The sequence below is a fragment of the Streptomyces sp. NPDC059851 genome, from assembly GCF_042732005.1.
Lineage (GTDB): Bacteria > Actinomycetota > Actinomycetes > Streptomycetales > Streptomycetaceae > Streptomyces.
In genome coordinates this window covers 1-56,029 of sequence record NZ_JBHWJJ010000032.1, presented here as the reverse complement: position 1 = coordinate 56,029, position 56,029 = coordinate 1, and the positions used below count along the sequence as shown (strand labels likewise).

Here is a 56,029-nt window from a genome sequence, read left to right as displayed (position 1 = left end):
AGACCTCCAAGCTCGGGGTGAACCGGGAAGAGGCGGCCCGCGAGGCCGAGGCCGCGGCCCTCAAGGCGCTCCCCACCATCGAGATGAAGGGGCTGCTCCGGTGAGCGAGACCACCCCAGACCACGGCAACGGGAACGGCAGCGGCAACGGGAACAACGTTCCCGCCCCGCGGGAGTCCGCGACCGGCCCCGAGGTGATCGGCGTCCGCAAGGGCATGTTCGGCGCCCGGGGCGGCGGGGACACCAGCGGCTACGGCGGCCTCGTCCGCACCGTCGCCCTGCCCGGCCCGAGCAGCCGCCCGTACGGCTCCTACTTCGACGAGGTGGCCGACGAGCTCGAAGGGGCCCTGGAGGAACAGGACCTGCTCCCCGCCAACGCCATCGAGAAGACGGTCGTCGACCGCGGCGAGCTCACCTTCCACGTCGCCCGCGAGCACCTCGTACGGGTGGCGTCCACCCTCCGCGACGACCCCGCCCTGCGCTTCGAACTGTGCACCGGCGTCAGCGGCGTCCACTACCCCGAGGACCGGGGCCGCGAGCTGCACGCCGTCTACCACCTGCGCTCGATCACCCACGGCCGGACCGTGCGCCTGGAGGTGTCCGCCCCGGACGGCGACCCTCACGTCCCCTCGCTCGTCCCCGTCTACCCGACCAACGACTGGCACGAGCGCGAGACGTACGACTTCTTCGGCCTGGTCTTCGACGGGCACCCGGCCCTCACCCGGATCATGATGCCGGACGACTGGCAGGGCTTCCCGCAGCGCAAGGACTACCCGCTCGGCGGCATTCCCGTCGAGTACAAGGGCGCCCAGATCCCGGCTCCCGACCAGCGGAGGTCGTACAGCTGATGTCCCACACCTCGAACCACGCCCACCCGTCGCCCGGCCACCGCTCCTCGACGAGTCCTTCCGGGACGCCGCTCTCCGTCGCCCGCGAGACCACCGAGGGCACCGTCTACACGGTCACCGGCGGCGACTGGGACGAGATCGTCCAGTCCGCGGCCAAGGCGGACGACGAGCGCATCGTCGTCAACATGGGTCCTCAGCACCCTTCCACCCACGGAGTGCTCCGCCTCATCCTGGAGATTGACGGCGAGACGGTCACCGAGGCCCGCTGCGGCATCGGCTACCTCCACACCGGCATCGAGAAGAACCTCGAATTCCGGAACTGGACGCAGGGCACCACCTTCGTCACGCGCATGGACTACCTCACGCCGTTCTTCAACGAGACGGCGTACTGCCTCGGCGTCGAGAAGCTGCTCGGCATCACCGACCAGGTCCCCGACCGCGCCACCGTCCTGCGCGTCCTGCTGATGGAGCTCAACCGGCTCTCCTCCCACCTGGTGTGCATCGCCACCGGCGGCATGGAACTCGGCGCCACCACGATCATGATCTACGGCTTCCGGGACCGCGAGCTGATCCTCGACATCTACGAGCTGATCACCGGCCTGCGCATGAACCACGCGTTCATCCGCCCCGGCGGCCTCGCCCAGGACCTGCCCCCCGGCGCCGTGGACCAGCTGCGCGACTTCCTCAAGACCATGAAGAGGAACCTGCCCGAGTACGACAAGCTGGCCACCGGCAACCCCATCTTCAAGGCCCGCATGCAGGACGTCGGCTACCTCGACCTCACCGGCTGCATGGCCCTCGGCGCCACCGGCCCCATCCTGCGCTCCGCCGGCCTGCCGCACGACCTGCGCAAGGCGGACCCGTACTGCGGCTACGAGACCTACGAGTTCGACGTGCCGACCACCGACACCTGCGACTCGTACGGGCGGTTCCTGATCCGCCTGGAGGAGATGCGCCAGTCCCTGCGGATCGTCGAGCAGTGCCTGGACCGGCTGGAGCCCGGCCCCGTCATGGTCGCCGACAAGAAGATCGCCTGGCCGGCGCAGCTCGCGATGGGCCCCGACGGGCTCGGCAACTCGCTCGACCACATCAAGAACATCATGGGCACCTCCATGGAGGCCCTCATCCACCACTTCAAGCTGGTGACCGAAGGCTTCCGGGTGCCGGCCGGGCAGGCCTACGCGGCCGTCGAGTCCCCCAAGGGCGAACTCGGCGTCCACGTCGTCTCCGACGGCGGCACCCGCCCCTACCGGGTCCACTTCCGCGACCCGTCCTTCACCAACCTGCAGGCCATGGCCGCGATGTGCGAGGGCGGCCAGGTCGCCGACGTCATCGTCGCCGTCGCCTCCATCGACCCCGTGATGGGAGGCGTCGACCGATGACAGCCAATCCCGCCCGTCGAGAGGTGAGCCTGGGCATGCCCCGGCTGCCCGCCCCCGACTATCCGGCGGAGGTCCGCGCGCGGCTGGCGGCCGACGCCGCGGACGTCATCGCCCGCTACCCCGACAGCCGCTCCGCCCTCCTGCCGCTGCTGCACCTCACCCAGTCCGAGGAGGGCCACGTCTCGCCCACCGGCATCCGGTTCTGCGCCGAGACGCTCGGTCTGACCACCGCCGAGGTCACCGCCGTCGCCACCTTCTACACGATGTACCGGCGCCGGCCCTCCGGCGACTACCAGGTCGGCGTCTGCACCAACACGCTGTGCGCCGTCATGGGCGGCGACGCCATCTTCGAGGAGCTCAAGGACCACCTCGGGATCGGCAACAACGAGACCACCGACGACGGCAAGGTCACCCTCGAACACATCGAGTGCAACGCCGCCTGCGACTACGCCCCCGTCGTGATGGTCAACTGGGAGTTCTTCGACAACCAGACCCCCGAGTCCGCCAAGGCCCTCGTCGACGACCTCCGCGCCGGCCGCCCCGTCGAACCGACCCGGGGCGCGCCCCTGTGCACGTACAAGGAGACCGCCCGGATCCTGGCCGGCTTCCCCGACGAACGGCCCGGCGCCGTCGAGGCGAGCGGCGGCGCCGGCCCCGCCTCCTTGATCGGGCTGCGCATCGCGCGAGGCGAGGCTCCGCACCACGGCAAGGTCGTGCACCCGCGCGGCGAGGCGGCCGGCGAGGAGGGGGAGTGATGACGGTGACCACTGCGATGCACGAGAACGGCACCAGTCCGGAGAAGCTGCTGGCCCCCGTGCTGTCGGCGTTCTGGGACGAACCGCAGTCGTGGACGCTGGAGACCTACCGGCGCCACGAGGGCTACGAGGGCCTGCGCAAGGCCCTCACCATGACCCCGGACGAGGTCATCGCGTACGTGAAGGACTCCGGTCTGCGCGGACGCGGCGGCGCGGGCTTCCCCACGGGGATGAAATGGCAGTTCATCCCGCAGGGCGACGGAAAGCCGCACTACCTCGTCGTGAACGCGGACGAGTCGGAGCCGGGAACCTGCAAGGACATCCCCCTTCTCTTCGCCAACCCGCACTCCCTCATCGAGGGAATGGTCATCGCCTGCTACGCGATCCGGTCGGAACACGCCTTCATCTACCTGCGCGGTGAGGTCGTGCCGGTCCTGCGGCGCCTGCACGGGGCGGTGCGCGAGGCGTACGAGGCCGGCTACCTCGGGGACGACGTCCTCGGGAGCGGGATGAAGCTCGACATCACGGTGCACGCGGGAGCGGGCGCGTACATCTGCGGCGAGGAGACGGCCCTCCTCGACTCCCTCGAAGGCCGGCGCGGTCAGCCCCGGCTGCGTCCCCCCTTCCCTGCCGTCGAGGGGCTCTACGCGTGCCCCACTGTCGTCAACAACGTCGAGTCCATCGCGTCGGTTCCCGCGATCCTGGGCAAGGGCAAGGACTGGTTCAAGGCGATGGGGACCGAGAAGTCCCCCGGCTTCACCCTGTACTCGCTCTCCGGGCACGTCGCCGCTCCCGGCCAGTACGAGGCCCCGCTCGGCATCACCCTGCGCCAGCTCCTCGACATGAGCGGCGGGATGCGCGCCGGCCACCGGCTGAAGTTCTGGACCCCGGGCGGCTCCTCCACCCCCATGTTCACCGCCGAGCACCTGGACGTGCCCCTCGACTACGAGGGCGTCGGCGCGGCCGGGTCGATGCTCGGCACCAAGGCGCTGCAGTGCTTCGACGAGACGACCTGCGTGGTGCGCGCGGTGACCCGGTGGACCGAGTTCTACGCGCACGAGTCCTGCGGCAAGTGCACCCCGTGCCGCGAGGGCACGTACTGGCTGGTCCAGCTGCTCCGCGACATCGAGGCCGGCAAGGGCGTCCTGTCCGACCTCGACAAGCTGAACGACATCGCCGACAACATCAACGGCAAGTCATTCTGCGCGCTCGGTGACGGCGCCGCCAGCCCGATCTTCTCCTCGCTGAAGTACTTCCGCGAGGAGTACGAGCAGCACATCACGGGCAAGGGCTGCCCCTTCGACCCCAGGAAGTCGACCCTCTGGGCCGACAGGGAGGTGAACGCATGACCGTCGCCACGAACGCCCCCAGCGGTGGCGGAGCGGCCGCGGTGCCGCCGGAGGACACGGTTTCCCTCACCATCGACGGAGTCGAACTGTCGGTGCCCAAGGGAACCCTGGTCATCCGGGCCGCCGAGCAGATCGGCATCGAGATCCCCCGGTTCTGCGACCACCCCCTCCTCGACCCGGTCGGCGCCTGCCGGCAGTGCATCGTCGAGGTCGAGGGCCAGCGCAAGCCGATGGCCTCCTGCACCATCACCTGCACCGACGGCATGGTCGTCCGGACGCAGCTCAGTTCCCCCGTCGCCGAGAAGGCCCAGCGCGGGGTGATGGAACTGCTGCTCATCAACCACCCGCTGGACTGCCCGGTCTGCGACAAGGGCGGCGAGTGCCCGCTGCAGAACCAGGCGATGTCCCACGGCAACGCCGACTCCCGCTTCGAGGGGAAGAAGCGCACCTACGAGAAGCCGGTCCCGATCTCCACGCAGGTGCTGCTGGACCGCGAGCGGTGCGTGCTGTGCGCCCGCTGCACCCGCTTCTCCAACCAGGTCGCCGGTGACCCGATGATCGAACTCCTGGAGCGCGGGGCGCTCCAGCAGGTCGGCACCGGCGAGGGCGACCCCTTCGAGTCGTACTTCTCCGGCAACACCATCCAGATCTGCCCGGTCGGCGCCCTCACCTCGGCCGCGTACCGGTTCCGCTCCCGGCCCTTCGACCTCGTCTCCTCCCCGAGCGTGTGCGAGCACTGCGCGGGCGGCTGCGCGACCCGTACCGACCACCGGCGCGGCAAGGTGCTGCGGCGGATGGCCGCCGAGGACCCCGAGGTCAACGAGGAGTGGATCTGCGACAAGGGCCGGTTCGCCTTCCGGTACGCGCAGCGCCCGGACCGGCTGACCACCCCGCTGGTCAGGAGCGCCGCGGGCGTCCTGGAGCCGGCGAGCTGGCCCGAGGCGCTGGAGGCGGCGGCCGTCGGGCTCGCCGCAGCGCGCGGCCGGGCCGGCGTGCTCACCGGCGGGCGGCTCACCGTCGAGGACGCCTACGCGTACGCCAAGTTCGCGCGGGTGGTGCTGGACACCAACGACATCGACTTCCGGGCCCGGGTACACAGCGCGGAGGAGGCCGATTTCCTGGCCTCCGAGGTCGCCGGACACGGGGTGGACCTCTCCGGGCAGGGGCTCTCGTACGCCGGCCTGGAGGCGGCGCCCGCCGTGCTCCTCCTCGGCATCGAGGCGGAGGAGGAGGCCCCCGGCGTCTTCCTGAGGCTCCGCAAGGCCCACCGCAAACGGAAGCAGCGGACCTTCGCCCTCGCCCCGTTCGCCACCCGCGGCCTCGCCAAGGCGGGCGGCACGCTGCTGCCCGCGGCCCCCGGTACCGAGCCGGAGTGGCTCGACGCGCTGGTCTCGCGGACCGGCCTGGAGGAGTCCGGCGAGGCGGCCGCCGCCGCGCTGCGCGAGCCCGGCGCCGTCATCGTCGTCGGGGAGCGCCTGGCCGGGGCGCCCGGCGGGCTGACCGCCGCGGTCCGGGCGGCCGCCGCGACCGGTGCCCGGCTGGTGTGGATCCCCCGCCGGGCCGGCGAGCGGGCCGCGATCGAGGCGGGTGCGCTGCCGGCGTTGCTGCCCGGCGGCCGCCCGGCCACCGACCCGCGGGCCCGCGAGGAGGTCGCGGCCGCCTGGGGCCTGGACGAACTCCCGCACCGCTACGGCCGCGACACCGGCCAGATCGTCGGGGCCGCGGCCCGCCGCGAGCTGACCGCCCTGGTCGTCGCGGGCGTCGAGGTCGCCGACCTGCCCGACCCGGGGCTGGCGCGGACCGCCCTGCAGGAGGCCTTCACGGTCAGCCTCGAACTGCGGCCCGGCGAGGTCACCGAGTACGCGGACGTGGTCTTCCCGGTCGCCGCCGTCGCGGAGAAGGCCGGCACGTTCATCAACTGGGAGGGCCGGGTCCGCCCGTTCGAGGCCGCCCTCAAGCCCGACCAGATGACCCGCCCGCTCGCCCCGGCCGACGCCCGCGTGCTGCACATGCTCGCCGACGCCGCCGACCGGCCGCTCGCCCTGCCCGACGTGCACGCCGTCCGCCGGGAGATCGACCGGCTCGGGCCGTGGACCGGGGAACGGGCCTCGGCGCACCCGGCGCCGGCCGGGCCGACGCCCCGCCCCGGCGCGGGCGAGGCGGTCCTCGCCGGCCACCGGCTGCTCCTCGACCGGGGCCTGCTGCAGGAGGGCGACGAGGCCCTGGCGGGCACCCGGCACGAGGCCGCGGCCCGGCTGTCGGCCGCCACCGCCACCGAGACCGGCGTCAAGGACGGCGACGTCCTCGCGGTGACCGGCCCGTCCGGCACCGTGGAACTCCCGCTGCGGATCACGCAGATGCCCGACCGGGTGGTCTGGCTGCCGCTGAACTCCACCGGCTCGGGCGTGCGCGCCGACACCGGCGCCCTGCCGGGCACCCTCGTACGGATCGGCCCGGCGACCCCGGCCGGCGCAGGCGGCACCACTGCGGAGGTGGGCGCGTGAACGCGGTACAGCTCGCTGCCGAGGACCTGTCCGTGTTCGGCCGGGACCCCTGGTGGCTCATCGTCGTCAAGGCGGTGTTCTGCTTCGCCTTCCTGATGGTGACCGTGCTGTTCTCCATCGTGTGGGAGCGCAAGGTCGTCGCCTGGATGCAGCTGCGCATCGGCCCCAACCGGCACGGCCCCTGGGGCATGCTCCAGTCGCTCGCCGACGGCGTGAAGCTGATGCTCAAGGAAGACGTCATCGTCAAGCGCGCCGACAAGGTCGTCTACGTGCTGGCGCCGATCGTCGCGGCGGTACCCGCGTTCATGGCGATCGCGGTGATCCCCTTCGGTCCCCCAGGCGACGAGGTCTCGATCTTCGGGCAGCGCACCACGATGCAGCTGACCGACCTGCCCATCGCGATGCTGTACGTCCTCGCGGTGGCCTCGGTCGGCATCTACGGCATCGTGCTGGCCGGCTGGTCGTCCGGCTCCACGTACCCGCTGCTCGGGGGCCTGCGCTCCTGCGCCCAGATGATCAGCTACGAGATCGCGATGGGCGCGGCCTTCGCCTCCGTCTTCCTCTACTCCGGGTCGATGTCGACGTCGGCGATCGTGGAGGCGCAGGCGGACCGCTGGTTCATCGTGCTGCTGCCGGTGTCGTTCATCATCTACGTCGTCACGATGGTCGGCGAGACGAACCGCGCCCCGTTCGACATGCCGGAGTCCGAGGGCGACCTCGTCGGCGGCTTCAACACCGAGTACTCGTCGATCAAGTTCGCGATGTTCATGCTGGCGGAGTACGTCAACATGGTCACCGTCTCGGCGGTCTCGGTCACCCTGTTCCTCGGTGGCTGGCGGGCCCCGTACCCGATCAGCAGCTTCTGGGAGGGCGCCAACCACGGCTGGTGGCCGCTGCTGTGGTTCGTCATCAAGGTGCAGCTGCTGCTGTTCTTCTTCATCTGGCTGCGCGGCACCCTGCCCCGCGTCCGCTACGACCAGTTGATGAAGCTCGGCTGGAAGGTCCTCATCCCGGTCTCCGTCCTGTGGCTGATGCTGGTGGCGACCGTCCGGGCGCTGCGCAACGAGGCCTACGACTTCTCGCAGATCGTCCTGTACGTCGGCGGCGCGGTCCTCGTGATCCTGCTGCTGTCCTTCGTCGCCGACGTGCTGCGCGACCGCAAGGAGAAGGCCGAGGACCGGCGGTCGGGCGCGGCCGCCGCGGCCGAGCCCTTCGACCCGCTCGCGGGCGGATTCCCCGTACCCCCCAAGCCCGGCCAGCAGCTGGCACCCGTACCGCGCAGGCGGCCCCGCCAGGGGCGGGAGCTGATCGTCAGTGGCGGGGCGAATTCTGACAGTGACCGAGAGGAGGGTGCTGAGAATGTCTGACGAGAAGTGGCAGAACCCGGTGGCCGGCTTCGGCGTGACCTTCAAGGCCATGTTCAAGAAGCGCCTCACCGAGCAGTACCCGGAGCAGCAGAAGACCACCGCCCCGCGCTTCCACGGACGGCACCAGCTCAACCGGCACCCGGACGGTCTGGAGAAGTGCATCGGGTGCGAGCTGTGCGCCTGGGCCTGCCCCGCGGACGCCATCTACGTGGAGGGCGCGGACAACACCGAGGAGGAGCGCTACTCCCCGGGCGAGCGGTACGGCCGCGTCTACCAGATCAACTACGCCCGCTGCATCCTGTGCGGGCTGTGCATCGAGGCGTGCCCGACGCGGGCGCTGACGATGACGAACGAGTTCGAGCTGGCCGACGCCAGCCGCGAGTCCCTCATCTACACCAAGGAGCAGCTGCTCGCGGGGCTGACCGAGGGCATGGTCGAGGCGCCGCACGCGATGTACCCGGGTACGGACGAGCAGGACTACTACCGCGGTCTGGTCACGGGGGCGGCGCCCGGCACGGAGCGGCAGGTCGCGGTGTCCAAGGGCGAGGTCCCGAAGGAGAAGGCCGCCCACGGCGGCCCGGCCGAGGGGGCGGGGGCGTGAGCGCGCTCGCCGCGGGTGCGGCCTCGGTCACCTCGGCCGGTGAGGCCGTGCAGTTCTGGATCCTCGGCACGGTCGCCGTGATCGGCGCGCTGGCGACGATCCTGATGAAGAAGGCCGTGCACAGTGCGCTGAGCCTGGCCGGGACGATGATCGTCCTGGCGGTGTTCTACCTCGCCAACGGGGCGTACTTCCTGGGCGTGGTCCAGGTCATCGTCTACACCGGCGCGATCATGATGCTCTTCCTCTTCGTGGTCATGCTGGTCGGCGTCACCGCCGCGGACTCGCTGAAGGAGACCATCAAGGGGCAGCGCTGGCTGGCCGTGCTGTGCGGGCTCGGCTTCGGCGTCCTGCTGATCGCCGGTATCGCCAACGCCTCGCTGAACCACTGGAACGGGCTCGGCCGGGTCAACTCGGCCGGGCACGTCGAGGGCCTGGCCGCGCTGATCTTCACCCGGTACGTGTTCGCCTTCGAGATCACCGGCGCGCTGCTGATCACCGCGGCCGTCGGCGCGATGGTGCTCACCCACCGCGAGCGCACCGAACGGGCCGCCACCCAGCGCGAGCTGTCCGAGCGGCGCGTCCGCGAGGGCGTCCAGCTCCCGCCGTTGCCCGCGCCCGGCGTCTACGCCCGGCACAACGCGGTGGACGTCGCGGGCCTGCTGCCGGACGGTACCCCGTCCGAGCTGACGGTCAGCAAGACGCTCCGGGCCCGCGGGCAGGTCCGGGACGTCTCCGACGAGGCCCTGTCGGACCTGAAGGCGCTGGAGCAGCGCGCGGCGGAGCGGCTCGGCCGTGAGGAGGCCCCGAAGTGAACCCGGTCAACTACCTGTACCTCGCGGCCCTGCTGTTCACCATCGGGGCCGCGGGAGTGCTGATCCGCAGGAACGCGGTCGTGCTGTTCATGTGCGTCGAGCTGATGCTCAACGCCTGCAACCTCGCGTTCGTCGCCTTCTCGCGGATGCACGGCAACCTCGACGGCCAGATCATCGCGTTCTTCACTATGGTCGTCGCCGCCGCGGAGGTCGTGGTGGGCCTCGCGATCATCGTGTCGCTCTTCCGCACCCGCCACTCGGCCTCGGTCGACGACGCCAGCCTGATGAAGCTGTAAGGGGCGTACACAGTGGACAATCTGATCGCGCTGCTCGTGGCGGCGCCCCTGCTCGGTGCGGCGGTGCTGCTGTGCGGCGGGCGGCGCCTCGACAAGACCGGGCACTGGCTCGGCACCGTGCTCGCGGCGGTCTCCTTCGGTGTCGGCGCCGTCCTGTTCGCCGACATGCTGGGGCGGCCGGCCGACGAGCGGACCCTGCGGCAGTTCCTGTACAGCTGGATCCCGGTGGAGGGCTTCCAGGCCGACGTCGCGTTCCGGCTGGACCAGCTGTCGATGACGTTCGTCCTGCTCATCACCGGTGTGGGCACGCTCATTCACGTGTACTCGATCGGGTACATGGAGCACGACGAACGCCGCCGCCGCTTCTTCGGCTACCTCAACCTGTTCCTCGCGGCGATGCTGTTGCTGGTCCTCGCCGACAACTACCTGCTGCTGTACGTCGGCTGGGAGGGCGTGGGCCTCGCCTCGTACCTCCTCATCGGCTTCTGGCAGCACAAGCCCAGCGCGGCGACCGCCGCGAAGAAGGCCTTCCTGGTCAACCGGGTCGGCGACATCGGCCTGTCCATTGCGATCATGCTGATGTTCACCACGTTCGGGACGTTCGCGTTCGGGCCGGTGTTCGCCTCCGCGGACGGGGCCTCCGAGGGGACGCTGACGGCGATCGGCCTGATGCTGCTGCTCGCCGCCTGCGGCAAGTCGGCGCAGGTACCGCTGCAGTCCTGGCTCGGTGACGCGATGGAGGGCCCGACCCCGGTCTCGGCCCTCATCCACGCGGCGACGATGGTCACCGCCGGCGTCTACTTGATCGTCCGCTCCGCGGCGATCTTCAACGGGGCGCCGGACGCACAGCTCGTCGTCACCATCGTCGGCGCGGTCACGCTGCTCTTCGGTGCGATCGTCGGTTGTGCGAAGGACGACATCAAGAAGGCCCTCGCCGGGTCGACGATGTCGCAGATCGGCTACATGATCCTCGCCGCGGGCCTCGGCCCGATCGGCTACGTGTTCGCGATCATGCACCTGGTCACGCACGGCTTCTTCAAGGCGGGCCTCTTCCTCGGCGCCGGTTCCGTGATGCACGGGATGAACGACGAGGTCGACATGCGCAAGTACGGCGGCCTGCGCCGGTACATGCCGGTCACGTTCGTCACGTTCGGGCTCGGCTACCTCGCCATCATCGGCTTCCCCGGCCTGTCCGGCTTCTTCTCCAAGGATAAGATCATCGAGGCGGCCTTCGCGAAGGGCGGCACCGAGGGCTGGATCCTCGGCTCGGTGGCCCTGCTCGGCGCGGCCATCACCGCCTTCTACATGACCCGGGTCATGCTGATGACCTTCTTCGGGGAGAAGCGCTGGCAGCCGGCGCCCGACGCCGACTCCGTGCCGGGCGTCGAGCCCGGGGCCGAGCACCACGCCGGGGAACTCCCGCACCCGCACGAGTCCCCGAAGTCCATGACCGCCCCGATGGTCCTGCTGGCCTTCGGATCGGTCTTCGCGGGCGCGTTCTTCGTGATCGGCGACCGCTTCCTGAACTGGCTGGAGCCCGTCACCGGGTACGAGCACGGACACCCGCCGGTCAGCGCCCTCACGGTGACCCTCGCGACGATGGCCTGCCTCGTCATCGGCGTCGGGACCGCCTGGGCGATGTACGGCCGCCGGCCGGTCCCGGTCACCGCCCCGCGCGGCAGCCTGCTCACCCGGGCCGCCCGCCGGGACCTCCTCCAGGACGACTTCAACCACGTCGTGCTGGTGCGCGGCGGCGAGCACCTGACCCGCTCGCTCGTCTACGTCGACCACAGCCTGGTCGACGGCGTGGTCAACGGGACGGCCGCCTCGGTCGGCGGCCTGTCGGGCCGCCTGCGCAAGCTGCAGAACGGCTACGCCCGCAGCTACGCGGTCTCGATGTTCGGGGGCACGGCGATCCTCATCGCCGCGACCCTGCTGATGAGGGCGGTGTGAGATGTCCCTTCCCCTGTTGACGGTGACGGCCGCGGTCCCCGCGGTCGGAGCGGTCCTCACGGCGGCCGTCCCGGCCGCCCGCCGGACCGCCGCCAAATGGCTCGCCCTGCTCTTCTCGCTGGCCACCCTGGCCCTGGCCGTGCTCGTCGCCGTCCGCTTCGACCCGAACGGCGACCGCTACCAGCTCACCGAGTCCCACGCCTGGATCGCCGACTTCGGCGTCCGCTACCAGCTCGGAGTCGACGGCATCGGGGTGGCGCTGATCGGGCTGACGGCGCTGCTGGTGCCGTTCGTCATCGCGGCCGGCTGGCACGACGCGGACCCCCTGGAGACCCACTCCTCGCGCTGGCGGCCGACGCAGGGCTTCTTCGCCCTGATCCTGATGGTCGAGGCGATGGTGATCATCTCGTTCGAGGCCACCGACGTCTTCCTCTTCTACATCTTCTTCGAGGCCATGCTCATCCCGATGTACTTCCTCATCGGTGGCTTCGGAGACCGGGCCCATGCGGGCTCGGACGAGAACGCGGCCGCGCAGCGCTCGTACGCGGCGGTCAAGTTCCTCCTCTACAACCTGGCCGGCGGCCTGATCATGCTGGCCGCGGTCATCGGGCTGTACGTGGTCGCCGGGAACTTCTCCCTCCAGGAGATCACCGCCGCCCGCGCCGCCGGCACCCTGGACATGTCGGCCACCACCGAGCGGCTCCTCTTCCTCGGCTTCTTCTTCGCCTTCGCGGTCAAGGCCCCGCTGTGGCCGCTGCACACCTGGCTGCCGAACGCGATGGGCGAGGCCACCGCCCCGGTCGCCGTGCTGATCACCGCGGTCGTCGACAAGGTCGGCACCTTCGCGATGCTCCGCTTCTGCCTCGGCCTGTTCCCCGACGCCAGCAAGTGGGCCACCCCGGTGGTCCTCGTCCTGGCCCTGGTCAGCATCGTGTACGGCGCGCTCGTCGCCGTCGGGCAGCGCGACATCAAGCGGCTGGTCGCGTACGCGTCGATCTCGCACTTCGGGTTCATCATCCTGGGCATCTTCGCGATGACCTCGCAGGGGCAGTCGGGCGCGACGCTTTACATGGTCAACCACGGCCTGTCCACCGCGGCCCTGATGCTCGTCGCCGGGTTCCTGATCTCCCGGCGCGGCTCGCGGCTCATCGCCGACTACGGCGGCGTGCAGAAGGTCGCCCCGGTCCTGGCCGGCACCTTCCTGATCGGCGGCCTCGCCACCCTGTCGCTGCCCGGGCTCGCCCCGTTCGTCAGCGAATTCCTTGTCATCGTCGGCACGTTCGCCCGGTACCCGGTCATCGGCGTCATCGCCACGCTCGGCATCGTGCTGGCCGCCCTGTACACGCTGGTCCTGTACCAGCGCACCATGACCGGCCCGGTCAGGGACGGGGTCGGCGGCATGCCGGACCTGCGGGCACGCGAACTGCTCGTCGTCGCCCCGCTGATCGCGCTGCTGATCGGGCTGGGCGTCTACCCGAAGCCGCTCACCGAGATCGTCAACCCGGCGGTGGAGTACACCATGGCGGACGTCAAACAGACCGACCCGAAGCCCGAGGTGGCTGTCGAGGCGAAGAACGGGGAGGCGGCGAAGTGAGCACCATGACGTCGGCCCACGGCCTGTGGGCGGTCGCCGCGCAGGCCCCGGTGGACAAGATCCCGGCCCCGCACATCGAGTACGCCCAGCTCGCGCCCACGCTGATCGTGGTGGGCGTGGCCATCCTCGGCGTCCTCGTCGAGGCCTTCGTCCCGCGCACCGCCCGCTACTACGTCCAGGTGTTCCTCGCCGTCGCCGCCCTGGCCTCCGCCTTCGCGGCGGTCGTCGGCCTCGCGGCGGCCGGCTACGCGGGCGAGAAGGCGCACACCGCGGCCATGGGCGCCCTCGCCGTGGACGGGCCGGCCCTGTTCCTGCAGGGCACCGTCCTGCTGGCCTCGCTCGTCGCCCTGTTCACCTTCGCCGAGCGCCACCTGGACCCGGCGGCGCACGGCAACCGGGTGGACTCCTTCGCCGCCCAGGCGGCGTCCGTACCCGGAAGCGACAGCGAGAAGGCCGCCGTCAAGGCCGGTTTCACGACCACCGAGGTCTTCCCCCTCGCCCTGTTCGCGGTCGCCGGCATGCTGATCTTCCCGGCGGCCAACGACCTGCTGGCCCTGTTCGTCGCCCTGGAGGTCTTCTCCCTCCCGCTGTACCTGCTGTGCGCCCTCGCCCGCCGCCACCGGCTGGTCTCGCAGGAGGCGGCGGTCAAGTACTTCCTGCTCGGCGCCTTCTCCTCGGCGTTCCTCCTCTTCGGCATCGCGCTGCTCTACGGCTACGCGGGCTCCGTCTCGTACGCGGCCATCGCGGACGTGGTGGACGGCACCGTCGCGCGGCTCGACCCGGCCCTCGCCGACACCATGGGCAACGACGTGCTGCTGCTGATCGGCGGGGCGCTCGTGCTGATGGGCCTGCTGTTCAAGGTCGGCGCGGTCCCCTTCCACATGTGGACCCCGGACGTCTACCAGGGCGCCCCGACGCCGGTCACCGGCTTCATGGCTGCGGCGACGAAGGTGGCCGCGTTCGGCGCGTTGCTGCGGCTGCTGTACGTGGTCCTGCCGGGCCTGCGGTGGGACTGGCGGCCTGTGATGTGGGGCGTGGCGATCGTGACGATGCTGGCCGGCGCGGTGATCGCGGTGACCCAGACCGACGTCAAGCGCCTGCTGGCCTACTCCTCGATCGCGCACGCCGGCTTCATCCTGGCCGGTGTGATCGCCACGTCGGCGGAGGGCGTCCAGTCGGTGCTGTTCTACCTGCTCGCCTACTCCTTCGTGACGATCGGCGCGTTCGCGGTGGTCACGCTGGTGCGCGATGCGGGCGGCGAGGCCACGCACCTGTCGAAGTGGGCGGGCCTCGGGCGCCGTTCGCCGCTGACCGCGGCCGTCTTCGCGGTGTTCCTGCTGGCCTTCGCGGGCATCCCGCTCACCTCCGGTTTCTCCGGGAAGTTCGCCGTGTTCAAGGCGGCGGCGGAGGGCGGTGCAGGTGCGCTGGTCGTCGTCGGCGTCATCTCGTCGGCGATCGCCGCGTTCTTCTACGTCCGGGTGATCGTCCTGATGTTCTTCAGCGAGCCGAAGGCGGAGGGGCCGACGGTGGCGGTGCCGTCGCCGCTGACGATGACGACCATCGCGGTGGGCGTCGCCGTCACCCTGGTCCTGGGCGTGGCGCCGCAGTACTTCCTGGACCTGGCGGGCCAGGCGAGCACCTTCGTCCGCTGACCGGTCGTCGGGTGGATGTGCCGGGGCCCGGCTCCCTCGGGGGAGCCGGGCCCTTGCCGTGTCCGCGCCAGAGGCTACTCGGGCCGTTGGCGCTTCTGCATGATTCCGGTGAGGTCCAGGTCGATGGGGAATGGCACGGAGACCTTGAGGCGGTCGTGGAAGATGCCGGTGCTCGTATAAGAGCCGGTAGCCGGTTCGCGCTCGAAGACGTAGACCACTGCCCGGCCATCCTGGTTCTCGACTCGCCAGAAGTGCGGGATCTTGGCGCGGGCGTACTTCACAGGTTTGGTCTCGCGGTCACGGCTGACCGATTCTGGAGACACCACTTCAATCGCGAGCCGGACGGACTCGGCGGGAAGCCGGGTCTGGTTCGGATTCTAGTCGTCTTCCTCGGGCGCCACGATCACGTCCGGTTCCGGGCGATTTCGCCGGTCGATGTCGATGGTGAACTCCCGAAGGACATCAAGGCCGCCGGCGCCAAAGTCCGCAATTGCCATTCGAAGAAACTCACCGCGCGCACGTGAAAGCGGGTCTGCGGACTTACGAAAACCAGGCTCCCGTCGATCAGCTCCGTGTGCGGAGGCAGATTCGGAAGCGTGTCCAGGTCGTCCGCCGTCCAGCCGCCCTCCGGGGGTTCCGGCCAGCTGTATTCCGGGTTCATCAGTGCTCCCATGAACTGGAGTCTCGCCAGTCCGTCCAGCGTATCGCCGGGGAACGGCGCGGGACCGCCCGCACGTGTGAGCGGGCGGTCGCGTGTTGACCATGTGTCGCTGGCATGGGCGGTCGGCATATGCGGCGGACGTGCCGTCCGGCGGGGTCCGTCCCCTGACGGCTCGGCGGGGCGGCGGGGCGGGCCGCCACCCCGCCGCAGTGCGCGGGCCGTGGAGACGGGCTAGCGGGAGGCCACGATGCGGCCCGTGACCTCGCCGAGGCCCACGCGGGTGCCCTCCGGGCCCGGGGCCCAGGCGGTCATGGTGACGGTGTCGCCGTCCTCCAGGAAGGTGCGCTTGCCCTCGGCCAGCTCGATGGCGTCGCGGCCGTTCCACGTCAGCTCCAGCAAGGAGCCGCGCTGGGCGACCTCGGGGCCGCTGACGGTGCCGGAGCCGTACACGTCGCCGGTGCGCAGGGAGGCGCCGTTGACCGTCATGTGGGCGAGCTGCTGGGCGGCGGTCCAGTACATCGTCGCGAACGGCGGCTGCGCGACTTCCTGCCCGTTGATGGAGACGGTGATGTGCAGGTCGAAGCCGCCGGGCCGGTCGGCGTCGGCGTCGTCGAGGTAGGGCAGCAGCGGGAAGTCGCGGGCCGGCGGGGCGACGCGGGCCGCGTCGAGGGCCTCCAGCGGGGTCACCCAGGCGGATACGGAGGTGGCGAAGGACTTGCCGAGGAAGGGGCCCAGCGGCACGTACTCCCAGGCCTGGATGTCGCGCGCGGACCAGTCGTTGAGGAGGAACAGGCCGAAGACGTGGTCCTCGAAGTCGCCGAGTGCGACGGGGCTGCCCAGCTCGGAGGGGGTGCCGACGACGAAGCCGACCTCGGCTTCGATGTCGAGCTTGACCGAGGGGCCGAAGACCGGTGCCGCGTCGGCGGGGGTCTTGCGCTGGCCGGAGGGGCGGACGACGTCGGTGCCGGAGACGACGATGGTGCCCGAGCGGCCGTGGTAACCGATCGGCAGGTGCTTCCAGTTGGGGGTGAGCGGCTCACCGTCGGGGCGGAACATCCGGCCCACGTTGGTGGCGTGGTGCTCGCTGGCGTAGAAGTCGACGTAGTCGGCGACCTCGTACGGCAGGTGCATCGTGACCGCGTCGAGGGGCAGCAGGTGGGCCTCGACCGTCGCCCGGTGGCCGGGGTCGGTGACCCAGGCGGTCAGGGCGCGGCGCACGTCGCGCCAGGCGGTGCGGCCCGCGGCCAGCAGCGGGTTGAGCGAGGGCTGCCCGAGCAGGCCGGCGTACGGGGAGCCGAGCGCGTCCGCGGTCGCCCCCGCGTCGAGCACGTGCCCGCCGATGCGCACGCCGATCCGGCGGCGGGAGTCGCCGTCCGTGGAGAAGACGCCGTACGGGAGGTTGTGCGGCCCGAACGGGTCGCCCTCGGGGACATCGAGGGGGCTCTGCTGGGGCATGGGGTACTGCCTCGCTTTCGATGCGGCCCGGGGGGTGTCCCGGGGGCTGGTTGATACGTTACGTGGCTGCTGGGGCCTGCGGGAGGCGGGATTCGGGCGCTATTTGTAGGACTTGTCCACTGGGGTCCGTATCCTTGCGCCGTGACTTCCGCCCCGCCTTCGGCCCCCCCTTTCTCTCTGATCGCCACTGACTTGGACGGGACCCTGCTGCGCGCCGGAGACACCGTCTCCGCCCGCTCGTACGCCGCGCTCGCGACGGCCCGCGCCGCCGGCGCCCAGCACATCATCGTCACCGGGCGCCCCGTTCCGCAGGTGCGCCATGTCCTTGACAGCCTTGGGTATACGGGGCTCGCGGTGTGCGGACAGGGCGCGCAGGTGTACGACGCAGCGCGCGGGAACCTGCTGCACGCCGTCGAGATGGAGCGGGAGCTGGCGGAGGAGGCACTCGGCAAGATCGAGGCCGAGATCGGAGAGGTCTGGGCGGCGGTCGACCAGGAGGGGGTGGACGCCGCGATGCTGATAGGGCCCGGATACCGGATGCCGCACCCCCACCTGCCGACGGTGCGGGTGCGGCAGCGGGCCGACCTGTGGACCGCACCCATCAACAAGGTGCTGCTCCAGCACCCGGAGCTCGACGACGACGAGCTCACCGAGGTGGCCCGGGGGGTCGTCGGCCACATGGTCAACGTGACCATGGCGGGGGAGCACACGGTGGAGCTCCAGCCGCTCGGGGTGGACAAGGCGAGCGGGCTGGCCCTGGCGGCCGAGGTGCTGGGGGTCGGGGGTTCGCGCACCATCGCCTTCGGGGACATGCCGAACGACATCCCGATGTTCGCGTGGGCGGCGCACGGGGTCGCCATGGCGAACTCCCACCGCGAACTGGTCGCCGTCGCGGACGAGGTGACGCTGTCGAACGAGGACGACGGCATCGCGGTGGTCCTGGAGCGGCTCTTCGGCTGACCGGCCGGCGCGGCCGGCCGCGGCCCCCCTCACCCCGCGGTGCGCGGCAGGCGGCGCTCCCACGTGCGGTGGAAGACGACCTCCTCCCCCTCCCGGCACACCAGCTCGTCGGAGGTGAGGAACGAGGTCCCGTCGCAGCCGATTTCCGAGCGGGTCTCGATCCGCACGTCCCAGACCGGCTCGGGCCGGTGCAACCGGATCCGCCACGTGGAGCGGGTCCGGGCCGACAGGGCGTCCCCGTCCCGGATCTCGTACACCTCGCTCACCTCCTCCCCGGACTCCAGTCCGTCCGGGTACGCGCGGGTCCCGCCGTACCGCGGGTCCACCTCCAGCCGCCACGCCCCGCGCGCGACGTCCCGTACGACCACCCGCTCCGGCCGCGGCTCGTCCAGCGTGGCCGGGACCGCCACCGGCAACGGTGGCGCCTGCTCCGGCGGCCCGAAGACGACGGCGCCGTCCGTCGCGGGGGAGGGGAAGCGCACCGGGAGCACCAGGGCACTGCCCGCCGGGTCCAGCGTCCAGCCGGCCTCCGAGCCGGCCCGCGGCCAGATCCACGGCCAGTACGCCGAGGACAGGGCGAGGCGGATGCGGTGGCCCGGCGCGAAGGCGTGCCCGATGCCGTTCAGCTCGAACACCACGTCCTCGTAGGCGCCCACCGGCCACGGCACCGCCCGGTCCCGGCCCAGCCGCGCCGAGAGGTTCAGTGCACCCCGCGTGACCAGCGTGGACGAGCCGTCCGGCGCGACGTCGCAGAGGCGGGCGGCCACCTGCCCGAACGGGACGTCCATGCGCAGGCGCAGGGTGACCTGCGGGCGGCCCAGGATCTCCAGGGGCGTCGCGCCCGCCACCGGGAACTCGAAGCACGCGGACTTCGCGTCCTCCTCCCGCTGGTCGGGCGGCAGGTCGGCGTCGTTGCCGTACGGGCGGAACCGCCCCGCGTCCAGGCCCGTGTGCTGCGGCGAGGCCACGGCCACCGGCGCGCCCTGCAGCCCGTACGTGACGGAGGTGACGGCGGGGGAGGGCCAGGCCGGGTCGCCGGCCCAGCGGCCGGGCAGCAGCTCGTACGTGGTCGCCGGCGGGTGCGAGGAGGAGATCCAGGACCGCAGCAGGGGCTCGTCCATCACCCCGTTGGCGGATCCCCTCAGCCAGTGGTCCCACCAGCGCAGCGTCTCCTGGAGGAAGCCGATGGCCGGACCCGGCGGCAGCCCGCGGTCGGGGTACTGGTGGGACCACGGGCCGATCAGGCCCCGCACCCGGTCGGCGGGCAGGTGGGTCACCAGCCGCAGCACGGTGTCCCGGTACGGGTCGTGCCAGCCGCCCACGGCGAGGACCGCCGCGCGCACGGCCCCGTAGTCCTCGCAGACGCTGCCGTGCACCCAGTGGGCGTCACGCGTCTGGTGCGCCAGCCAGGTGTGGACCGGCGGTTCGACCGACTCCAGCCGGGCCAGCCACTGCTCGCGCCAGCCGTCGCCGACGTACTGCGGGTCCGGCGGGCGGGCGGCGAAGGCCAGCAGCGTCGCCGAGGCCGCGTGCAGGTCCGCGGCGAGCACCGAGCCGCCCGCGTAGTGCGCGTCGTTGTCGAAGCGGTCGTCCGTCGAGCAGACGGTGACGACGGCCTTGAGGGCCTCCGGGGCGAGCGCCGCGATCTGGAGGGAGTTGGTACCGCCCCACCCGATCCCGAACATCCCCACCGACCCGGTGCACCACGGCTGCGCCGCCAGCCACTCCACCACCGCGACCCCGTCGGTCAGTTCCCGGTCGTCGTACGCCCGGCCCGGACTGCCGCCGCTGCATCCGTGGCCGCGTACGTCCACCCGTACCGAGGCGTAGCCGTGGCCCGCGTACCAGGGGTGGCGCTGTCCGTCCCGCGGGGCCGTCCAGTCCGTCAGCCGGTACGGCAGGTACTCAAGGAGGGCCGGGACGGGCTCCTCGGTGAGCGGCCGCCAGATCCGCGCGTACAGCTCCACGCCGTCGGGCATCGGGATGCGGACGTCCTCGCGCGCGGTCTCGTGGGGGAACCCGGTGCGGATGATCACGTCCACGGGGTCGTCCGCCTCCTCGGTGGACCGGCGGCGACCGGGACGGGCCGCGCGGGCGTCAACCGTCCGACGGCCGCCGTACGGGTGGCCGCGGCGCAGTCCGCGGCGACCGGCTCCGCCGGATCCTCCCTCTCGGTCACAGTTCTGGACAAGGCGCGCTCTCCGGTTGTCTTCGACTCATCACGAACATACCGGGGTATTCGTGGCAGCGCGTCGACGGCGGCATGACGGGTGCTCTCGGTGATCGAAATCGGACCCGATAGGCTGGCTTGAGTGAAGGCAGCGACACATCGACAATCCAGGTGATCGTCAGCGTGATCGTCAGCAGACAGGAGTACCCCTCGTGACCGTCGTCGGGCCGTTCGGACTGAGCGTGCGGGACCAGGCTCTTGAGACCGATGTCCAGGCCGGACTGGCCGCCGTCGAGGCGGGTCTGCTGGAGGCCACCAAGAGCGAGGTCCCCTTCATCACCGATGCCGCGCAGCACCTGGTCAAGGCCGGCGGCAAGCGGTTCCGGCCGCTGCTGGTCATGCTCGCCTCCCGCTTCGGCGACCCGTACGCGCCCGGGATCGTGCCCTCCGCGGTGGTCGTGGAGCTCACCCATCTGGCGACGCTCTACCACGACGACGTCATGGACGAGGCGGACGTGCGCCGCGGCGTCGCCAGCGCCAACGCCCGCTGGGGCAACTCGGTGGCCGTCCTGACGGGTGACTTCCTCTTCGCCCGCGCCTCGCACATCCTGGCCGACCTCGGCCCCGAGGCCGTACGCATCCAGGCCGAGGCCTTCGAGCGGCTGGTGACGGGACAGATCCTGGAGACCGCGGGCCCGCGCGACGGCCGCGACCCGGTCGCCCACTACCTCGACGTCATCGCCGGCAAGACCGGCTCGCTGATCGCGGTCTCCGGCCGGTTCGGCGCCCTCATGTCCGGCGCCGACGAGTCCGTCGTCGACATCTTGACCCAGTACGGCGAACGCCTCGGCACCGCCTTCCAGCTCGCCGACGACGTCCTCGACATCGCTTCCGACTCGCACGAGTCCGGCAAGACGCCCGGCACCGACCTGCGCGAGGGCATCCCGACCCTGCCCGTGCTGCGGCTGCGCGAGATGGCCGCGGCCGGCGGCGACCCCGCCGACCTGGACCTCGTACGCCTCCTGGACGGCGACCTCAGCGACGACGCCCGGCACGCCGAGGTGCTCGCCCGGCTGCGGGTCCACCCCGCGCTGGAGCAGGCCCGCCGGGACACCGTCCGCTACGCGCAGGACGCCCGCGCCATGCTCGCGCCGCTGCCGGACTGCGCCGCCAAGGCCGCGCTGGAGGAGCTCTGCGACGCGGTGGTGCACCGCGCCGGCTGACCGCCACCGCCCGGGTAGCACCGGGTACGACCAAGGTCACATGAGGGGCCCCGCATCCCCTACGGGGAGGGGATGCGGGGCCCCTTGCGTGTCATCCCCTGGGCGTACACGGAGTTGAGCCCGCGGAGTGACGCCCCGACCCCCTCCTCTTTGGTCAGATGGAGGTACATCCCCACCAGAACGGGTGAGAGTGGCGGCGCGGGGTGGACACGTACAGGCAAGGAAGGCCGCCGCCGTACACAAAGAGGTAGGGCAGACATGGCAACGAACGCAAAGTCCCGCAAGGCCGCCCGGTACGCCGTACCGGTCGCGGTGGCGGGCGTGGCCGCCGCGACGGTGGCGATGGTCCCGGCCTTCGCCAACGCCGGCAGCCCGGACCTTCCGAAGGTGACGGCCCAGCAGCTGATCGAGAAGGTCGCCGCCTCGGAGGTGGAGCAGTTCTCCGGCAGCGCCAAGATCAGCACCGACCTGGGCCTGCCGTCGCTCGCGAGCGGCCTCCTGGGCGGGGCGGGCGGCGGGGGCGTCACCGGAGGGTCCGCCGACCCGCAGGAGAAGCTCGCGCAGCTGGCGAGCGGCAGCCACACGCTGCGGGTCGCGGCCGACGGACCGGACCGCCAGAAGATCACGTTCGTGGACGGCAAGGACGAGTACAGCCTGATCCACAACGGTGCGGACGTCTGGGGATACGACAGCAAGGCCAACGAGGTCTGGCACGAGAAGGACGCCGAGGCGGGCAAGGCGGCCGGCGGGGACCACAAGAAGACCGGCGACCGGCTCGGGGCCACCCCGCAGCAGGTGGCCCAGGAGATCCTCAAGGCCGCCGGCCCGACCACGGACATCAGCGTCGGAGACAACGCCCAGGTGGCCGGCCGGGACGCGTACCAGCTGGTGCTCAAGCCCAAGCAGAGCGGCTCCACGGTCGGCTCCGTCAAGATCGCTGTGGACGCGCAGAACGGCGTGCCGCTGCGCGTGCAGCTGCTCGCGGCCGAAGGCGGCAAGCCGATCGTCGACGCGGGCTTCACGAAGGTGGACTTCGCCCGGCCCGCCGCCGACACCTTCGCCTTCACCCCGCCCAAGGGCGCCAAGGTGACCGAGGGCAAGGCCGGCGGCCCCGAGGGCGGACCGGGCCACGGCAAGGACTTCAAGGGCCTCGATGCCTTCCCCGGCCTGGACGCCATCACCGGCGGCGCCGGCGGCAAGGGTGGCAACGGGGAGACGAAGGTCCTCGGCGAAGGGTGGGCGGCCATCGCCCGGATCGACACGGGCGCGGGCCGCAGCCTGAAGGAGCTGGAGAACGACAAGAACGCCCCCAAGGAAGCCAAGCAGTTCCTCAACTCCCTCGGGGACAAGGTCTCCGGAGGCTTCGGTGAGGGCCGGCTCTTCAAGACCCGCCTGGTCAACGCGCTGATCACGGACGACGGCAAGGTGTACGTCGGCGCGGTCACCAAGGACGCGCTGGTGCAGGCGGCTTCGGCCAACAAGTAAGCCGCCGCGCTACCCGGACCGCTTCCTGGGCATGAGGGGCCGTGAGGGGCCGTGAGGGGTCGGGCAGGGCCGTGTGGGGCCGCACACCGAAGGGTGGGCGGGGACTGTGTCCCTGCCCACCCTTCGGCCGTTCCGGCCGTGCGTACAGCGGCCCCGCTGTACCGTGGGGAGCATGTCGAGACACGTCACCATCCGCCTGGACGAAGAGTTCCACGAACGCCTCAAGGCGCGCGCGGCGGCACAGGGGACGACGGTCACCGCTCTGATCACCGAGGTGACGGAGCGCGAGCTCGACGAGGACCGGAAGAACTTCCTTTCGGGGATAGAGGAGTTCGCCGTCCACTGGGGCTACTTCCAGGAGCGGTTCGGCCATTGAAGATCACCATGGAGTGGGCCTGGACCGCTCTGGCCCACCATCTCCCGTCCGATCCCGCCGTCTGGGATCCCTCCGGGGTGGCCGCCGCGGTCGCCCGGCACCAGAACGACCTCGTGATGGTGCCCGAACAGCCCGCCCCGGACACCGCGTGGCGGGCCGCCGCGTTCCTGCACACCCTCGCCGTGTGCCCGGCGCTGGAATCGCCGATGAACGAGTTCTACGCGGCCGCCGCCACCCGCTCGTACCTGCGGGTGGCGGGGGCCGAGCAGCTTCCCTCGCCCGAGCAGCTCGGCGACCTGGTGGAGGCGGCGAAGCTGGGTCGCGCCGATGTCGCCGCCGTGGCCGCGGAGTTGCGCGCCCTGATCAAGGAGCCGCTGGACGCCTCGCTCCGGGCCCCGGCCGAGGGCGCGTAACGCCGGGCACCCCTCAGAAGGTGATCTTCCAGCTGTTGATGTAGCCGACGTCCTGCGCCGCCACGTCCCGGACCTGGAGCTTCCAGACGCCGTTGGCCACCTCGCTGGACGCGTTGACCGTGTACGTCTGCACCAGGTTGTCGGCGCTGCCGCCGCTCCTGTTGTGCAGGTTGTAGACGGTGCCGTCCGGGGCGATCAGGTCGACCACCAGGTCACCGCGGTAGGTGTGGACGATGTTCACGTCGACCTTGGTGGTGGCCGGGGCGTTGCCCGCCACACCGGAGACCGTGATCGGCGAGTTCACCGCGGCGCCGGGGGAGTCCGGGATGTTGACGTCCGCCGTGTTCTCGAAGGACGGGCCGGGCGGGACCGGGGTGGCCGCCCCGAGGTGCCAGAGGGCGTAGGCGACGGCGTCCGCGTTGCGGTCCAGCGCGGTGTCGCTGATGTTCGAGGTGGTGTCGCAGGAGGAGTGGTAGCACCGGTCGAAGGACTGGCCGGCCGTGCCGCCCCACTTCTGGGCCTGGGCCGAGGTCTTGGTGTTGCTCGCGCCGGTGAACAGGCCGCCGACCGGTATGCCCACGTTCTTGAAGGAGGCGTGGTCGGAACGCCCGTCGCCCTCGGTCTCTATCTCGGTCGGGACCCCGATGCCGGAGAAGTAGTTCTTGAAGGTCTGCTCGATCGTCGGGTCGTCGTCGTAGACGAAGTACCCCGGGTTCGGCGAGCCGATCATGTCGAAGTTCAGGTAGCCGGAGATCTTCGCCCTCTCCGCGCTCGGCAGGTTGTTCACGTAGTACCGGGACCCGACCAGGCCGAGCTCCTCCGCCCCCCACCAGCCGAACCGCAGGTGCTTGGTGGGCTGGAGCTGCGCCCGCGAGACGGCCAGCGCGGCTTCCAGCACGGCGGCCGACCCCGACCCGTTGTCGTTGATGCCCGGACCGGAGCTGACCGAGTCCAGGTGCGAGCCGGCCATCAGCACCGAGTTCGGGTCGCCGCCCGGCCAGTCGGCGATCAGGTTGTAGCCGGTGGCGCCGCTGGAGGTGAACGTCTGGAGGGTGGTGGTGAACCCGGCCGCGTCCAGCTTGGCCTTCACGTAGTCGATCGAAGCCTTGTAACCGGCCCTGCCGTGGGCGCGGTTGCCGCCGTTGCTGGTGGCGATGGTCTGGAACTGCGTCAAGTGCGCCTTGACGTTGGCCAGCGGGATGTCGGGCGGGGTGGGGGCCGCGGTCACCGCCGTGGGCGAGGCCAGTGCGGCGGGGGCGGTGGAGGCGAAGAGGCCGGCGACCGCGAGCGCGGTCACGGCAGCAAGGCGCCGAGGGACGAACAGGCTCATGTGGGGGCTCCGGGGATTCCGTTGGGGATTGAACGGAACGTGCGGGGATAGAGCAGGTGAGCGATCGTGCGTCAGTGCGCCTGATGTTGAGCGAGGATATGACTGTCCGTCAAGACCGTGTTTCGGTCAGGGTCGTTCGGAAAACGGACGATCCCCGGCACGGTGGACACCTCCCGGCGGTGGCTGGGGGAGTCCCGTGACGGGGATCGTGGGTTGTTCGGGCGTCGCGACGGTGTGCCGGGATGCGCCGTGCGCTCCTACGCGCGTTCGGGTTCCGGAGCGGCGGTCGGCGCCGGGACGCTCGCGGGTGCCGCGGTTCCGGCTTCCTCCAGCCGGGACCGGGAGCGGTGTGTCGTACGCAGCGCGTCCCAGGTCAACAGGGCGAGCGCGGCCCAGACGAGGGAGAAGCCGGCCCAGCGCTCGGGCGGCATGGCCTCGTGGAAGTACAGGACGCCGAGCATGAACTGGAAGACCGGCGCCAGGTACTGGAGCAGTCCGAGCGTGGACAGCGGGACCCGGATCGCGGCCGCCCCGAAGAAGACGAGCGGGATCGCGGTGACCAGTCCGGTCGCGGCGAGCAGCGCCGAATGCCCGAGGCCCTCGCTGCCGAAGGCGGACCGGCCCTGCGCGGCCAGCCACAGCAGGTAGCCGAGGGCGGGCGGGAAGAGCAGGGCCGTCTCGGCGGCCAGCGACTCCACGCCGCCCATGCCCAGCTTCTTCTTGATCAGCCCGTAGGTGGCGAAGGAGAAGGCCAGGACCAGCGAGATCCACGGCGGCCGTCCGTACCCGATCGCGAGCACCAGCACGGCGGCGAAGCCGATGCCGACCGCCGCCCACTGGGTGCGGCGCAGCCGCTCGCCGAGGAGCAGGACGCCGATGGCGATGGTGACCAGGGGGTTGATGAAGTAGCCGAGGCTGGACTCGACCACCGCGCCGTTGTTGACGGACCAGATGTACAGGCCCCAGTTCACGGAGATCACCGTGGCGGCGAGGGCGGTCAGCCCCAGCTTGCGGGGTTCGCGCAGCAGCTCCCGTATCCAGCCCCAGCGGCGCACGACGAGCAGGATCCCGCCGACGACGGCCAGCGACCACACCATGCGGTGGGCGAGGATCTCGACGGCCCCCGCTGGCTTGAGGAGCGGCCAGAAGAGGGGGACCAGCCCCCACATGCCGTAGGCGCCGAATCCGTAGAGCAGTCCTGTGCGCTGCTCGCTCTCCGCCTTCACCCGGGCCTCCCGTCACGTTCTGGCCAACCTCATCGAAGAACGTAGCGCCGCCGGACCTCGATGTCATGTGCATAGGCGGGAGATACTGATGACATCGCCGGGGTCTTGTGGGGTCGGGGCCGGGCGGACTCACGGGGTCGCGCCCGGCCCGGACGCCGTACGGGCCTCAGGCCAGGGCGGCGGTGACGGCTTCGGCGACCGGCGTGGTCGGGCGGCCGATGAGCCGGGAGAGGTCGCCGCCGGTGTGGCCCAGGCTGCCGCGCGAGATTGCCGCGTCCACGTCGACGAGGAGGGCGGCGAAGCCTTCGGGGACCCCCGCACCGGTCAGGGCGGCCAGGTGGGCGTCGGCCGGGAGCTCGGTGTACGCGATCTCCTTGCCGGACTGCGCCGAGACCTCGGCCGCGTACTCGGCCATGCTCCAGGCGGTGTCGCCGGAGAGCTCGTAGACCCGGTTCAGGTGGCCCTCGCCGGTCAGGACCGCCGCGGCCGCGGCGGCGTAGTCGGCCCGGGCGGCGGAGGCGATCCGGCCCTCACCGGCGCTGCCCACGACCGCGCCCTGCTCCAGGACGCCGGCCAGCTGGCCGGTGTAGTTCTCGTGGTACCAACCGTTGCGAAGGAAGGTGTAGGGCAGGCCCGAGTCCAGCACGGCCTGCTCGGTCGCCTTGTGCTCGGCGGCCAGCTCGAAGTCGGCCTCGGGGCCGCCGAGGATCCCGGTGTAGGCGAGCTGGGCGACGCCGGCGGCCTTGGCGGCCCCGATCACCGCGGTGTGCTGGGGCACCCGGCGGCCGACCGCGTTGCCGGAGATCAGCAGGACCCGGTCGCCGGCGCGGAAGGCGTCCGTGAGGGACTCGGGGGCGTCGTAGTCGGCGATGCGCACCTCGACGCCGCGCTCGGCGAGGTCTGCGGCCTTGGCCCCGTCGCGGACGGCGACGGCGACGTCCGCGGCCGGGACCCGCTTCAGCAGCTCCTCGACGACGAGGCGGCCGAGGGCTCCGGTGGCTCCGGTGACGACGATGCTCATGATGCTCTCCCTGGGGCGGGTGTGGTGCGTGGGGCATGTGTGCCGGGTTTTCCGGCGGTGACACCACCGTAGGGAAAGCGCTAACCTTTCGTAAGTACCCACTTCAAAGTAAGGTACTGGTATGGCCGTAAGTGAGGCAGTGGGCGGGGCGGGTCGGAAGCCGCCCCCCGTGAACGTGAAGGCTCCGATGTGCCCCTCCCGCGGGGTCCTGGAGCACGTCACCAGCCGCTGGGGCGTACTGGTCCTTGCCGCCCTCGTGGAGCGCCCGTACCGCTTCAGCGAGCTGCGCCGCGAGGTCGGCGGGGTCAGCGAGAAGATGCTCGCCCAGACCCTCCGGACGCTGGAGCGCGACGGCTTCCTGCTGCGCGACGCCAAGCCGGTCATCCCGCCCCGCGTGGACTACTCCCTCACCGAGCTGGGGCGCGAGGCAGCCGAACAGGTGTGGGCCCTGGCGCGCTGGACCGAGCGGCGCACCCCCGACGTGCAGGCGGCGCGGGCCGCGTACGACGAGGCCCGGAACCCCTGAGGGGCTCCGGGCGCGCGAACTCGCATTGCGTAGGGGCGTACGGGCGGGTCGGCCGGCGACGGCCGGTGGACGCGCCGGCCGAAGACCGCGCTAGCCGACGACCGTCCAGGTGTCGTTGCCGGCCAGCAGGGTGCCCAGGTCGCCCTTGCCCTTGTTCTCGACGGCCGTGTCCAGCTGCTCGGCCATGAGCGTGTCGTAGACCGGCCGCACCACGCTGCGGAACACCCCGATGGGCGTCCGGTCCAACGTGTCCGGGTCGGCCAGCCGGGACAGGGCGAACGCGGTGGTCGGGCTGGTGCCGTGCGCGTCGTGGACCAGGATCCGCGCTTCGTTCTCGGCGGTCACGTCGACGACCTCCAGGTCGCCGGTGACCGGATCGCGTACGACGCCCTTGTGTCCGCCCGCGCCGAAGCGGATGGGCTGCCCGTGCTCCAGGCGGATCACCGTCTCCTCGGCCCGGTCCTTGTCCTTCAGGGCGTCGAAGGCGCCGTCGTTGAAGATGTTGCAGTTCTGGTAGATCTCCACCAGCGCCGTGCCCGGGTGGTCCGCGGCCGCCCGCAACACCTCGGTCAGGTGCTTGCGGTCGGAGTCGACGGTGCGGGCCACGAAGGACGCCTCGGCGCCCAGGGCCAGGGACACCGGGTTGAAGGGGGCGTCCAGCGAGCCCATCGGCGTCGACTTGGTGATCTTGCCGAGCTCGGACGTGGGGGAGTACTGGCCCTTCGTCAGCCCGTAGATCCGGTTGTTGAACAGCAGGATCTTCAGGTTGACGTTCCGCCGCAGGGCGTGGATCAGGTGGTTCCCGCCGATGGACAGGGCGTCGCCGTCACCGGTGATGACCCACACCGACAGGTCGCGGCGCGAGGTGGCCAGACCGGTCGCGATCGCCGGGGCGCGGCCGTGGATGGAGTGCATCCCGTACGTGTTCATGTAGTACGGGAACCGGGACGAGCAGCCGATCCCCGAGACGAAGACGATGTTCTCCCGCGCCAGGCCCAGCTCGGGCATGAAGCCCTGCACCGCGGCCAGCACCGCGTAGTCGCCGCAGCCCGGGCACCAGCGGACCTCCTGGTCCGACTTGAAGTCCTTCATGGACTGCCCGGCCCCGGCCTTCGGCACCAGGGAGAGCAGGGTGGGAGCGTCGGTCACCTCAGTCATGGACGGCCTCCTTCAGAACCTTCGCGAGCTGCTCGGCCTTGAACGGCATTCCGTTGACCTGGTTGTACGACCGGGCGTCGACCAGGTACTTGGCCCGGAGCAGGGTCGCGAGCTGCCCGAGGTTCATCTCCGGCACCACCACCTTGTCGTAGCCGCCCAGGACCTCGCCGAGGTTTCGCGGGAAGGGGTTCAGATGGCGCAAGTGGGCCTGCGCGATGGGCACGCCGACGGCCCTCAGCCGCCGGACCGCCGCCGTGATCGGGCCGTACGTGGATCCCCAGCCGATGACCAGGGTCCGGGCGCGGTCCGGGTCGTCGACCTCCACGTCGGGGACCTCGATGCCGTCGACCTTGGCCTGCCGGGTGCGGACCATGAGGTCGTGGTTGGCCGGGTCGTAGCTGATGTTGCCCGTGCCGTCCTGCTTCTCGATGCCGCCGATGCGGTGTTCGAGGCCCGGGGTGCCCGGGAGCGCCCACGGGCGGGCCAGGGTCTGCGGGTCGCGCTTGTACGGCCAATAGACCTCGGTGCCGTCCGCCAGCTCGTGGTTGGGCCCGGTCGCGAACCGGACCCGCAGGTCAGGCAGCTCCGAGACCTCCGGGATGCGCCACGGCTCGGAGCCGTTGGCGAGGTACCCGTCGGAGAGCAGGAACACGGGAGTCCGGTAGGTGAGCGCGATCCGGGCCGCGTCCAGCGCGGCGTCGAAGCAGTCCGCCGGGGTGCGCGGGGCGACGACCGGCACCGGGGCCTCGCCGTTGCGCCCGTACATGGCCTGGAGCAGGTCCGCCTGCTCCGTCTTGGTGGGCAGGCCCGTGGAGGGGCCGCCGCGCTGGATGTCCACGATCAGCAGCGGCAGCTCCAGGGAGACCGCGAGACCGATCGTCTCGGACTTCAGTGCCACGCCCGGCCCGGAGGTGGTCGTCACGCCGAGGCTGCCGCCGAAGGCCGCGCCCAGCGCCGCGCCGATGCCGGCGATCTCGTCCTCCGCCTGGAAGGTGCGTACGCCGAAGTTCTTGTGCCGGCTCAGCTCGTGCAGGATGTCCGAGGCCGGCGTGATCGGGTACGAGCCCAGGTAGAGCGGCAGGTCGGCCTGCCGGCTCGCCGCGATCAGGCCGTAGGCGAGGGCGAGGTTCCCGGAGATGTTGCGGTAGGTGCCGGTCGGGAAGGCGCGGGTGGCCGGGGCCACCTCGTAGGACACGGCGAAGTCCTCGGTCGTCTCGCCGAAGTTCCAGCCCGCACGGAACGCGGCGACGTTCGCCTCGGCGATGACGGGCTTCTTGGCGAACTTCTGGCGCAGGAACGACTCGGTACCCTCGGTCGGGCGGTGGTACATCCAGCTCAGAAGGCCCAGCGCGAACATGTTCTTGCTGCGTTCGGCCTCCTTGCGGGAGAGTCCGAAGTCCTTCAGGGCCTCGACCGTCAGGGTCGTGAGCGGCACGGGGTGGATGTTGTACGCGCCCAGCGAGCCGTCCTCCAGCGGGGACGTCTCGTATCCGACTTTCGCCATCGGGCGCTTCGTGAATTCATCGGTATTGATGATGATGTCCGCGCCGCGCGGCACGTCCCCGATGTTCGCCTTCAGCGCCGCCGGATTCATCGCCACCAGGACGTTCGGGGCGTCTCCCGGTGTCAGGATGTCGTGATCGGCGAAATGCAGCTGGAACGAGGACACGCCCGGCAGGGTGCCGGCCGGGGCGCGGATTTCGGCGGGGAAGTTCGGAAGGGTGGAGAGGTCGTTCCCGAAGGACGCCGTCTCCGAGGTGAACCGGTCGCCGGTGAGCTGCATACCGTCACCCGAGTCACCCGCGAACCGGATGATCACCCGATCGAGGCGGCGTACTTCCTTGCCGCCGCCCGGGCCCGGGGGCGTCCGCTGCTCGCCGAGGACGGCCGTCTCGGCCCCCTCGGCCCCGTCGGCCTGCTCGGCTGGGCTACTGACCTGGCTGGTCACTGAACTGGACCTCCTTCGAGGCTCGGCGTTCCCGCTCCCACGGCCAACCCTACGTCGGTACGCCTGTCCTTATGGGGAACGTTCACACTCCGGACCGTCTTCCGGCGGGCGGTCCGTCGACGGAATTCCGCGGGATTTCGCTGGATTCACCGGGATTCTCGGATTCCGATTCCGGGCGCGTGCGGGAAAGCACGGGAGCCCGATGGTGTGACCCCGGTGCGGCCGGAAGTGGTATCCCCCTGGCTGACAGAGTGTCAGTTGATCGGGGGCCGGACAAGGGCGGGCCCGGGGCGGTGCCGGCTCCGGGAGGAGGGGGGCCGCCGGCTCGGCCGGGGCGGCCGTAGCCGCCCGGCCGGTGGGGCGGCCGTAGCCGCGGGACCGCAGCCGCCGCGGGCCGCCCCGGCCGCCGCCCGTCAGGAGCGGAGGTAGGTCAGCACCGCGAGGACGCGGCGGTGGTCGCCCTCGCTCGGCGACAGCCCGAGCTTCATGAAGATGTTGCTGACGTGCTTCTCCACCGCCCCGTCGCTGACCACCAGCTGCTTGGCCACCGCCGAATTGGTACGGCCCTCGGCCATCAGGCCCAGCACCTCGCGCTCGCGCGGGGTCAGCCCGGCCAGCACGTCCTGCTTGCGGCTGCGGCCGAGCAGCTGGGCGACCACCTCGGGATCCAGGGCCGTGCCGCCCCTGGCCACCCGGGCGACGGCGTCCACGAACTCCCGCACGTCGGCCACCCGGTCCTTGAGGAGGTACCCCACACCGGTACTGGATCCGGCCAGCAGTTCGGTGGCGTACTGCTCCTCCACGTACTGCGACAGCACCAGCACCCCGATGCCCGGGTGGTCCCGCCGCAGCCGTACGGCTGCCCGGACTCCCTCGTCGGTGTGCGTCGGCGGCATCCGCACGTCGGCGACCACCACGTCCGGGAGCGCGTCCTCCGCCGCGAGCTCCGCCACCGTCTTGACCAGGGCCTCCGCATCCCCGACGCCCGCGACGACGTCGTGCCCCCGGTCGGTCAGCAGCCGGGTCAGACCCTCCCGCAGCAGCACCGAGTCCTCGGCGATGACCACCCGCACCCTGTCTTCCACGATTCAGCAGCTCCCGCGTCCACATGTTCCGGCGATTACTCCGACCGGGCCAAGCATTCCAGCCCCGGTGGTCGGACGCGGTGCCTGCGGATCAGCGGGTGAAAGTGGATGCAGGCCTTCCGTTGGTGGGGGCGGCCGGCGGGTGGGGCGGCTAGCGCGTGCGCCAGGGCAGCTCGGCGGTGACGGTGGTGCCGACGCCGGCGGGGGAGTCCACGACCAGCACGCCGTCCACGGCGTCCAGCCGCTCGGTGAGCCCCGCCAGCCCGGTACCCCCGGCCCCGGCGCCCGCCCCGCCGCGACCGTCGTCGGTCACCTGGATCAGGAGCCGGTCCCCGGACTTCCACACGTCGACCCCGGCACGGCCGGCCCGGGAGTGCTTGCTGATGTTCTGGAGGAGTTCGGAGACGGTGAAGTAGGCGATGCCCTCGATCGCCGCGGCCGGGCGTTCTGGCAGGTCGACGGCGACCTTGACGGGGACGGTGCAGCGGGCGGCGACGGAGGACAGGGCGGCGTCCAGGCCGCGGTCGGTCAGCACCGCCGGGTGGATCCCCCGCGCCAGGTCGCGCAGCTCCTGCAGGGCCAGCTTCACCTCGCCGTGTGCCTCGTCCACCATCGCTGCCGCCGCATCCGGGTCCTCGGCGAGCTTCTCCTTGGCCAGCCCCAGCCCCATCGCCAGGGCCACCAGCCGGGCCTGCGCCCCGTCGTGCAGGTCCCGCTCGATGCGCCGCAGGTCGGCGGCCGCGGTGTCCACGACCACCCCCCGGTCCGACTCCAGCTCGGTCACCCGGTGGGCCAGCCGCGAGGGGCCGAGCAGCCCGGCCACGAGCAGGCGGTCCACGGCGGTCAGCGCGCGGAACACCCACGGCACGGCCAGGGTCAGGACCAGCCCCGCCAGGAAGGACTGCGCGATCTCGGTGCGCGAGTCCAGGTAGAAGGTGTAGTCGCCGTTCTGGAACAGCTGGAGCCCCGGCTGGTCGGTGTACGCGGGGAAGATCCAGAACCACAGCGGGTACAGCAGGAGCGACCAGGCGCACGCCCACAGCACCAGCGCCAGGCAGGACGCGAACACCGCCCAGGGGAAGTGGACCACCGCGTACAGCGCGTGCCGCCAGGCGCTCCCGCTGCCCAGCAGCGCGCCCACGGCCCCGACCACCCCGTCCGTGCGCCGCGCCACCGGCTCCGGGGCGGCGGTGGACGCCCCCAGCAGGCCGCGCGCGCGGGCCCGCTCGATCCGGCCGAACCCGCGGCACATCAAGAGCGCCCCGGCGAGCACCGGCACCCCGAGGAAGGTGACGAGCAGCCCGGCGCCCAGGGCCAGCCCCGTGATCGCGAGCGAGAAGTACACCGTGCTCAGCGGCAGCGAGAGCAGCAGGTACCCGAACTCCCGCCAGGTCCGCCCCGAGACCGGGGCCCACAGGGCCCGGCCGAGGACCGACCCGCGGAAGCCCGTCGCACCGCCGCCGCCCATGTCCCGCCCGCCCTTCCCTCGTCCAGTCACCCCTCAACCCTGTCGCCCGCGGGCCCCGCCGGACCATGCAGCACGTCGGCCTGTCCGCAGGGGGGTTATCCCCACCCCCGGGCCCCCCGACGCCGCCTCCCCGCCGCCCGCGCCCCGGAACCCGAACGGGCGGGCTCAGCCGCGGGCCCGCCACGGCAGTTCCGCCGTGACCACCGTCCCCTGCCCGGCCGGCGAGTCCACGACGAACACCCCGTCCACCGCGCCCAGCCGCTCCGCGAGCCCGGCCATCCCCGTCCCCCCGGAGGGCGTCGCCCCGCCGCGCCCGTCATCGGAGACGCGGATCAGGAGCCGGTCCCCGGACTTCCAGACGTCGACCCCGGCACGGCCGGCCCGGGAGTGCTTGCTGATGTTCTGGAGGAGTTCGGAGACGGTGAAGTAGGCGATGCCCTCGATCGCCGCGGCCGGGCGTTCTGGCAGGTCGACGGCGACCTTGACGGGGACGGTGCAGCGGGCGGCGACGGAGGACAGGGCGGCGTCCAGGCCGCGGTCGGTCAGCACCGCCGGGTGGATCCCCCGCGCCAGGTCGCGCAGCTCCTGCAGGGCCAGCTTCACCTCGCCGTGTGCCTCGTCCACCATCGCTGCCGCCGCATCCGGGTCCTCGGCGAGCTTCTCCTTGGCCAGCCCCAGCCCCATCGCCAGGGCCACCAGCCGGGCCTGCGCGCCGTCGTGCAGGTCCCGCTCGATGCGCCGCAGGTCGGCGGCCGCGGTGTCCACGACCACCCCCCGGTCCGACTCCAGCTGTGCGATCCGCCGCTCCAGCTCGTCCGAGGGCGACAGCAGGCCCCGTACCAGCACCCGGTCCACGTTCGTCAGCGCCCGCACCACGTACGGCAGCACCGGCCACAGCACGAGCAGGCCGACCAGCGTTACCGTGAAGGTGAGCACCCCCCACGGCAGCCGTACCAACTCGTACAGTGCGCTCCTCCAGGCCACCGGATCCTTGACGGCGCTGAACAGCCACGGGAAGAACCCGCCCGCCCGCCGGGGACCCGGCAGCGGCGTCGGCTCCTCCACCCGCACGCCGAGCAGCAGCCGGGCCCTCGCCCGCTCCGTCCGTCCCAGCTGCCGAGATCCGGCCAGGCCGAGGGCGAGCAGCGGAAGGCCGATCACGGTCACGGACAAACCACCCGCGATCGACAGCACGGCCACCGTGTACACGAACCCGAAGAGGGTGGCCGGGAGATTGCACAGCAGGTGGGCGATCTCCTTCCAGGCCACGGCTCCCAGGGGCGCGCGCACGGGAGGGGGACGGTCGTCGTCGGGGGCCCGGGTGTTCATGGTCATGCGGCACAGCCTGCCAATACCGTCAGGCCGGAGCCATGGGGAGGCCGGGCCGCAGTAAACGGGGGATAACCCCACCCTGTGTGAAGCAGGCCCTAGACTCCCGTCCGTACCAGATCGTCGACAGTGGCCAAGGAGCGAGGAACGGACGTGCCCGACCCAACGGTATCGACCGTAACCGTGCTCGCGGCGGACTACTTCCGGAGTTATTCGGTTGTCGGCCTGCTGGCCGTGCTCGGTGTGCTCTTCGTGGCCGTCGCCTTCGGCGCGGGCCGTTTGCTGCGGCCGGTCGTCCCGACGCCCGAAAAGCTGCTGACGTACGAATGCGGCGTCGACCCGGTGGGCGAGGGCTGGGCGCACACCCAGGTCCGCTACTACGTCTACGCGTTCCTCTACGTGATCTTCGCCGTCGACTCGATCTTCCTCTTCCCGTGGGCGACGGTCTTCGCCGCCGCCGGCTACGGCGCCACCACGCTCGTGGAGATGTTCGTCTTCCTGGGCTTCCTGGCCGTCGGCCTGCTCTACGCGTACAAGAAGGGCGTCCTGGAATGGACGTGACACCCGAGCCCCAGCTGCTGCCCGAACCCCGCCGCCTCGGCGTCCTGTCCCGGCTCGCCCCGGAGCCGATGAAGGTCGTCCTGAACTGGGGCCGCCGCTACAGCCTGTGGGTCTTCAACTTCGGCCTCGCCTGCTGCGCGATCGAGTTCATCGCCGCCTCCATGGCCCGGCACGACTTCATCCGGCTCGGCGTCATCCCCTTCGCGCCCGGCCCCCGCCAAGCCGACCTGATGATCGTCTCCGGCACGGTCACCGACAAGATGGCCCCGGCCGTGAAGCGGCTGTACGAGCAGATGCCGGAGCCGAAGTACGTCATCTCCTTCGGCGCCTGCTCCAACTGCGGCGGCCCCTACTGGGACTCGTACTCCGTCACCAAGGGCGTCGACCAGATCATCCCCGTCGACGTCTACGTCCCCGGCTGCCCGCCCCGGCCGGAGGCGCTGCTCCAGGGCATCCTCAAGCTCCAGGAGAAGATCGCCCGCGAGTCCCTCGCCGAGCGCTACGCGAACGGGCCGTCGGTCGCGCAGCTCACCAGCGGCCTGGTCACGCCCCCGCCCGCCCCGGGAGCCGGCGCATGAACCCCTACGACTCGCTCCCCGACGCCGCCGCGACCGTCTTCGGCGCGGAGGCCGTCGCCGAGCTCGCGTACGACGTCCTCACGGTCGACGTGCCCGTCGGAAGCTGGATCCCCGCCCTGGAGACCGCCCGGGACAAGCTGGGCTGCACCTACTTCGACTGGCTGAGCGCCGTCGACGAGCCGGGGACCGGCTTCCGCGTGTGCGCGCACGTGGTGTCGCTGGAGGACCGCCGCGTACGGCGGCTGCTGCTGCGCACGACCGTCCCGCACTCGGCGCCCTCCCTGCCGTCCGCCGTCGCGGTCTACGCGGGAGCCGCCTGGCACGAGCGCGAGACCTTCGAGATGTTCGGCGTCGTCTTCACCGACCACCCCCACCTGGTGCCGCTGCTCCTGCCCGAGAACTTCGAGGGACACCCGCTGCGCAAGGACTTCGTCCTCGCCGCGCGCGTCGCCAAGGCCTGGCCCGGCGCCAAGGAGCCGGGCGAGGGCGCCGAGGCCGAGGGCGGCCCCAAGCGGCGGCAGATGCTGCCGCCCGGCGTCCCCGACCCCAACGACTGGGGCCCGCTGAAGGGCCAGCTCCCGCCGGCCCCCGCCCGCCCGGCGCGCACACCGCGCGCCGCGGGCGCCGGGGCGGCCGCCCGGACCCCGCGCGAGGGCGCCCCGGTCCGGCGGACCCGGTCGGTGGCGCAGGGCTCCGCCAGCCAGACCACCGGAACCGCAGCTGCGGACGCCGCCGCAGAAGCCCCGGCTGCACGGCCGGTACGGCGCACCCGGTCCGCTGCGGACGGCTCTGCGAGCCAGGCGGCGCCCGCAGCGGGTGCCGCGGCCGGCGGGGCCGGGGCCGAGGCCGAGGCCCCGATCCGTCCGGCGCGTCGTACGCGTTCTGCCGCGGACGGCTCGGCGAGCCAGGCCGCCGAAGCCGCGGTACCGGAAGCCGGTGCCGAGGCCCCGGCCCGGCCCCCGCGTCGCAGCCGGTCGGCGGCTGACGGTTCGGTGAGCCAGGCCGCCGAACCGCCGGCCCCGGAATCCGACACCGAAACCCCGGTCCGGCCCGCGCGGCGCACGCGGTCCGCCGCCGACGGCTCCGCCAGTCAGGCCACCGGGGCCACCGGGGCCGCGGGCGGCGAACGCAAACCGCCCGCCCGGCGGAGCTCGGACGCCCCCTGGCACGATCCGAAGCCCGCCTTCGACGAGGACGAGCCGCCGGCCCGCCGCGACCGCAAGGCGGCCGCACCCGGCGAGGACACCACCCCCGACCACGACCCCACCGACACGACCAGCGACAACGCGGACAACGGAGGCGACGCGTGAACGACGTACTCGACGTCGCCCTGCGGCTCCTCGTCGTCTTCGCCGTCTTCCTCGTGCTCCCGCTCGTCGTCGGGCAGACCGAGCACAAGGTGATGGCGCACATGCAGGGCCGCCTCGGCCCCATGTACGCCGGCGGCTTCCACGGCTGGGCACAGCTCGTCGCCGACGGCGTGAAGTTCGCGCAGAAGGAGGACGTGGTCCCGGCGCAGGCCGACCGCCGCATCTTCCAGCTCGCCCCCGCCGTCGCCCTGCTCCCGTACCTCCTCGTCCTCATCGCCATCCCCGTCGGCCCCGGTGAGGGCGCGGTCGGCCAGGTCATCGACGCCGGCGTCTTCTTCGTCCTCGCCGTCATGGGCGTCGGGGTCCTCGGCAGCCTGATGGCCGGCTGGGCCTCCGCCAACAAGTTCTCCCTGCTCGGCGGCCTGCGCACCGCCGCCCAGCTGCTCGCGTACGAGCTGCCCATGCTGCTCGCCGCCGCCTCCGTCGCGATGGCCGCCGGGACCGTGTCCCTGCCCGGCATCGTCGACGCCTTCGAGTGGTGGTGGCTGCCCTGGCAGATCGTCGGCGCGCTCGTCTTCTTCACCGCCGGCCTCGCCGAACTCCAGCGACCGCCCTTCGACATGCCCGTCGCCGACTCCGAGATCATCTTCGGCGCGTACACCGAGTACACGGGCCTCCGCTTCGCCCTGTTCCTGCTCGCCGAGTACGCCGGCATCATCGTCCTGTGCGCCCTGACGACCGTCCTCTTCCTCGGCGGCTGGCACGGGCCCTTCGACGGCGGCTGGGGCTGGACCCTGCTGAAGACCGCGGTCCTCGCCTTCCTCGTGATCTGGCTGCGGGTCAGCTATCCGCGGCTGCGCGAGGACCAGCTCCAGAAGCTCGCCTGGACCACGCTCATCCCGCTCGCGCTCGCCCAGATCGCGCTCACCGGCATCGTGAAGGTGGCGATCAGCTGATGCCCATCCCCGGATCCGGCCTCGCCAAGGGCCTCGCCGTGACACTGCGCACGATGACGAAGCGCTCGCACACCGCCCAGTACCCCGACGTGCAGCCCGAACTGCCGCCCCGCACCCGCGGGGTCATCGGCCTGTTCGAGGAGAACTGCACCGTGTGCATGCTGTGCGCCCGCGAGTGCCCCGACTGGTGCATCTACATCGACTCCCACAAGGAGACGGTCCCCGCCGCCACCCCCGGCGGGCGCGAGCGCAGCCGCAACGTCCTCGACCGCTTCGCGATCGACTTCTCCCTGTGCATGTACTGCGGCATCTGCATCGAGGTGTGCCCCTTCGACGCGCTGTTCTGGTCGCCGGAGTTCGAGTACGCGGAGACCGACATCCTCGAACTGACCCACGAGCGCGACAAGCTGCGCCAGTGGATGTGGACCGTCCCGGCGCCGCCCGCCCTGGACCCGGCCGCCGAGGAGCCCAAGGAGGTCGCCGCCGCGCGCAAGGCGGCGGAGAAGGCCGAAGCCGCCGCCGAGGCAGCCGCAGCCGCTGCCGCCGCCGGGGCCGGTGGGACCGCAGGCGGCCCCGCCGCGCCCGAGACCGATGCGCCGACTCCTGGGGAGGCAGACGCGTGACCCCCGCAGCCACCACCCTGGCCGCCGCCGCGACGGCCGCGGCCGACCGCGGGTTCCTCTCCCCGACCGGCGCCGAGATCGCCTTCCTCCTCGTCGGCCTCGCCACCCTCGGCGCGGCCGTCATCACGGTCACCACCCGCCAGCTCGTCCACGCCGCCCTCTGGCTGGTCGTCGCGCTCGGCGGGATCGCCGTGGAGTACCTGCTGCTCACCGCCGAGTTCATCGCCTGGGTCCAGGTCCTGATCTACCTCGGCTCCGTCGTCGTCCTGCTGCTGTTCGGGCTGATGCTCACCAAGGCGCCCATCGGACGCTCCCCGGACGCCGACTCCGGCAACCGGTGGGTCGCGCTCGGCGTCGCCGCCGTCGCGGCCACCACCCTCGTCTGGGTCGTCGTCGACGCCTTCCGCACCACGTGGATCGACCTCGACGGGCCCGTCCAGGGCTCCACCAAGGTCTCCGGCGAAATCCTCTTCCAGCACTGGGTCCTGCCCTTCGAGGCGCTCTCCGTCCTCCTCCTCGCGGCCCTCATCGGCGCCATCGTGCTGTCCCGCAAGGACGCCGACGTCCCCGCGACCCCCGCAACCCCCGCAGGGAACGCCGCCACCAGCGACAAGGGGACGAGCTGATGCACCTCGCCTACCCCGCCGTGCTCGCGGCGCTGCTGTTCTGCACCGGCCTGTACGGCGTCCTCGCACGCCGCAACGCCATCCTGGTCCTGATGTCCGTCGAGCTGATGCTCAACGCCGTCAACCTCAACCTGGTGGCCTTCGACGTCTGGCTCCGCGACGCCCTGCACGCCGGCCAGGCCCTCACCCTCTTCACCATCGCCATCGCCGCCGCCGAGATCGGCATCGGCCTCGCGATCGTGCTGATGGTCTACCGCAACCGCGGCACCTCGGACGTCGACAAGCTGCGCGACACCGCCGAGGGCCGCGAGCCCGTCCCCGCCGACACCCCGCACTCCCCGAGCGAGGCCACCGCGTGAGCACCACGACCCTCGCCGTCCTCGTCCCCCTCCTGCCCTTCCTGGGCGCCGTCGCGGGACTGCTCCTCGGCCGCAAGGCCCCCGGCTTCGTCCGGCCGCTCGCCGTGCTCCCCGCCCTGGCCTCGGCCGTCCTGGCCGTGCTCGTCGCCGTCCGGCAGGGCGGCCGACAGCCCATCGAGACCGCGACCCCGCTGACCCCGACCGGCTCCGTACCGATCGACCTGTCGCTGTACCTGGACGGCTTCGCCGTACTGACCGCCGTCCTGGTCGGTCTCGTCTCGACCTGCGTCCAGCTGTACTCGACGGCGTACCTGCGCGAGGACCCGCGCTACCCCTCGTACGCCGCCCTGGTCTCCCTGTTCACCTCCGCCATGCTGGTCGTCGTCTACACCGGCGACCTGATGGTGCTGCTGGTCGGCTGGGAAATCATGGGCATCTGCTCCTACTTCCTCGTCGGGCACTACTGGGAGACCGAAGCGGCCCGCTCCGCCTCCCTCAAGGCCTTCCTCGTCACCAAGCTCGGTGACGTCCCGTTCCTCATCGGGCTGTTCGCGCTCGCCACCGACGCCGGCTCCTTCCAGATCACCGCGGTCCTGGACACCGTCGCCGCCGGCGGGCTCGACCACCCGACGCTGACCGCGCTGCTCCTGCTCGCCGGCGTCGCCGGCAAGTCCGCGCAGTTCCCGCTGCACACCTGGCTCCCCGACGCCATGGCCGGCCCCACCCCGGTCTCCGCGCTGATCCACGCCGCGACGATGGTCGCCGCCGGCGTGTACTTCATCGCCCGGCTGCTGCCCGTGTTCACGGCCTCCGCGGCCGCACTCGTGGTCATGGCGGTCATGGCGGCCGTCACGATGATCGGCTCGGGCCTGGCCGCCCTGGCCCAGGACGACATCAAGCGCGTACTCGCCTACTCCACCATCGGCCAGCTCGGCTACATGACCGGCGCCCTGGCCGTCGGCGACCGCGGCGCCGCCGTCTTCCACCTCCTGTCCCACGGCGCCTTCAAGGCGCTCCTCTTCCTCGGCGCCGGCGTGATCATCCACGCCGCCGGCACCAACTCCCTGGCGGCCATGGCCCGGATGCACGGCCTCGCCCGGCGCATCCCCGACGCCTTCTGGACCATGACCGTCGGCCTGCTCGCGCTCGCCGCGATCCCGCCGTTCGCCGGCTTCTTCTCCAAGGAAGCCGTCCTCGTCGCCGCCGAGCGGGCCGCGGCCGGGCACACCGGGTCCGTACCCGGCGCCGTCGGCTGGCTCGTGCTCGTCGCCGGACTGCTGACCGCGCTGCTCACCGCCGCCTACGCCACCCGGCTGTGGCTGATGGCCTTCCGCGGCACGGGAGCCCCCGCCCCCGACCACGGCAAGGAGCCCCTCGCCATGACGGGCGTGCTGTGGCTGCTGGCGATCCCCTCGATCACCCTCGGCACCGCCGCCGTCCCGCTCGCCGACTGGTTCGACGGCGAACGGCTCACCCCGACCGTGACCACCACCCTGCTGGGCACCGGCGCCGCCGTCGTCGGCGCCGTGCTGACCCACGCCCTGTGGCAGCGCGCCGCCGCCCGGGCCGCCGCCGGCGCCTACCGGGAAGCCGCCGTGCCCGCGTCCGTCGCCGCCGCGGAGTCCGCCGCCGAGACCCCCGAGGTCGCCGAGGTCACCCACGACCACCCCGCCGTCCCGGCCGGCCCCGCCCCCGACCCCGGGCGCGCGCTGCTCGGACCGCTCCACCGACACGCCGCCGCCGGCTTCCACCTCGACGCCGTCTACGACCGGCTGTTCGTCCGGCCCGTCCGGGCGGCCGCAGGACTCGTCCGCTTCCTCGACCGCGAGGTCGTGGACACGTACGTCAGCGGCGCGGGCGCCGGCCCCCGGCTGCTCGGCGGCCTCGTGCGCCGCGCCCAGACCGGCAACGTGCAGAGCTACCTGAGCGCCCTGTTCGCCGGAGCCGTGGTGCTGGCGATCGCCACCGCCGTCCTCGCCAACGTCAACGCCGGATCGTGAGCCGTGAGTCAGCCGTGATCGATATCAGCCCGTCCGTGATGCAGTTCCTCCTGGCGTTCGCCGTGGCCGTACCGCTCCTCGGTGCCGCCGCCGCCCTGCTGCCGGCCCCGCCCGGACTCAAGGGCAGGAGTCCCGAACAAGCCGTGCTGCGGCACGGCGTGACCGTCACCGGCGCGGTCCTCGCCGCCGCGCTCGCCCTCACCGCGGGCTTCGACCACGACACGCCCGCCCGCTTCCAGGCGACCACGGACATCAGCTGGATCCCGGCGCTGCGCGTCCGGATCCACCTCGGCATCGACGGCATCTCGCTCCCCCTCCTCGTGATGACCGCGCTGCTGTTCTTCCTCTGCGCGCTCTACAGCTACTTCAAGCTCCCCGCGGGCCCCTCCCCGAAGGCCTTCGTCGCGCTGCTCCTCGTCCTGGAGTCCGGCACCCTCGCGACCTTCGCCGTCCTCGACCTGCTGCTGTTCTTCCTCGCGTTCGAGATGGTCCTCATCCCGATGTACTTCCTCATCGCCCGCTGGGGCGGTGCCCAGCGGCAGGCCGCCGCCTGGAAGTTCATCCTGTACACCCTCCTCGGCTCCGTGGTCATGCTGCTCGGCCTGCTGCTGATCGGCCTGAACAGCGGCACCTTCGACATGGTGGCGCTCGCCACCGACAACGGCCGCGGACTGTCGCGCACCACCCAACTGCTGGCCGCCCTCTCCATCGGCATCGGCCTCGCCGTGAAGACCCCGATGTGGCCGCTGCACAGCTGGCTGCCCGACGCACACACGGCCGCCCCCACCGTCGGCTCCGTCCTGCTGGCCGGCGTCCTGCTCAAGATGGGCACGTACGGGTTCGTCCGCATCCTGCTGCCCGCCACCCCCGAGGGCATGACCGCCCTCGCCCCGTACCTGGGCGCGTTCGCGGCCGTCGGCATCGTCTACGGGTCCCTCGCCTGCCTGTGGCTCGCCCGCAAGGGCAACGGGGGCGACCTCAAGCGGCTCATCGCCTACTCCTCCGTCGGCCACATGGGCTTCGTCCTCCTCGGCATCGCCTCCATGACGCCCACCGGCGTCAACGGCGCCCTGTTCGCCAACATCGCGCACGGCCTGATCACCGGCCTGCTCTTCTTCCTCGTCGGCGCGCTCAAGGACCGCTACGGCACCGCCGACCTCGACACCCTCGCGGGAGCCACCGGCGCCGCCCTCTACGGCCGCGCCCCCCGCCTCGGCGGGCTGCTGGCCTTCGCCGCCGTCGCCTCCCTCGGCCTGCCCGGCCTCGCCGGGTTCTGGGGCGAGATGCTGGCCCTGTTCGGCGCCTTCGACCCGGCCGAGGGGCTGTCCCGGCCCGCCTTCCTCACCTGGATGGCGCTGGGCGCCTTCGGCACCCTGCTCACCGCCGCCTACCTGCTGGTCGTCGTACGGCGGGTGTGCATGGGCGACCCCGCGCAGCAGCCGCGGACCGGCGCCGGCGCCGTGCCCGCCCTCGCGGACGTCCAGGGGTACGAATTCGCCGCCTGGACCCCGCTCGTCGCCCTCACCGTCCTCGCCGGCCTGTGGCCCGCGGTCCTCCTCGGCCTCACCGATCCGGCCGTCCAGAAGCTCCTCGCAGGAGGCAACGCATGACGGTCCCGTACACGGCCACCGCCGCTGCCGACGCCCCGACGGCCAGCCTGGTCCAGAGCGTCGACTGGCTCGCGATCATGCCGGTGGTCATCCCCGCCGCGGTCGCCCTGGTCGTACTGGTCGCCGACCTCTTCGCCGCCGAGCACCGCAAGCCGCTGCTCGGCTGGGCCTCCGTGGCCGGCCTCGCCGCCGCCACCGCCTCCCTGCTGCCGCTGCGCGCCGGCGACCGGGCCACCTTCTGCCTCACCGCCGACCCGGCCGCCTGCAGTTACACCGCCGACCCCTTCACGCTGGCGATCCAGTTCCTGGTCCTGGCCGGCGCCCTCGTCACCGCCCTGCTGTCGGTCACCGCCGTCCACGACGCGCGCATGCCGGCCGGCGAGTACTGGTTCCTGCTGCTGTCGTCCGCCGCCGGCGCGGCCCTGCTGCCCGCCTCCCGCGACCTCGCCACGCTGATCGTCGCCCTGGAGGTCGCCTCCCTGCCCGCCTTCGCCCTCGTCGGCATGCGCCGCGGCGACCGGCTCTCCTCCGAGGCCGCCCTCAAGTTCTTCCTGTCCTCCGTCACGGCCACCGCCGTCTCCCTGTTCGGCATCAGCCTCGTGTACGCCGCCACCGGCTCCCTGCACCTGGTCCAGGTCGCCGACCGGCTGGAGGACGTCCCCGGGCAGCTCGACACCCTCGCCATGGCCGGTGTCGCGCTCACCCTCGTCGGCTTCGCCTTCAAGACCGCTGCCGTCCCCTTCCACTTCTGGGTCCCGGACACCTACGTCGGCGCGCCGCTGCCCGTCGCCGGCTACCTGTCCGTGATCGGCAAGGCCGTCGGCTTCACCGGCCTCATCCTCGTCACCGTCATCGCCTTCCCGGCGTACTCCGACATCTGGGGCCCCGCCCTCGCCGTCCTCGCCGCGCTCACCATGACGCTCGGCAACGCCGCCGCACTGCGCCAGCCCGCCGACCGGCCCGGCGGCGCCGTACGGCTGCTCGCCTGGTCCTCCGTCGGCCAGGCCGGCTACCTGCTCGTCCCGATCGCCGCCGCCGCGTACTCCCACCGCGACCAGATCGGCTCCACCGTCGCCTACGCCCTGATGTACGCCGCCGTGAACCTCGGCGCCTTCGCCGTCGCCGCCCTCGTGGGCCGCACGAAGCCGCTGCAGCGGATCAGCGACTACCGCGGCCTGTACGCCGAGCGGCCCGCCGCCGCCCTCGCCCTGGCCTTCTTCCTGCTCTGCCTGGCCGGCCTCCCGCCCGGCATCATCGGCCTGTTCGCCAAGGTCGCCGTCTTCGGTTCCGCGGTGGACGCGGGCCTGGGCTGGCTGGCCGTGGTCATGGCCGTCAACGTCGTCATCGCCCTGTACTACTACCTGCGCTGGACCGCGGTGCTCTTCCGCGCCGCCGAGCCGGCCCCGGCCGCCGGGGCCGGCGCCGGTACCGCGCCCCGGGCCGCCGAGGGCGGGGCCGGGGGCGGCGCCGAGGTCCGTGCCGGGACGCCGTGGCCCGTCGCCGTCGCGATCGCGGCCACGGCCGCCGTCTCGGTGGTGCTGTCGGGCGACCCGCAGCTGGTGCTGCGGTTCGCGGCAGGCGGCCTCTTCCCGCTGTAGGCCGTACGGACCGGCCGTACGGACTCCCGCCCGCGGGGCCGGATACGGCTCCGCGGCCGCCGGGGCCCGTACGGGCCCGCGCCCACCCCGACGGAGCAACGCCCGCCCGTGCCGTGCCGCGCCCGCCACCGGGGCGGCCGGGGCGGCGCGGGCCCGGGAACCAGACGCCCTCACCTCGCGTTGACCAGGAAGGAAGGGTCCACTGGACCGTGGGCCCCTCGCGAGGTCCCCCGCCGCACCATTTGGAGGGCGTACCGTGCACCGCCGGCACAACGGGCTGAAGACCGCCGTACTCCTCGGCGGGCTGTCCGCACTCATCATCTTCATCGGGAGCCTCTTCGGGCGGGGCGGCCTGATCATCGCCGTCCTCGTCGCCCTCGCCACCAACGCCTACGCGTACTGGAACAGCGACAAGCTGGCTCTACGCGCGATGCGCGCCCGCCCCGTGAGCGAGTTCGAGGCCCCCGCGCTCTACCGCATGGTGCGCGAGCTCTCCACTTCCGCACGCCAGCCCATGCCCCGGCTCTACATCTCGCCCACCGACGCGCCGAACGCCTTCGCCACCGGCCGCAACCCGCGCAACGCCGCGGTCTGCTGCACCGAGGGAATCCTGCGCATCCTCGACGAGCGCGAGCTGCGCGGGGTCATCGGCCACGAGCTGAGCCACGTCTACAACCGCGACATCTTGATCTCCTCGGTCGCCGGAGCACTTGCCTCCGTGATCATGTTCCTGGTGAACTTCGCCTGGCTCATACCGGTCGGTCGCTCCGACGACGACGAGGGCCCCGGCATCATCGGCTTCCTGCTGATCATGATCCTGGGCCCGCTGGCCGCCTCCGTGATCCAGCTGGCCATCAGCCGGTCCCGCGAGTACGAGGCCGATGCCTCCGGCGCCCAGCTCACCGGAGACCCGCTCGCCCTGGCCGACGCCCTGCGCAAGCTGGACGCCGGCGTCAAACAGCGCCCCCTGCCCCCCGAGCCCAGACTGGAGACCGCGAGCCACATGATGATCGCCAATCCGTTCCGCCCCGGCCCGGGCCTTTCTAAGATGTTCTCCACCCACCCTCCGATGGCCGAGCGCATCGCCCGGCTCGAACAGATGGCAGGCCGCAGTCAGTGAAGACCGTCCTCAACATCATTTGGCTCGTGCTCAGCGGCATCTGGCTGTTCCTCGGCTACTGCCTCGCCGGCGCGCTGCTGTGCATCACCATCATCGGCATCCCGTTCGGCATAGCGGCGTTCCGCATCGCGCTCTACGCCCTGTGGCCCTTCGGGTACACCGCGGTCGAACGCCATGACGCGGGCGCCGGGTCGTGCATCGGCAACGCACTGTGGCTCATCCTGGCGGGCTGGTGGCTGGCCCTGGGCCACATCGCGACCGGCATCGCGCTGTGCATCACGATCATCGGCATCCCGTTCGGCATCGCCAACTTCAAGATGGTCCCGCTCTCCCTGCTGCCGCTGGGCCGCGAGATCGTTCCCACCGACGCCCCGTTCGCGTCCCGGTAAGCCGGTCGGCGGCGCCGCCTCAACCACGGGCAGGAAAGAACCAGTGTCGGCTGCGATCACGGGCACGACCCTGTCGGTCATCGTGCCGATGTACAACGAGGAAGAAGCCCTCCCCGCCCTGGTGGCCCGGCTCCGGCCGGTGCTGGACGGCACGGGGGCCGCGTACGAGGTGGTGGCCGTCGACGACGGCAGCACCGACCGGACCGCCGAGCTGCTGGAGAAGTTCCGCACCGACTGGCCCGAGCTGCGGATCGTCCGGCTGCGCGGCAACTCCGGCCACCAGGCGGCCCTGCGGGCCGGCCTGCACCGCTCCGTCGGCGCGTACGTCGCCAGCCTCGACGCCGACCTCCAGGACCCGCCGGAGAAGATCCCGGAGATGCTGGACCTCGCCCGCTCCCAGCAGCTCGACATCGTCTACGGCGTCCGCTCCGACCGCAGCACCGACACCGGCTTCAAACGCCACACCGCAGGCGCCTACTACTGGCTGATGCGCCGCCTGGTCGGCAAGCAGGTGCCCGCGCAGGCCGGGGACTTCCGGCTGCTCAGCCGCGAGGCCGTGGAGGCCCTCAAGGCCCTGCCCGACCAGCACCAGGTGTACCGGCTGCTCGTGCCCTGGCTCGGCTTCCCCAGCGGCCAGGTCACCTACCGCAGGGGCGAGCGGGTCGCGGGCGAGACCAAGTACCCGCTGAGCAAGATGATCCGGCTCGCCGTCGACGGCATCACCAACTTCTCCGCGGCCCCGCTGCGGCTGGCGACCTGGCTCGGCGTGGTCAGCTTCCTCGCCTGCCTCGTGATGATCGCCGTCTCGCTCGGGGTGTTCCTGGCCGGCCAGACGGTGCCCGGCTGGACGTCGCTGTTCGTCGCCATGCTCTTCCTCGGCGGCATCCAGCTGATCTGCGTCGGCCTGCTCGGCGAGTACATCGGCCGCATCTACACCGCGGTCCAGCGCCGCCCCACCTACTTCGTCGGCTACGACTCGGCGCGCGACGGAAGCCCCAGGGGCACGGACCAGGACGGGACCTGACGCGCGCCGTCGCCGGTACGGGTCAGCCGTCGCCGGTAGGGGTCAGCCCACGCCCTCGCGGCCGGCCACCGGGGCCCGCCCGCGCTCCCACCCGTGCAAGGCGGTCAGGCAGGCGTGGTCGAGGTGGCGCAGCCCGCTCAGGTCCAACCGCACCGGCTGCCCGGCCGGCAAGGCGTCCAGCGCGTCCAGCAGTTTCGGCAGCCGCAGGAAACTGGCGTTCCCCAGGACCCGTACGCACAGCTCCCCGCCCTCCTCCGCCACCTGCTCGACGTGCACGTGGGAGGTCTCCCAGGCCGCCTTCGCGATGGCGATCCCCAGCCCGACCAACACCCCCTCGAAGAGGTTCGTGGCCACGATCGCGGCCGCCGTCGCCACCAACACCACGGCCTCGCCCCGGTGCGTCCGCCACAGCGCGGCCACCGCCCGCCCCGGCAGCAGCTTCCAGCCCGCGTGCAGCAGCACCCCGGCCAGCGCGGCCAACGGCACCGCCGCCAGCAGCTGCGGCAGCGCCACGGCGAACAACAGCAGCCAAGCGCCGTGCATGACCCGGGCCGCCCGGGTCCGCGCCCCGGCCTCCACATTGGCGGCGCTGCGTACGATCACCGCGGTCATCGGCAGCGCGCCCAGCAGCCCGCACACGGTGTTGCCGACCCCCTGTGCGACGAGCTCCCGGTCGTAGTGGGTCCGCGGCCCGTCGTGCATCCGGTCCACGGCGGCCGCGCTGAACAGGGTCTCCGCGGAGGCGATCAACGCCAGGGCGACCACGGTCCCCCAGGCCCCCGCCGACGCCAGCACCCCGAACTCGCCCCAGCCCGGCGGAGCCAGCGCCTCCACGACCCCCTCCACCCGCACCTTCTCCACCGGAAGCCGCAGCAGCACGCACACCGCCGTCGCGGCCGCCACCCCGACGAGCGCACCCGGCACCAGCCGCAGCCGTGCCGGCATCCGCCGCCAGCCCACGATCACCGCGATGGTCCCGGCGCCCAGCGCCACCGCCGTCCAGTCGGCCTGCCCCGCCAGCGCCGGCGCAGCCGCCAGCTTCTCCAGCGTCGCGCCGGGCGCCCGCAGCCCGCCCACCGCGTACAGCTGCCCGGCGATCAGCACGAGCCCGATCCCCGCCAGCATCCCCTGCACGACCGCCACGGAGATCGCCCGGAACCACCGCCCGAGCCGCAGCAGCCCCATCGCGACCTGCAGCGTCCCGGCCACCAGCACCAGTACGCCGAGCGCGGCCGGGCCGTGCGTGGAGACCGCCTCGTACACGAGCACGGTCAATCCGGCGGCCGGCCCGCTCACCTGGAGCGCGCTGCCCCGGAACCACCCGGTGACCAGCCCGCCGACCACGCCGGTGACGATCCCCCACTCGGCCGGCACGCCGGAGGCGACCGCCACCCCCAGGCACAGTGGCAAGGCGACCAGCGCGACGACGACGGAAGCCCCGAAATCCTCGCGGAACGTGCCGGTCCAAGGCATGCGAGACCCCCTGACGCGGTCGTGGACGGATGCCCCCAGCCTGCTGGGCGCGCACCCCGCAGCCCAAGCCCCCACCGGGGGCCTCCCGGGCGCACACGCCGCGCACGCGGGGCACACGTCCCCCACGCCCCCGGGCTACGGCCCCGTCCCCTCCGGATGGCAGAAGGGCCGATCCGGACGGCCGGGCCGGAGAGCCTCCGTGCAGATCACACGCTGCTCCGGAGGAAGACGGACACGGCGGCGGCGAGGCCGCGCATGTCCTCGCCCGCCTCGTGCACCGTCGTGGCCTCGAAATGCCAGTTCGCGTCGGGCGCCTGATCGTGCAGGCCCCAGGTGAGGCTCACGTGGCCGCCGGAGCCGTGCCGGGCCGAGAGCGTCAGATCGCCGTTCACCGAGCCCCAGATGCGGGCCCCCTCCCACCCCCGGAAGTCCTCGGCCAACCGGCCGAGGAAGGAGTCGAGCCCGTCCCCGTCGAAGGTGCGCACGCGCACCTCGACGTCAGCCCGCTCCCCACGGGCCGTCACGAGGAAGTCGAGCAGCGGATCGCCCGGGAACTCCGGATACGGCCGCACGGCTTGAGCGAACCTCAGCCGCACCTCCCCGGCACGCCCGCCCCCCAGCTCCACCACGGCACCAGCCGCCCCAGACCCCTCGATCACCCGCCCAGCCTAGAACCCGCACGACGGGCGGGCCGCGGCCACCCCCGCCCGCAGAACCGCGAGGGCGATCCCGCCGGCCGGGCGACGTGACGCCGCTCGACCTGCGCCGAGCAGCTCCCGCACACCCCGCGGGCCCACCCGTCGCGACGGACGGGCCCGCGCCGGGGGCGCACAAGAGGCCGAGGCGAGTCAGCTGAGCCGCATGTGTTTCCGCAGGTCAGCTACCTTGATCAGCGGTAGTTCACGAACTGGATCGCGAAGTCCAGGTCCTTGCCCTTGAGCAGCGCCTGAACGGCCTGGAGGTCGTCGCGGCTCTTGGAGCTGACGCGCAGCTCCTCGCCCTGGACCTGCGCCTTGACGCCCTTCGGACCCTCGTCGCGGATCATCTTCGCGACCTTCTTGGCGTTCTCCTGGGAGATGCCCTCCTGGATCGAAGCGAAGATCTTGTACTCCTTGCCGGAGAGCTGGGGCTCGCCCGCGTCCAGCGCCTTGAGCGAGATCCCGCGCTTGACCAGCTTGGTCTCGAACACGTCCAGGACGGCCTTGACCCGGTCCTCCGAGTTCGCCTCCATCAGGATCTTCTCGCCGGACCAGGAGATGGAGGCGCCGGTGCCCTTGAAGTCGTAGCGCTGCGAGAGTTCCTTGGCGGCCTGGTTGAGGGCGTTGTCGACCTCCTGCCGCTCGACCTTCGAGACGATGTCGAAACTGGAGTCGGCCATGTGCTGTGGCTCCTTGAAGTCGGCTGTCGGTGCCCCGGAGGGGCCGCGGCCGGCCCACCCGGCCCGCTCCGCAAAGCCTAGCCACCGCACCCGCCGCCGGCGCTGATCAATCCGGTGGCGAAGCACCCCGGAGCATCGGGTATTGTTTACGTCGTTGCCAGGGAGCACCGCCGGAAAGCGGACTCGAAGGCGACGTCCCATGGCGGTGTGCCCGAGTGGCCAATGGGAGCGGACTGTAAATCCGTCGGCTTAGCCTACCCAGGTTCGAATCCTGGCGCCGCCACATGGAAAGAACGGCCCCTGATCTGCGGAAACGCGATCAGGGGCCGTTCTGCGTGCCCGGACCGGCGGAAAACACGGTGCGCCCGGGGTCGGGGTGCGGGCACCATGGCCGCGTGAACCGCATCCCCCGCCGAAAGGCCCATGCCGCGTAAGGCACCCGCGCAGGTCCGGCGAGACCTGCACCGCACCCCGCACCCGCCGCAGGGCGGGCGGGCCGTGATCCCCCGGATCTCCGGCAAGGCCCTGGCCGGGATCGCCCGCGTCGAACGGCGCCTTTACGAGCCGGGGGCCGCGCACGCCGCCTGGCTGGGCTGGCGCGAGCTCGCGTACGGCCCCGGGCCCCGGGTCCGCTACCCGGACTTCACGACGCACTACCCGTGCTGCGAGCCGCCCTGGGGCGGGGACCACCGGCAGGTGCTGGAGGACGTCTGCCACGCGCTGCCGCCGAGCGCGGCGCGACAGCTGCGGGCCGTGCTCGCGCCGCTCGACGAGCGGTTCCTCGCCCGTACGCTGCCCGACCCGTACGCCGCCCCGCGCGATCCGTGGTGGCGCCGGCGACTGGAGAGCCCGTGACCGGTGGCGCCGCGTGCGGCCGGGCGGGTGAAGCCGGCGTCCCGTCCGCGGCTCCGGGTCGTTCACCGGGGGTGACTTGGATTTCCCACACCCGCGGCAAGGCCGGCGGCGGGGTGCTCCTCGCCCTCCTCGCTGCCGGCATCCCGGCCCTCGTCGGGGCCGCCCTGCAGGGACCCGGCCAGGAGCCGTACCGCGAGACCCGCCTCTACTTCGGCACCGGGCGGCCCGCCGGCCGGCCCGCGGTCACCGAGCAGGAGTTCATCCGGTTCCTGGACCGGGAGATCACCCCCGCCTTCCCCGAGGGCCTCACCGTGCTCGACGGGGTCGGGCGGTGGCGGGCGGCCGACGGTGCGATGGTCCGCGAGCAGTCCTACGAGGTCGTGCTGCTGTACCCGGAACAGGAGGCGGAGGCGCGCAGCGCGCGCATCGAAACCATCCGCGCCGCCTACGAGGAACAGTACGAGCAGGACTCCGTCGGGCGGTCCGACGACGAGGTCACCGCCGACTTCTGACCGCCCGTCACCTCGCGTCCGCTCAGTTGCCCGCCACGTCCTTGACGGCCACCGTCACCGGGACCGAGCCCGAGACCAGCTCCAGCGTCAGACCGGCCGTCGCCGGGGTTTCGAGCAGCTCCGCCAGCACCGCCGCCACGTCGTCCCGCGGCACCGCCCCGCCCCCCGCGTGCGCCTCCAGGCGGACCAGCCCCGTCCCGGGGTCGTCGACCAGCGACCCCGGGCGCAGGACGGTCCACTCCAGGCCGAGGCGGGTACGGACGTGGTCGTCCGCCTCGCCCTTCGCCCGCAGGTAGGCGTCGAACACCTCGTCGCCCTCGTGCTGCGCGTTCGCGCCCATCGAAGACACGATCAGGAACCGCCGCACCCCCGCCCGTTCGGCCGCATCCGCGAACAGGACCGCCGCGCCCCGGTCCACCGTGTCCTTGCGGGCGATCCCGCTGCCCGGGCCCGCCCCCGCCGCGAACACCGCCGCGTCCGCGCCCTGCAGGATGCCCGCCACGTGCTCGACCGTCGCCGACTCCAGGTCGCACAGCACCGGTTCGGCGCCGGCCTCCCGCAGGTCGTCGCCCTGCGTCCGGTCGCGGATGATGCCCGCGACCTCGTACCCGCGCACGGCGAGCAACCGCTCCAGCCGCAGCGCGATCTGACCGTGTCCACCCGCGATGACGATGCGCATGAGCCGACCGTACGACGACCCGGGCCCGCCCGCCCGCGAACACCCGCCCGACGCTCAGGGGCCGGGCTCCATACGGCCCTGCCGGGGCAGGTCCAGGGCCACCGCGACCGCCGAGTCGCAGTACTCGCGCACGGCGCTCGTCCGGGCGACCACCCGACCGCGGTGGATCACGATCCGGCTGTACGCCAGGGACAGCACCCCCGCGATCCGGTCCCCGCGCACCGCGACCAGCTCCGCCGGGAACCCGGCCTCCACCCGCACCTCCGGCAGGCCCATCACCTCCCGGGCGGCGGCGCTCACCGCGTCGTAGGCCTCCGCCGGCCGCAGCCCGCCCTGGGAGGCCAGCAGGTACGCGGCCTCCAGCGGGTCGCCCCGCCCGACCGGGTTCCCGGCATCGCGCAGCGCCCCGCTGCCGGCCGCGACCCGTACCCCGGCGGCGCGCAGCAGCCGTACGGGCGCGGTGCGCAGGCCCCGCCGCTCCAGGGTCGCGCAGTCGCCCTGGGGCAGGCAGGTCACCCGTACGCCGGCCGCGGCCAGCCGGTCGGCGGCCCGGTGGGCCGTCTCCAGCGGGAGCCGCGACAGGCCGCCGCACGGGCCGATCGTCACCCCCGGCCGCATCCCGTCGGCCATCGCGGCGAGCCGGGCCAGCCGGCCGGGGTCGTCGCCGTCCGTGTGCAGGTCGACGGGGCAGCCGTGCTCGGCGGCGAGCCCCAGTACGGCCTCCAGGAAGCCGGCCGGGTCCGGGTCGAGGTCCGGGCAGCCGCCGATGACGGAAGCGCCCATCCTGACCGCGTCCCGCAGCATGGCGAGCCCGTCCGCGCCCGCGGACCCGGTCAGCAGTCGGGGCGCGGCCACCGCGGTCAGGTCGGCGAGCCCGCGCAGCGAGCGACGGGCGGCGAGTACGGCCTGCAGCGGGCCGAGGCCGTGCGCCCCGCCGATGCGGACGTGCGAGCGCAGGGCCGTCGCGCCGTGGCCGAGCTGGAGCAGGGCGGCCTCGGTGGCGCGGCGCTGCACCCGGTCCGGCGCGTACGAGACGGGCCCCTCGGCATCGGCGGTCAGGGCGGTGTCCCCGTGGGCGTGCGGCTCGGCGGGGGCCGGCAGCAGGAGGAAGCCGGACAGGTCCACCCGGGCCGGCCCCACGGCGGGCAGGCTGCCGGCGGCGCCGACGGCCCGGATCCGGCCGCCGCCGAGGCGGACGTCGACCGTGCGGCCGTCCGCGAGGCGGGCCCCGGCGAGCAGCAGTGCGGCGGACTCGGCGGCGGCGGCGTGCGCGCCCGGGTCCGGGACCCCGCCGCGGCCGCCGGGCGAGGACCCCTGGCCGCCGTCGCCGCGGCCGCTGCGGGGGGACGGGGGCGGCTGCTGCGGCTGGCTGTCGGACATCGCGCTCCTGCGGTGGTGCGGTGGCTCGGGCGGGTCCTGGGTCGGGGGGCCGGGGCCGGGGGTCGGGGCCCGCGCGGGCGGCCCCTGCGGCCCAAGATCACGCAGCGTGTCCAGAGCCTAGGGCGCGAGGCGCCCACCTCCGCGCAGGCCGCATTAGTCGTACCGCCGTGCCACCCGGACCCGCTGGCGCGCGGCGTGCCCGCCGGGGGCGCGTACGGGGGCCGGGGCGGGGCCGGCATACGGGCTGCGTACGGCCGGCATACGGGCTGCGTACAGCCGGCATACGGGCTGCGTACGGCGGGCGCACGGCCTTGCACACGGCCTCCCAGGGGGCTGCGCACGGGCCCGCGCACCGTTCCGGAACCGGGCCCGGGGGCGGTCCCGGCAATGGATTTGGGCGATCGGCTGGCAACCGTGTAATGTCTTCCTCGCTCGCCCCAATAGCTCAGTCGGTAGAGCGTCTCCATGGTAAGGAGAAGGTCTGCGGTTCGATTCCGCATTGGGGCTCTGGTGAGAGAGGCCCCCCACCCTCGGGTGGGGGAGCCGCTCGCATCAAAGCGGCGTAGCTCAGTCGGTAGAGCAAGCGGCTCATAATCGCTGTGTCACCGGTTCAAGTCCGGTCGCCGCTACCCACAGTAGCCGATTGCGGGGTCGGTCTCCCGATCGGCTACTCTTTTATGCGTTCGATCCGTCCATTAGTCCGTCAAGGAGCACTCACGTGGCTGCCACCGACGTCCGCCCGAAGATCACGCTGGCCTGCGTGGAGTGCAAGGAGCGGAACTACATCACCAAGAAGAACCGGCGTAACAACCCGGACCGTCTTGAGATGAAGAAGCACTGCCCGCGCTGCAACTCGCACACCGCGCACCGCGAGACCCGCTGACACCGGCGCAGTCTCGAACATAGGCAACGCCATGAGGTCGTCCCCTTCACCGGGGGCGGCCTCGTGTCGTTTCCGGGATCCCGGGTCCCCGTCCGTGCCTGCGCCCGTGTCCGTAATCGTGCCCGTGCCCGTGTCCGTGTCCGTCACTTTCCACAGGAGGTAGGGAGCCATGGCGCTCGACCAGTCCTTCGTCGGGCGGAGCTACCCGCCCACCGATCCGTACGAGGTCGGCCGCGAGAAGATCCGCGAGTTCGCGGTCGCGGTCGGGGATGCGAACCCCGTCTACACCGATGCAGAAGCCGCCAAGGCCGCCGGCTACCAGGACGTGATCGCCCCGCCGACCTTCGTCTTCGCGATCACCTTCGCCGCTGCGGGCCAGGTCGTCGCGGACCCCCAGCTCGGCTTGGACTACAGCCGGGTCGTCCACGGCGACCAGAAGTTCGCCTACCACCGCCCCGTACGCGCGGGTGACCGGCTCTCGGTGACCTCCACCATCGAGGCGGTCAAGACCCTGGCGGGCAACGACATCATCGACATCCGCGGCGAGGTCCACGACGAGACCGGTGAGCACGTGGTGACGGCGTGGACGAAGCTCGTCTCCCGCGCCCCCGAGGAGGCCTGAGATGACCGCGAAGATCAAGTACGACGAGGTCGAGGTCGGCACCGAGCTCCCGGCGGCATCCTTCCCCGTGACCCGCGCCACGCTCGTCCAGTACGCCGGCGCCTCCGGTGACTTCAACCCGATCCACTGGAACGAGAAGTTCGCCAAGGAGGTCGGCCTCCCGGACGTGATCGCCCACGGCATGTTCACCATGGCCGAGGCCATCCGCGTCGTCACCGACTGGACCGGCGACCCGGGTGCGGTCGTCGAGTACGGCGTCCGCTTCACCAAGCCGGTCGTGGTCCCGAACGACGACACCGGCGCCCTGATCGAGGTCAGCGGCAAGGTCGCCGCCAAGCTCGACGACAACAAGGTCCGGGTCGACCTGACCGCGATCAGCGCCGGGCAAAAGGTGCTGGGCATGTCGCGGGCCGTGGTCCGACTGGCCTGACCCGCCCAGCCTGACCCGACCGGCTCGACCCGACCGGCTCGACCCGACCGGCTCGACGCGGCCGGCTCGATCCGGCCCCACAGCGGCGGCCCGCCCCCCAGGGGCGGCCGGCCGGCG

The 56,029-nt window shown here is 72.2% G+C and carries 52 protein-coding genes, 3 tRNA genes and 1 pseudogene (1 of these 56 cut by a window edge); 40 read left to right on the top strand and 16 right to left on the bottom strand.

Translation table 11 applies throughout. The features are described 5' to 3' along the window. The 13 genes in view from ACFV7Q_RS14300 to nuoN are tightly spaced (at most 12 nt apart) and all read left to right on the top strand, a layout consistent with a single transcriptional unit that may run on beyond the window. On the top strand, positions 1-104 hold the 3' portion of the coding sequence (locus tag ACFV7Q_RS14300) for a NuoB/complex I 20 kDa subunit family protein (protein ID WP_385428176.1). The gene continues 451 nt to the left of window position 1, outside the view; only the last 104 of its 555 coding nucleotides appear in the window; the start codon falls outside the window, past its left edge; the stop codon is at positions 102-104. Beyond that, positions 101-847 (top strand): NADH-quinone oxidoreductase subunit C, encoded by a 747-nt coding sequence (locus ACFV7Q_RS14295; protein WP_385428174.1) that lies wholly within the window; start codon positions 101-103, stop codon positions 845-847. The genes ACFV7Q_RS14300 and ACFV7Q_RS14295 overlap by 4 nt, the downstream gene beginning before the upstream one ends. After that, the gene (locus ACFV7Q_RS14290) at positions 847-2,229 is read left to right on the top strand and encodes an NADH-quinone oxidoreductase subunit D (protein ID WP_385428171.1); all 1,383 of its coding nucleotides are present in this window, start codon (positions 847-849) and stop codon (positions 2,227-2,229) included. The genes ACFV7Q_RS14295 and ACFV7Q_RS14290 overlap by 1 nt, the downstream gene beginning before the upstream one ends. Next, the gene (gene nuoE, locus ACFV7Q_RS14285) at positions 2,226-2,984 is read left to right on the top strand and encodes an NADH-quinone oxidoreductase subunit NuoE (RefSeq protein ID WP_385428168.1); all 759 of its coding nucleotides are present in this window, start codon (positions 2,226-2,228) and stop codon (positions 2,982-2,984) included. The genes ACFV7Q_RS14290 and nuoE overlap by 4 nt, the downstream gene beginning before the upstream one ends. After that, a complete protein-coding gene (gene nuoF / locus ACFV7Q_RS14280; protein WP_385428165.1) occupies positions 2,984-4,333 on the top strand; it encodes an NADH-quinone oxidoreductase subunit NuoF in 1,350 nt (449 codons plus the stop codon). The genes nuoE and nuoF overlap by 1 nt, the downstream gene beginning before the upstream one ends. Further along, entirely contained in the window at positions 4,330-6,837 is a 2,508-nt protein-coding gene (locus ACFV7Q_RS14275) for an NADH-quinone oxidoreductase subunit G (RefSeq protein ID WP_385428163.1), read from the top strand. Before nuoF ends, ACFV7Q_RS14275 begins: the two co-directional genes overlap by 4 nt. Continuing rightward, on the top strand, positions 6,834-8,204 hold the full coding sequence (nuoH, locus tag ACFV7Q_RS14270) for an NADH-quinone oxidoreductase subunit NuoH (protein WP_385428160.1): 1,371 nt from the start codon (positions 6,834-6,836) through the stop codon (positions 8,202-8,204). The genes ACFV7Q_RS14275 and nuoH overlap by 4 nt, the downstream gene beginning before the upstream one ends. Next, a complete protein-coding gene (nuoI, locus tag ACFV7Q_RS14265) occupies positions 8,197-8,805 on the top strand; it encodes an NADH-quinone oxidoreductase subunit NuoI (RefSeq protein ID WP_385428157.1) in 609 nt (202 codons plus the stop codon). The genes nuoH and nuoI overlap by 8 nt, the downstream gene beginning before the upstream one ends. Next, entirely contained in the window at positions 8,802-9,617 is an 816-nt protein-coding gene (locus tag ACFV7Q_RS14260) for an NADH-quinone oxidoreductase subunit J (protein WP_385428154.1), read from the top strand. The genes nuoI and ACFV7Q_RS14260 overlap by 4 nt, the downstream gene beginning before the upstream one ends. Beyond that, the gene (gene nuoK, locus ACFV7Q_RS14255) at positions 9,614-9,913 is read left to right on the top strand and encodes an NADH-quinone oxidoreductase subunit NuoK (RefSeq protein ID WP_385428151.1); all 300 of its coding nucleotides are present in this window, start codon (positions 9,614-9,616) and stop codon (positions 9,911-9,913) included. The genes ACFV7Q_RS14260 and nuoK (ACFV7Q_RS14255) overlap by 4 nt, the downstream gene beginning before the upstream one ends. 12 nt (positions 9,914-9,925) lie before the next feature. Beyond that, positions 9,926-11,866 (top strand): NADH-quinone oxidoreductase subunit L, encoded by a 1,941-nt coding sequence (gene nuoL, locus ACFV7Q_RS14250; protein ID WP_385428148.1) that lies wholly within the window; start codon positions 9,926-9,928, stop codon positions 11,864-11,866. Position 11,867: 1 nt separating this feature from the next. Next, entirely contained in the window at positions 11,868-13,460 is a 1,593-nt protein-coding gene (locus tag ACFV7Q_RS14245) for an NADH-quinone oxidoreductase subunit M (RefSeq protein ID WP_385428145.1), read from the top strand. A gap of 5 nt (positions 13,461-13,465) precedes the next feature. After that, positions 13,466-15,112: an NADH-quinone oxidoreductase subunit NuoN gene (gene nuoN, locus ACFV7Q_RS14240; protein WP_385428227.1), complete on the top strand. Its 1,647-nt coding sequence runs from the start codon at positions 13,466-13,468 to the stop codon at positions 15,110-15,112. A 74-nt stretch (positions 15,113-15,186) separates the two neighbouring features. Here nuoN and ACFV7Q_RS14235 read toward each other — a convergent pair. Continuing rightward, a pseudogene (locus ACFV7Q_RS14235) lies at positions 15,187-15,785 on the bottom strand (Uma2 family endonuclease). A 219-nt stretch (positions 15,786-16,004) separates the two neighbouring features. After that, complete coding sequence (gene fahA, locus ACFV7Q_RS14230) at positions 16,005-17,228, bottom strand: fumarylacetoacetase (protein WP_385428143.1); 1,224 nt, start codon at positions 17,226-17,228, stop codon at positions 16,005-16,007. Positions 17,229-17,369: 141 nt separating this feature from the next. Here fahA and ACFV7Q_RS14225 point away from each other — a divergent pair, with 141 nt between their 5' ends. Next, positions 17,370-18,188 carry an HAD family hydrolase gene (locus ACFV7Q_RS14225; RefSeq protein WP_385428141.1) on the top strand — a complete coding sequence of 273 codons (819 nt, stop codon included), beginning with the start codon at positions 17,370-17,372 and terminating at the stop codon, positions 18,186-18,188. 29 nt (positions 18,189-18,217) lie between these two features. Here the strand turns inward: ACFV7Q_RS14225 and ACFV7Q_RS14220 are convergent, their stop codons facing one another. Next, positions 18,218-20,224 carry a CocE/NonD family hydrolase gene (locus ACFV7Q_RS14220; RefSeq protein WP_385428224.1) on the bottom strand — a complete coding sequence of 669 codons (2,007 nt, stop codon included), beginning with the start codon at positions 20,222-20,224 and terminating at the stop codon, positions 18,218-18,220. A gap of 346 nt (positions 20,225-20,570) precedes the next feature. Here ACFV7Q_RS14220 and ACFV7Q_RS14215 point away from each other — a divergent pair, with 346 nt between their 5' ends. From ACFV7Q_RS14215 to ACFV7Q_RS14200, 4 genes are all read left to right on the top strand, one after another. Continuing rightward, positions 20,571-21,581, top strand: a complete 1,011-nt coding sequence (locus ACFV7Q_RS14215) for a polyprenyl synthetase family protein (RefSeq protein ID WP_385428138.1) — start codon at positions 20,571-20,573, stop codon at positions 21,579-21,581. A gap of 258 nt (positions 21,582-21,839) precedes the next feature. Next, a complete protein-coding gene (locus ACFV7Q_RS14210) occupies positions 21,840-23,066 on the top strand; it encodes an outer membrane lipoprotein carrier protein LolA (RefSeq protein ID WP_385428135.1) in 1,227 nt (408 codons plus the stop codon). Positions 23,067-23,238: 172 nt separating this feature from the next. Beyond that, positions 23,239-23,442, top strand: a complete 204-nt coding sequence (locus tag ACFV7Q_RS14205; RefSeq protein WP_385428132.1) for a plasmid partition protein ParG — start codon at positions 23,239-23,241, stop codon at positions 23,440-23,442. Next, a complete protein-coding gene (locus tag ACFV7Q_RS14200; protein ID WP_385428129.1) occupies positions 23,439-23,855 on the top strand; it encodes a hypothetical protein in 417 nt (138 codons plus the stop codon). The genes ACFV7Q_RS14205 and ACFV7Q_RS14200 overlap by 4 nt, the downstream gene beginning before the upstream one ends. A gap of 13 nt (positions 23,856-23,868) precedes the next feature. Here ACFV7Q_RS14200 and ACFV7Q_RS14195 read toward each other — a convergent pair whose 3' ends face one another. From ACFV7Q_RS14195 to ACFV7Q_RS14185, 3 genes are all read right to left on the bottom strand, one after another. After that, positions 23,869-25,185, bottom strand: coding sequence for a M28 family metallopeptidase (locus ACFV7Q_RS14195; protein WP_385428126.1), 1,317 nt, complete (start codon positions 25,183-25,185; stop codon positions 23,869-23,871). Between the two features lie 257 nt (positions 25,186-25,442). Continuing rightward, positions 25,443-26,411: an EamA family transporter RarD gene (gene rarD, locus ACFV7Q_RS14190; RefSeq protein ID WP_385428123.1), complete on the bottom strand. Its 969-nt coding sequence runs from the start codon at positions 26,409-26,411 to the stop codon at positions 25,443-25,445. Between the two features lie 166 nt (positions 26,412-26,577). Beyond that, positions 26,578-27,432, bottom strand: coding sequence for an SDR family oxidoreductase (locus ACFV7Q_RS14185; RefSeq protein ID WP_385428120.1), 855 nt, complete (start codon positions 27,430-27,432; stop codon positions 26,578-26,580). 121 nt (positions 27,433-27,553) lie between these two features. On the opposite strand from ACFV7Q_RS14185, the gene ACFV7Q_RS14180 reads away from it, so the two are divergent. Then, positions 27,554-27,958, top strand: a complete 405-nt coding sequence (locus ACFV7Q_RS14180; RefSeq protein WP_385428117.1) for a winged helix-turn-helix transcriptional regulator — start codon at positions 27,554-27,556, stop codon at positions 27,956-27,958. 90 nt (positions 27,959-28,048) lie between these two features. On the opposite strand, the gene ACFV7Q_RS14175 is transcribed toward ACFV7Q_RS14180, so the two are convergent. The 5 genes from ACFV7Q_RS14175 to ACFV7Q_RS14155 form a co-directional block, all read right to left on the bottom strand. Beyond that, complete coding sequence (locus ACFV7Q_RS14175) at positions 28,049-29,116, bottom strand: 2-oxoacid:ferredoxin oxidoreductase subunit beta (RefSeq protein WP_385428114.1); 1,068 nt, start codon at positions 29,114-29,116, stop codon at positions 28,049-28,051. Continuing rightward, positions 29,109-31,064: a 2-oxoacid:acceptor oxidoreductase subunit alpha gene (locus tag ACFV7Q_RS14170; RefSeq protein ID WP_385428112.1), complete on the bottom strand. Its 1,956-nt coding sequence runs from the start codon at positions 31,062-31,064 to the stop codon at positions 29,109-29,111. Before ACFV7Q_RS14170 ends, ACFV7Q_RS14175 begins: the two co-directional genes overlap by 8 nt. Positions 31,065-31,477: 413 nt before the next feature. After that, complete coding sequence (locus tag ACFV7Q_RS14165) at positions 31,478-32,137, bottom strand: LuxR C-terminal-related transcriptional regulator (protein WP_385428221.1); 660 nt, start codon at positions 32,135-32,137, stop codon at positions 31,478-31,480. Between the two features lie 163 nt (positions 32,138-32,300). Continuing rightward, a complete protein-coding gene (locus tag ACFV7Q_RS14160; RefSeq protein WP_385428219.1) occupies positions 32,301-33,617 on the bottom strand; it encodes a sensor histidine kinase in 1,317 nt (438 codons plus the stop codon). 165 nt (positions 33,618-33,782) lie between these two features. Beyond that, a complete protein-coding gene (locus ACFV7Q_RS14155) occupies positions 33,783-34,952 on the bottom strand; it encodes a sensor histidine kinase (RefSeq protein WP_385428110.1) in 1,170 nt (389 codons plus the stop codon). A 147-nt stretch (positions 34,953-35,099) separates the two neighbouring features. On the opposite strand from ACFV7Q_RS14155, the gene ACFV7Q_RS14150 reads away from it, so the two are divergent. The 13 genes from ACFV7Q_RS14150 to ACFV7Q_RS14090 all read left to right on the top strand — a co-directional run bounded on the left by ACFV7Q_RS14150 (position 35,100) and on the right by ACFV7Q_RS14090 (position 47,700). Next, on the top strand, positions 35,100-35,507 hold the full coding sequence (locus ACFV7Q_RS14150; RefSeq protein ID WP_030298105.1) for an NADH-quinone oxidoreductase subunit A: 408 nt from the start codon (positions 35,100-35,102) through the stop codon (positions 35,505-35,507). After that, on the top strand, positions 35,498-36,085 hold the full coding sequence (locus tag ACFV7Q_RS14145) for an NADH-quinone oxidoreductase subunit B (protein WP_385428107.1): 588 nt from the start codon (positions 35,498-35,500) through the stop codon (positions 36,083-36,085). The genes ACFV7Q_RS14150 and ACFV7Q_RS14145 overlap by 10 nt, the downstream gene beginning before the upstream one ends. Beyond that, a complete protein-coding gene (locus tag ACFV7Q_RS14140) occupies positions 36,082-37,395 on the top strand; it encodes an NADH-quinone oxidoreductase subunit C (RefSeq protein ID WP_385428105.1) in 1,314 nt (437 codons plus the stop codon). The genes ACFV7Q_RS14145 and ACFV7Q_RS14140 overlap by 4 nt, the downstream gene beginning before the upstream one ends. Next, positions 37,392-38,351, top strand: coding sequence for an NADH-quinone oxidoreductase subunit H (locus ACFV7Q_RS14135; RefSeq protein WP_385428102.1), 960 nt, complete (start codon positions 37,392-37,394; stop codon positions 38,349-38,351). The genes ACFV7Q_RS14140 and ACFV7Q_RS14135 overlap by 4 nt, the downstream gene beginning before the upstream one ends. After that, a complete protein-coding gene (locus tag ACFV7Q_RS14130; RefSeq protein WP_385428216.1) occupies positions 38,348-38,974 on the top strand; it encodes a NuoI/complex I 23 kDa subunit family protein in 627 nt (208 codons plus the stop codon). The genes ACFV7Q_RS14135 and ACFV7Q_RS14130 overlap by 4 nt, the downstream gene beginning before the upstream one ends. Further along, complete coding sequence (locus ACFV7Q_RS14125; protein WP_385428100.1) at positions 38,971-39,600, top strand: NADH-quinone oxidoreductase subunit J; 630 nt, start codon at positions 38,971-38,973, stop codon at positions 39,598-39,600. Before ACFV7Q_RS14130 ends, ACFV7Q_RS14125 begins: the two co-directional genes overlap by 4 nt. Continuing rightward, positions 39,600-39,959 carry an NADH-quinone oxidoreductase subunit NuoK gene (gene nuoK / locus ACFV7Q_RS14120; protein ID WP_385428097.1) on the top strand — a complete coding sequence of 120 codons (360 nt, stop codon included), beginning with the start codon at positions 39,600-39,602 and terminating at the stop codon, positions 39,957-39,959. The genes ACFV7Q_RS14125 and nuoK (ACFV7Q_RS14120) overlap by 1 nt, the downstream gene beginning before the upstream one ends. Next, entirely contained in the window at positions 39,956-41,959 is a 2,004-nt protein-coding gene (locus ACFV7Q_RS14115; RefSeq protein ID WP_385428094.1) for an NADH-quinone oxidoreductase subunit L, read from the top strand. Before nuoK (ACFV7Q_RS14120) ends, ACFV7Q_RS14115 begins: the two co-directional genes overlap by 4 nt. Before the next feature lie 38 nt (positions 41,960-41,997). Further along, positions 41,998-43,569: a NuoM family protein gene (locus ACFV7Q_RS14110; RefSeq protein WP_385428214.1), complete on the top strand. Its 1,572-nt coding sequence runs from the start codon at positions 41,998-42,000 to the stop codon at positions 43,567-43,569. Then, positions 43,566-45,167, top strand: a complete 1,602-nt coding sequence (locus tag ACFV7Q_RS14105; protein ID WP_385428091.1) for an NADH-quinone oxidoreductase subunit N — start codon at positions 43,566-43,568, stop codon at positions 45,165-45,167. The genes ACFV7Q_RS14110 and ACFV7Q_RS14105 overlap by 4 nt, the downstream gene beginning before the upstream one ends. A 256-nt stretch (positions 45,168-45,423) precedes the next feature. Beyond that, entirely contained in the window at positions 45,424-46,287 is an 864-nt protein-coding gene (gene htpX, locus ACFV7Q_RS14100) for a zinc metalloprotease HtpX (RefSeq protein WP_385428089.1), read from the top strand. Then, entirely contained in the window at positions 46,284-46,676 is a 393-nt protein-coding gene (locus ACFV7Q_RS14095; RefSeq protein ID WP_385428086.1) for a YccF domain-containing protein, read from the top strand. Before htpX ends, ACFV7Q_RS14095 begins: the two co-directional genes overlap by 4 nt. A 43-nt stretch (positions 46,677-46,719) precedes the next feature. Next, the gene (locus ACFV7Q_RS14090) at positions 46,720-47,700 is read left to right on the top strand and encodes a glycosyltransferase family 2 protein (RefSeq protein WP_385428083.1); all 981 of its coding nucleotides are present in this window, start codon (positions 46,720-46,722) and stop codon (positions 47,698-47,700) included. Positions 47,701-47,742: 42 nt separating this feature from the next. Here the strand turns inward: ACFV7Q_RS14090 and ACFV7Q_RS14085 are convergent, their stop codons facing one another. The 3 genes from ACFV7Q_RS14085 to ACFV7Q_RS14075 form a co-directional block, all read right to left on the bottom strand. Further along, positions 47,743-49,173, bottom strand: a complete 1,431-nt coding sequence (locus ACFV7Q_RS14085; RefSeq protein WP_385428081.1) for a SulP family inorganic anion transporter — start codon at positions 49,171-49,173, stop codon at positions 47,743-47,745. A 206-nt stretch (positions 49,174-49,379) separates the two neighbouring features. Continuing rightward, the gene (locus tag ACFV7Q_RS14080; protein WP_385428212.1) at positions 49,380-49,769 is read right to left on the bottom strand and encodes a DUF6228 family protein; all 390 of its coding nucleotides are present in this window, start codon (positions 49,767-49,769) and stop codon (positions 49,380-49,382) included. A 293-nt stretch (positions 49,770-50,062) separates the two neighbouring features. After that, positions 50,063-50,551 carry a YajQ family cyclic di-GMP-binding protein gene (locus ACFV7Q_RS14075; RefSeq protein ID WP_360624110.1) on the bottom strand — a complete coding sequence of 163 codons (489 nt, stop codon included), beginning with the start codon at positions 50,549-50,551 and terminating at the stop codon, positions 50,063-50,065. A 201-nt stretch (positions 50,552-50,752) separates the two neighbouring features. On the opposite strand from ACFV7Q_RS14075, the gene ACFV7Q_RS14070 reads away from it, so the two are divergent. The 3 genes from ACFV7Q_RS14070 (at position 50,753) to ACFV7Q_RS14060 (ending at position 51,918) form a co-directional block, all read left to right on the top strand. Further along, positions 50,753-50,834 (top strand) — tRNA-Tyr (locus tag ACFV7Q_RS14070). A 140-nt stretch (positions 50,835-50,974) separates the two neighbouring features. Further along, positions 50,975-51,406 (top strand): hypothetical protein, encoded by a 432-nt coding sequence (locus ACFV7Q_RS14065; protein ID WP_385428078.1) that lies wholly within the window; start codon positions 50,975-50,977, stop codon positions 51,404-51,406. Positions 51,407-51,477: 71 nt separating this feature from the next. Further along, a complete protein-coding gene (locus tag ACFV7Q_RS14060) occupies positions 51,478-51,918 on the top strand; it encodes a DUF3574 domain-containing protein (protein WP_385428075.1) in 441 nt (146 codons plus the stop codon). Positions 51,919-51,940: 22 nt separating this feature from the next. Here the strand turns inward: ACFV7Q_RS14060 and ACFV7Q_RS14055 are convergent, their stop codons facing one another. Together ACFV7Q_RS14055 and ACFV7Q_RS14050 are read right to left on the bottom strand one after the other, a co-directional pair. Next, positions 51,941-52,597 (bottom strand): SDR family oxidoreductase, encoded by a 657-nt coding sequence (locus tag ACFV7Q_RS14055; protein WP_385428072.1) that lies wholly within the window; start codon positions 52,595-52,597, stop codon positions 51,941-51,943. 54 nt (positions 52,598-52,651) lie between these two features. Continuing rightward, complete coding sequence (locus tag ACFV7Q_RS14050) at positions 52,652-53,977, bottom strand: amidohydrolase family protein (RefSeq protein WP_385428069.1); 1,326 nt, start codon at positions 53,975-53,977, stop codon at positions 52,652-52,654. A 434-nt stretch (positions 53,978-54,411) separates the two neighbouring features. On the opposite strand from ACFV7Q_RS14050, the gene ACFV7Q_RS14045 reads away from it, so the two are divergent. The 5 genes from ACFV7Q_RS14045 to ACFV7Q_RS14025 all read left to right on the top strand — a co-directional run bounded on the left by ACFV7Q_RS14045 (position 54,412) and on the right by ACFV7Q_RS14025 (position 55,912). Next, positions 54,412-54,484 (top strand) — tRNA-Thr (locus tag ACFV7Q_RS14045). A gap of 49 nt (positions 54,485-54,533) precedes the next feature. Beyond that, positions 54,534-54,606 (top strand) — tRNA-Met (locus ACFV7Q_RS14040). Positions 54,607-54,695: 89 nt separating this feature from the next. After that, the gene (gene rpmG / locus ACFV7Q_RS14035) at positions 54,696-54,860 is read left to right on the top strand and encodes a 50S ribosomal protein L33 (protein WP_003956487.1); all 165 of its coding nucleotides are present in this window, start codon (positions 54,696-54,698) and stop codon (positions 54,858-54,860) included. 169 nt (positions 54,861-55,029) lie between these two features. Further along, entirely contained in the window at positions 55,030-55,482 is a 453-nt protein-coding gene (locus ACFV7Q_RS14030; protein WP_385428066.1) for a MaoC family dehydratase N-terminal domain-containing protein, read from the top strand. Position 55,483: 1 nt separating this feature from the next. Then, positions 55,484-55,912 carry a MaoC family dehydratase gene (locus ACFV7Q_RS14025; RefSeq protein ID WP_385428063.1) on the top strand — a complete coding sequence of 143 codons (429 nt, stop codon included), beginning with the start codon at positions 55,484-55,486 and terminating at the stop codon, positions 55,910-55,912. The last annotated feature ends 117 nt before the right edge of the window (positions 55,913-56,029 follow it).

Coding starts and splice junctions, on each gene's coding strand:
- ACFV7Q_RS14245 (WP_385428145.1), top strand. CDS start 11,868: ATGTCCCTTCCCCTGTTGACGGTGACGGCCGCGGTCCCCGCGGTCGGA.
- ACFV7Q_RS14085 (WP_385428081.1), bottom strand. CDS start 49,173: ATGCCTTGGACCGGCACGTTCCGCGAGGATTTCGGGGCTTCCGTCGTC.
- ACFV7Q_RS14155 (WP_385428110.1), bottom strand. CDS start 34,952: ATGACCATGAACACCCGGGCCCCCGACGACGACCGTCCCCCTCCCGTG.
- ACFV7Q_RS14195 (WP_385428126.1), bottom strand. CDS start 25,185: ATGAGCCTGTTCGTCCCTCGGCGCCTTGCTGCCGTGACCGCGCTCGCG.
- ACFV7Q_RS14160 (WP_385428219.1), bottom strand. CDS start 33,617: ATGGGCGGCGGCGGTGCGACGGGCTTCCGCGGGTCGGTCCTCGGCCGG.
- ACFV7Q_RS14025 (WP_385428063.1), top strand. CDS start 55,484: ATGACCGCGAAGATCAAGTACGACGAGGTCGAGGTCGGCACCGAGCTC.
- ACFV7Q_RS14105 (WP_385428091.1), top strand. CDS start 43,566: ATGACGGTCCCGTACACGGCCACCGCCGCTGCCGACGCCCCGACGGCC.
- ACFV7Q_RS14075 (WP_360624110.1), bottom strand. CDS start 50,551: ATGGCCGACTCCAGTTTCGACATCGTCTCGAAGGTCGAGCGGCAGGAG.
- nuoE (WP_385428168.1), top strand. CDS start 2,226: ATGACAGCCAATCCCGCCCGTCGAGAGGTGAGCCTGGGCATGCCCCGG.
- nuoI (WP_385428157.1), top strand. CDS start 8,197: ATGTCTGACGAGAAGTGGCAGAACCCGGTGGCCGGCTTCGGCGTGACC.
- ACFV7Q_RS14110 (WP_385428214.1), top strand. CDS start 41,998: ATGCAGTTCCTCCTGGCGTTCGCCGTGGCCGTACCGCTCCTCGGTGCC.
- fahA (WP_385428143.1), bottom strand. CDS start 17,228: ATGCCCCAGCAGAGCCCCCTCGATGTCCCCGAGGGCGACCCGTTCGGG.
- ACFV7Q_RS14210 (WP_385428135.1), top strand. CDS start 21,840: ATGGCAACGAACGCAAAGTCCCGCAAGGCCGCCCGGTACGCCGTACCG.
- ACFV7Q_RS14065 (WP_385428078.1), top strand. CDS start 50,975: ATGCCGCGTAAGGCACCCGCGCAGGTCCGGCGAGACCTGCACCGCACC.
- ACFV7Q_RS14055 (WP_385428072.1), bottom strand. CDS start 52,597: ATGCGCATCGTCATCGCGGGTGGACACGGTCAGATCGCGCTGCGGCTG.
- ACFV7Q_RS14030 (WP_385428066.1), top strand. CDS start 55,030: ATGGCGCTCGACCAGTCCTTCGTCGGGCGGAGCTACCCGCCCACCGAT.
- ACFV7Q_RS14050 (WP_385428069.1), bottom strand. CDS start 53,977: ATGTCCGACAGCCAGCCGCAGCAGCCGCCCCCGTCCCCCCGCAGCGGC.
- ACFV7Q_RS14205 (WP_385428132.1), top strand. CDS start 23,239: ATGTCGAGACACGTCACCATCCGCCTGGACGAAGAGTTCCACGAACGC.
- nuoF (WP_385428165.1), top strand. CDS start 2,984: ATGACGGTGACCACTGCGATGCACGAGAACGGCACCAGTCCGGAGAAG.
- ACFV7Q_RS14145 (WP_385428107.1), top strand. CDS start 35,498: ATGGACGTGACACCCGAGCCCCAGCTGCTGCCCGAACCCCGCCGCCTC.
- ACFV7Q_RS14180 (WP_385428117.1), top strand. CDS start 27,554: ATGGCCGTAAGTGAGGCAGTGGGCGGGGCGGGTCGGAAGCCGCCCCCC.
- ACFV7Q_RS14175 (WP_385428114.1), bottom strand. CDS start 29,116: ATGACTGAGGTGACCGACGCTCCCACCCTGCTCTCCCTGGTGCCGAAG.
- nuoN (WP_385428227.1), top strand. CDS start 13,466: ATGACGTCGGCCCACGGCCTGTGGGCGGTCGCCGCGCAGGCCCCGGTG.
- ACFV7Q_RS14140 (WP_385428105.1), top strand. CDS start 36,082: ATGAACCCCTACGACTCGCTCCCCGACGCCGCCGCGACCGTCTTCGGC.
- nuoK (WP_385428097.1), top strand. CDS start 39,600: ATGCACCTCGCCTACCCCGCCGTGCTCGCGGCGCTGCTGTTCTGCACC.
- ACFV7Q_RS14290 (WP_385428171.1), top strand. CDS start 847: ATGTCCCACACCTCGAACCACGCCCACCCGTCGCCCGGCCACCGCTCC.
- ACFV7Q_RS14275 (WP_385428163.1), top strand. CDS start 4,330: ATGACCGTCGCCACGAACGCCCCCAGCGGTGGCGGAGCGGCCGCGGTG.
- ACFV7Q_RS14185 (WP_385428120.1), bottom strand. CDS start 27,432: ATGAGCATCGTCGTCACCGGAGCCACCGGAGCCCTCGGCCGCCTCGTC.